General features: G+C 69.5%; 33 protein-coding genes (2 of these 33 running past the window's edge). 15 read left to right on the top strand and 18 right to left on the bottom strand.

Annotation, left to right across the window (positions count from 1 at the left end; all coding sequences use genetic code 11):
* Both RDV84_RS18690 and RDV84_RS18685 read right to left on the bottom strand, forming a co-directional pair.
* Positions 1–278 carry the 5' end (the start) of a hypothetical protein gene (locus RDV84_RS18690; RefSeq protein WP_309151186.1) on the bottom strand. The gene continues 784 nt to the left of window position 1, outside the view, so the window shows 278 of its 1,062 coding nt (coding positions 1–278); the start codon lies at positions 276–278; the stop codon falls past the left edge of the window.
* Positions 275–5,176: an alpha-2-macroglobulin family protein gene (locus RDV84_RS18685; RefSeq protein WP_309151185.1), complete on the bottom strand. Its 4,902-nt coding sequence runs from the start codon at positions 5,174–5,176 to the stop codon at positions 275–277. Before RDV84_RS18685 ends, RDV84_RS18690 begins: the two co-directional genes overlap by 4 nt.
* 899 nt (positions 5,177–6,075) lie before the next feature.
* Here RDV84_RS18685 and RDV84_RS18680 point away from each other — a divergent pair.
* The 3 genes from RDV84_RS18680 (at position 6,076) to RDV84_RS18670 (ending at position 15,478) form a co-directional block, all read left to right on the top strand.
* Positions 6,076–7,626 carry a M4 family metallopeptidase gene (locus RDV84_RS18680; RefSeq protein ID WP_309151184.1) on the top strand — a complete coding sequence of 517 codons (1,551 nt, stop codon included), beginning with the start codon at positions 6,076–6,078 and terminating at the stop codon, positions 7,624–7,626.
* A gap of 780 nt (positions 7,627–8,406) precedes the next feature.
* Entirely contained in the window at positions 8,407–10,308 is a 1,902-nt protein-coding gene (locus RDV84_RS18675; RefSeq protein ID WP_309151183.1) for a M4 family metallopeptidase, read from the top strand.
* Between the two features lie 322 nt (positions 10,309–10,630).
* A complete protein-coding gene (locus RDV84_RS18670) occupies positions 10,631–15,478 on the top strand; it encodes an RHS repeat-associated core domain-containing protein (protein WP_309151182.1) in 4,848 nt (1,615 codons plus the stop codon).
* 727 nt (positions 15,479–16,205) lie between these two features.
* Here the strand turns inward: RDV84_RS18670 and RDV84_RS18665 are convergent.
* The 5 genes from RDV84_RS18665 to mtnA all read right to left on the bottom strand — a co-directional run bounded on the left by RDV84_RS18665 (position 16,206) and on the right by mtnA (position 22,662).
* On the bottom strand, positions 16,206–16,559 hold the full coding sequence (locus RDV84_RS18665) for a DUF1428 domain-containing protein (RefSeq protein ID WP_123648332.1): 354 nt from the start codon (positions 16,557–16,559) through the stop codon (positions 16,206–16,208).
* Between the two features lie 305 nt (positions 16,560–16,864).
* Entirely contained in the window at positions 16,865–17,461 is a 597-nt protein-coding gene (locus RDV84_RS18660) for a YceI family protein (RefSeq protein WP_309151181.1), read from the bottom strand.
* Between the two features lie 497 nt (positions 17,462–17,958).
* Positions 17,959–20,676, bottom strand: a complete 2,718-nt coding sequence (gene gyrA, locus RDV84_RS18655) for a DNA gyrase subunit A (protein WP_309151180.1) — start codon at positions 20,674–20,676, stop codon at positions 17,959–17,961.
* 401 nt (positions 20,677–21,077) lie between these two features.
* The gene (locus RDV84_RS18650) at positions 21,078–21,539 is read right to left on the bottom strand and encodes a hypothetical protein (RefSeq protein ID WP_309151179.1); all 462 of its coding nucleotides are present in this window, start codon (positions 21,537–21,539) and stop codon (positions 21,078–21,080) included.
* Between the two features lie 61 nt (positions 21,540–21,600).
* Positions 21,601–22,662 (bottom strand): S-methyl-5-thioribose-1-phosphate isomerase, encoded by a 1,062-nt coding sequence (gene mtnA, locus RDV84_RS18645; protein ID WP_309151178.1) that lies wholly within the window; start codon positions 22,660–22,662, stop codon positions 21,601–21,603.
* On the opposite strand from mtnA, the gene RDV84_RS26845 reads away from it, so the two are divergent.
* Positions 22,649–22,909 carry a DUF6053 domain-containing protein gene (locus RDV84_RS26845; protein ID WP_425608178.1) on the top strand — a complete coding sequence of 87 codons (261 nt, stop codon included), beginning with the start codon at positions 22,649–22,651 and terminating at the stop codon, positions 22,907–22,909. The two genes, mtnA and RDV84_RS26845, sit on opposite strands and share 14 nt — an antisense overlap.
* On the opposite strand, the gene RDV84_RS18640 is transcribed toward RDV84_RS26845, so the two are convergent.
* The 6 genes from RDV84_RS18640 to smc form a co-directional block, all read right to left on the bottom strand.
* Positions 22,902–23,675, bottom strand: a complete 774-nt coding sequence (locus tag RDV84_RS18640) for a DUF3011 domain-containing protein (RefSeq protein WP_309151177.1) — start codon at positions 23,673–23,675, stop codon at positions 22,902–22,904. The genes RDV84_RS26845 and RDV84_RS18640 overlap by 8 nt on opposite strands.
* A gap of 261 nt (positions 23,676–23,936) precedes the next feature.
* Entirely contained in the window at positions 23,937–24,707 is a 771-nt protein-coding gene (locus RDV84_RS18635) for a DUF3011 domain-containing protein (protein WP_309151176.1), read from the bottom strand.
* 104 nt (positions 24,708–24,811) lie between these two features.
* A complete protein-coding gene (gene epmA, locus RDV84_RS18630; protein ID WP_309151175.1) occupies positions 24,812–25,807 on the bottom strand; it encodes an EF-P lysine aminoacylase EpmA in 996 nt (331 codons plus the stop codon).
* Entirely contained in the window at positions 25,804–28,170 is a 2,367-nt protein-coding gene (ligA, locus tag RDV84_RS18625; RefSeq protein WP_309151174.1) for an NAD-dependent DNA ligase LigA, read from the bottom strand. Before ligA ends, epmA begins: the two co-directional genes overlap by 4 nt.
* A gap of 287 nt (positions 28,171–28,457) precedes the next feature.
* Complete coding sequence (gene zipA / locus RDV84_RS18620; RefSeq protein WP_250450092.1) at positions 28,458–29,228, bottom strand: cell division protein ZipA; 771 nt, start codon at positions 29,226–29,228, stop codon at positions 28,458–28,460.
* Between the two features lie 212 nt (positions 29,229–29,440).
* Positions 29,441–32,944, bottom strand: a complete 3,504-nt coding sequence (smc, locus tag RDV84_RS18615; protein ID WP_309151173.1) for a chromosome segregation protein SMC — start codon at positions 32,942–32,944, stop codon at positions 29,441–29,443.
* 363 nt (positions 32,945–33,307) lie between these two features.
* On the opposite strand from smc, the gene RDV84_RS18610 reads away from it, so the two are divergent.
* The 8 genes from RDV84_RS18610 to RDV84_RS18575 all read left to right on the top strand — a co-directional run bounded on the left by RDV84_RS18610 (position 33,308) and on the right by RDV84_RS18575 (position 48,179).
* Positions 33,308–33,700 carry a BlaI/MecI/CopY family transcriptional regulator gene (locus RDV84_RS18610; protein ID WP_057947792.1) on the top strand — a complete coding sequence of 131 codons (393 nt, stop codon included), beginning with the start codon at positions 33,308–33,310 and terminating at the stop codon, positions 33,698–33,700.
* Positions 33,700–35,238, top strand: coding sequence for a M56 family metallopeptidase (locus tag RDV84_RS18605; protein ID WP_309151172.1), 1,539 nt, complete (start codon positions 33,700–33,702; stop codon positions 35,236–35,238). Before RDV84_RS18610 ends, RDV84_RS18605 begins: the two co-directional genes overlap by 1 nt.
* A gap of 192 nt (positions 35,239–35,430) precedes the next feature.
* On the top strand, positions 35,431–37,020 hold the full coding sequence (locus RDV84_RS18600; protein WP_309151171.1) for a serine hydrolase domain-containing protein: 1,590 nt from the start codon (positions 35,431–35,433) through the stop codon (positions 37,018–37,020).
* Positions 37,021–37,135: 115 nt separating this feature from the next.
* Positions 37,136–38,149: a LacI family DNA-binding transcriptional regulator gene (locus tag RDV84_RS18595; RefSeq protein WP_057947795.1), complete on the top strand. Its 1,014-nt coding sequence runs from the start codon at positions 37,136–37,138 to the stop codon at positions 38,147–38,149.
* Positions 38,150–38,984: 835 nt separating this feature from the next.
* On the top strand, positions 38,985–41,975 hold the full coding sequence (gene pgmB, locus RDV84_RS18590; protein ID WP_309151170.1) for a beta-phosphoglucomutase: 2,991 nt from the start codon (positions 38,985–38,987) through the stop codon (positions 41,973–41,975).
* Between the two features lie 74 nt (positions 41,976–42,049).
* On the top strand, positions 42,050–44,461 hold the full coding sequence (locus RDV84_RS18585; RefSeq protein WP_309151169.1) for a TonB-dependent receptor: 2,412 nt from the start codon (positions 42,050–42,052) through the stop codon (positions 44,459–44,461).
* A 242-nt stretch (positions 44,462–44,703) separates the two neighbouring features.
* Positions 44,704–45,966: an MFS transporter gene (locus RDV84_RS18580; protein WP_309151168.1), complete on the top strand. Its 1,263-nt coding sequence runs from the start codon at positions 44,704–44,706 to the stop codon at positions 45,964–45,966.
* A 149-nt stretch (positions 45,967–46,115) separates the two neighbouring features.
* Complete coding sequence (locus RDV84_RS18575; RefSeq protein WP_309151167.1) at positions 46,116–48,179, top strand: TerD family protein; 2,064 nt, start codon at positions 46,116–46,118, stop codon at positions 48,177–48,179.
* Between the two features lie 121 nt (positions 48,180–48,300).
* Here the strand turns inward: RDV84_RS18575 and RDV84_RS18570 are convergent, their stop codons facing one another.
* From RDV84_RS18570 to RDV84_RS18555, 4 genes are all read right to left on the bottom strand, one after another.
* Positions 48,301–49,353 (bottom strand): SDR family oxidoreductase, encoded by a 1,053-nt coding sequence (locus tag RDV84_RS18570; protein ID WP_309151166.1) that lies wholly within the window; start codon positions 49,351–49,353, stop codon positions 48,301–48,303.
* A 157-nt stretch (positions 49,354–49,510) separates the two neighbouring features.
* Positions 49,511–50,083 (bottom strand): hypothetical protein, encoded by a 573-nt coding sequence (locus tag RDV84_RS18565; RefSeq protein ID WP_138885052.1) that lies wholly within the window; start codon positions 50,081–50,083, stop codon positions 49,511–49,513.
* Between the two features lie 32 nt (positions 50,084–50,115).
* Positions 50,116–51,633: a T6SS phospholipase effector Tle1-like catalytic domain-containing protein gene (locus RDV84_RS18560; protein WP_309151165.1), complete on the bottom strand. Its 1,518-nt coding sequence runs from the start codon at positions 51,631–51,633 to the stop codon at positions 50,116–50,118.
* Between the two features lie 139 nt (positions 51,634–51,772).
* Positions 51,773–52,303 carry a hypothetical protein gene (locus RDV84_RS18555; RefSeq protein ID WP_057947801.1) on the bottom strand — a complete coding sequence of 177 codons (531 nt, stop codon included), beginning with the start codon at positions 52,301–52,303 and terminating at the stop codon, positions 51,773–51,775.
* Positions 52,304–52,956: 653 nt separating this feature from the next.
* Between RDV84_RS18555 and RDV84_RS18550 the strand changes: the two genes are divergently transcribed.
* Positions 52,957–53,745, top strand: coding sequence for a TetR/AcrR family transcriptional regulator (locus tag RDV84_RS18550; protein ID WP_309151164.1), 789 nt, complete (start codon positions 52,957–52,959; stop codon positions 53,743–53,745).
* Between the two features lie 200 nt (positions 53,746–53,945).
* Here RDV84_RS18550 and RDV84_RS18545 read toward each other — a convergent pair whose 3' ends face one another.
* Positions 53,946–55,040: an ABC transporter ATP-binding protein gene (locus RDV84_RS18545; protein ID WP_309151163.1), complete on the bottom strand. Its 1,095-nt coding sequence runs from the start codon at positions 55,038–55,040 to the stop codon at positions 53,946–53,948.
* A gap of 585 nt (positions 55,041–55,625) precedes the next feature.
* Between RDV84_RS18545 and zwf the strand changes: the two genes are divergently transcribed.
* The gene (gene zwf, locus RDV84_RS18540) at positions 55,626–57,065 is read left to right on the top strand and encodes a glucose-6-phosphate dehydrogenase (RefSeq protein ID WP_309151162.1); all 1,440 of its coding nucleotides are present in this window, start codon (positions 55,626–55,628) and stop codon (positions 57,063–57,065) included.
* Positions 57,062–57,671 carry the 5' portion of a glucokinase gene (gene glk / locus RDV84_RS18535; protein WP_309151161.1) on the top strand. Its footprint extends 380 nt past the window's final position, so 610 of the gene's 990 nt are visible here — the first part of the coding sequence; it begins with the start codon at positions 57,062–57,064; its stop codon lies beyond the right edge, outside the window. Before zwf ends, glk begins: the two co-directional genes overlap by 4 nt.

Raw genomic sequence — 57,671 nt, 5'->3', positions numbered from 1 at the left:
TTGTCGAACACCGGATCGGCATTGCGCATGACCGCCTCGGCCTGCGCGATCAAGGGATCGGGCAGCGGCGGCGTGTCGTGCGGCGTGGTGCCGCCCCAGTTCAGCGCCGGATCGACGGCCGGCGCAGGCGCCGGCGCGACCGACGCCTCGGCCGCCTGCGACGAGGTCGACGCGCCCGTGCGCTTGCACCCGGGCGCCAGCGCCAGCAGCGCCGCGCACAGCGCGAGGCTGGCCGCGGCGGGAAGCGCGACGCGTCCCGCCCGCTTCGCCGCGCTCACGGCTGACGCACCGTCAGGCTGGCCGGCGAGGCCTTGCCGACGCCGCGCAGCTCCGGACGGTACATGTCCTCGACCAGCGACGGCGGCACCGTGTACGTGCCCGGGGTCACCGCGCGCACCAGGTAGAACACCCGCGCGGTGCGGCCGTCGTCGAGCTTGAGCGCGGCGACGTAGCGGTCGTCGCGGAACTCCTCGTGCTTGACGTCGGCGGCGCTGGAGCGCTCGGCGATCTCGATCCCGTCCACGACCACGCCGGCCCACTGCTTGGCGTCGCCAAGATTGAAGTTCTCGATCTCCAGGCCGGCCGGCAACAGGTCGGTCAGCAGCGCGTCGGGCATGGCGCTGCGCGCCTTGATCGCGACCTGCACGATCAGCGCCTCGCCCTCGACCAGGCTGCCGCCGGACCACTCCTTGCCTTCGGTGGTGTAGTACTTGCGCGTCACCTCGATCTTCGAGCCGTCCGCGGCCGGCGGCGTGCGCGGCACGCCGGCGACTTCGAAGCTGGCGTACAGCGGGGTCGGCCCGTTCGGCGCGAAGCTCACGCCCGAGGCCAGTTGGGCGAAGTCGAAGGCGCGGCCGATCAGCTTGGCCGGCTCGGCGTCGGTGGAACCGCCGGCGACGGTCCAGCGGCCCGACAGCTGCTTGCCCTGGTCGGCCATCAGCGCCTTGCCCAGCCGCGCCAGCGCGACCTGCTCCTGGGTGCTCAGGTACAGCCAACCGCTGTTGCGGCGCGCGTCGAGGTCGCGGCCCATCGCCACGGCGCGCGCGTCGAACTCGGGCTGCGACAGCTTGTGCTCGTGCACCAGCGCGATCATCAGCGCGTCGTCGCGCAGGCGGCTGCCGTAGTCGCCCAGGTAGTCGGGCCGCTGCGACGGATCGCGCGCGAAGCCTTCCTTGATCGCCTTGGCCCCGCGCGCCTTGTCGCCCTGCAGGCTCAGCGCCAGGCCGAGGTGCACCAGCGGCAGGCCGGTCAGGCTCTGCTTGCGGTCGTTGTCGTACAGCGCGCGCAAGGTGCCCAGCGGAGCGCGGTTGACCCGCGCCAGCACGTAGCCGGCGTGGGCCTGGTAGGCGAACTTGAGGTGCTCGCGGCGATCGTAGCCGTAGAACGAGGCATTGCCCGACAGCAGGTCCTCGCCGAGCGCCTTGAGCGCCTTCTGCAGCATCGCCTCGGGCACGGCGAAGCCGCCGTCGCGCGCGTCGAGCAGGAACTCGGCCACGTACGGGGTCAGCGCCGGATTGACGTAGTCGCCGTCGCCCCACATCGAGAAATGGCCCGAGGCGATCTGCATCGCCGCCAGCCGGCCGAACGCGCCTTCCATGCGCGCGCGCCGCTGCTTGGCGTCGATGCCCTTGACCCCGAGCATCTTGGCCGTGACTTCGTCGAGTTCGAGCGCGGCATAGCCCTTGCTCGTGGTCTGCTCGGCGCAGCCGTACGGGTACTCCAGCGCGCCCTGCAGCGCGCTGGCGAACGGGATCGGCGGCAGCGCGCTGACCACCATGCGCGCGCTGACCGAATCGGGCATCAGCCCGTCGGCGAACTCGCTGCCGAGCTGGATCGCGCCGAGTTCGTCGAGCACGCGGGTGCGCGAACGCAGCACCGACGGCCAGGCCGGACGCACCGGCAGATCGTAGCGGCGGTCGACCTTGTAGCCGTTGCCGTCCACCTGCACCCGCACCTGCGCCACGGTGTAGCCCTCGCGCGCGGTGACCGGGAAGGTCAGGGTCTTCTTCGCCTCCACGCCCAGGCTCAGGCTGTGCTCGCCGCCGTCCAGCGACAGCGGGCCGATGCCCTCGACCTTGACCTTGAACTCGCCGGGCTTGCCGGTGAAGTTCTGCACGTCCAGGGTCACGTTGCTGCGGTCGCCGGGCGCCAGCACCCGCGGCGTGCTGGCCTCGGCCAGCACCGGCGCGCGCACGATGGTTTCGGCGTCGCGGTTGCCGTAGGTGCCGCCGGAATACACCAGCGCCGACACCCGCAGGGTGCCGTTGAAGTCCGGCACCGCCAGGTTGATCCGCGCATTGCCCTTCGCGTCGAGCTTCACCGGGCCGGCGAACAGGTCCACGGTCTGCACCCGCGCGGTCGGCCGCCGCGCCTGCGGCAGCGCCTGCAAGGCCATGTCGCCGCCGAAGCGGATCTTGGCGCTCTCGCCGTCGAAGCTTTCGATCACCCGGCCGTACACGTCGTACGAATCCACGCCGAGGCGGCGCTGGGCGAAGAAGTGCGCGGCCGCGTCGGGCACCGCGAAGCGGGTGATGTTGAGGATGCCCACGTCGACCGCCGAGACGGTGACGTAAGCGTCCTTGCCGGCCAGCTGCGGCGCGCTGACGGTCACCGGCAGGTCCTGCTCGGGCTTCATCAGCTTGGGCACATTGAGGCCGACCGCGACCTTGCGCTCGCGCCGGTCCATCGGCACGAACGCCACGCCGACCGCGCGCGCCGGGGTGATCTTGCTCGGCGCGCTGCCGCCGCGGAACACCAGCGCGGTGACGTAGACGTCGTGGCGTTCCCAGGCGTCGGTGACCGGAATCTTGAACTTGCTGCCGGCCTTGGCGGTGATCGCCTGCACGTAGACCATGCGGTCGGTCTCGACCATCAGCAGGCCCGGACCTTCGTGCGGCGGCGTCACCGTCACCTCGAGCGTGTCGCCGGACTTGTACGAAGTCTTGTCGAGCGCCAGCTTGACCTTGTCGGGGCGCGCGTCGAGGCCGCGGTTCTGGTCGTCCCAGCTCCAGCCGGCGCGGAACGGATAGCGCGTGGTGATCTTGGTCTGCGGGTCGTACACGTCGAGGCGGTACTCGCCCCACTCCACCTGGAAGCTGAGCTTGGACGCGTTCGCGCCCAGGTCCACCGCGCGCGTCTCCACGTCCTCGAAGCGGCGGGTGAAGTCGTACTTCCAGCCGCCGTCCTCGCCGTAGTTCCAGTGGTAATCGCGGCGCTCGCGCACCAGGGTGGCGCGCACGCCGCTGGCCGGGCGCGGCTTGCCGTCGCTGCCCACGCGCATCAGTTCGAAACCGACGGTGGCATTGCTGTCGGCGCCGTCCTTGTCGTCGAACAGCGGGCGCACGCCGACCAGCGCGTCGGCCGGCCACAGCACCCGCTTGACGCTGCGGTTGACGCTGCGGCCGCCGCTCTCGTAGACGCTGCCGGTGACGATGGCGGCGATGGTGCTGACCGGCTTGGCCTCGTCCGGCAGCGCGATGTCCTGCTGCAGCTTGCCGGCTTCGTCCAGCGACGTGTCGACCACGTCCTTGGCTTCCTTGGGCAGGCTCAGGGTCGGATCGCCGAAGAAGTAACCCGGCATCTGTTCCAGCGGATGCTGCTCCACCGCGACCGTCATCTTGGCGGTGAAGCGGTTGCCCGCGGCCGGCGCGCCATAGAGATACGCGGCCTGCACGCCGAGCTTGAACGGCTGGCCCGGACGCAGCACCGCCGGCGCGTTCAGATCGAGCTTCAGCCGCTCGGGCAGGAACTCCTCGATCCGCAGGGTCATGCCCTGCACCGCCTCCTTGCTGGCCGGATCGGTGCGGAACTCGACCCGCCAGCGGCCGGTCGCGGCGTCGGCGGGAATCAGCTGGGCGTGGCGCACATAGCCCTGCGCATCGGGCTGCAGGCGGGTTTCCAGGAAGGTCTTGCCGTCGGGCTGCACATAGCGCAGGAACACCGGTTGCAACGCCTTGCCCTTGGTGTCGACGGGCTTGCCGTCCTGGTCGCGCAGCAGCGCCGACAGGCGCACGGTTTCGCCGGGGCGGTACAGGTCGCGCCCGGACCAGGCGAACACGTCGAACCAGGCCTGCTCGCGCCCGGCCACGGCGAACTCGGACAGGTCCAGCGCCGGCTGGTTGAACGGCAGCATCGACACGTCGCTGCCCTTGCCCGCGATCAGCACCTGGGCCGCGTCGAGCTTGTAGTTCAGCAGCGCGTTGCCGTTGCCGTCGGTCTGGCCCTTGAGCACCGGCTCGCCGTCGGCGCCGATGACCTTCAGCTCGACTCCGCCGACCGCCTCGCCCTTCTCCAGCGAGGCCACGTGCACGAACAGCTTGTCCTTGTAGGCGCGCGCGTGCAGGCCGAGGTCGCTGACGGTGAAGAACGCGGTTTCGAACTCGTCCTTGAACTGGCCGGCGCGCTTCATCACCGCGAAATACAGGCCGGGCTGTTGCAGTTCCTTGATCTCCTGCAGCGGCAGGTAGGTCAGCACGCGCTCGTTGGGCTTGCCGCCGAGCACGAAGCGGTTGACGTAGACCGGTTCGGCCAGCTTCGACAGCGGCTTCTTCTCGTCCCAGTCGCGTTCCAGCTCCCAGCTGCCCTTGCGCCCGCCGCGCTGGTACTCGGCGAAGAACTTCGGCAGTTCCTTGTCCTTGACCCGCAGGAATTCGACATCGACCTCGGCCACGTTGATCGACACCACCGGCAAACCGCGGCTGTCGCGCGCTGGCAGCACGCTGCCCTGCGAGGCGAAGCCGACCACCGGCTCGAGCGGGCCGGTGTAGACCTGCTTGGTCACTTCCGCGCCGATGCGGTCGCCGGCCGCGGCGGTCAGGCCGGGCTTGATCGTGACGGTGTAGTCCTTGCTCGCTTCCACGCTCGGGAAGCGCAGGATCTTGCCGCCGTCGTCGAGCACCCAACTGCCCTCGACCGCGGCGCCGTTCTTGTCGGTCACCGCCAGCAACTGGTCGAAGTCCTGGGTGCCGACCAGCGGCTGGCTGAATTCCAGGGCGATGGCGAGTTCGTCGCCGCGCTTCTGGTCCGGGTAGGCCGCGACCAGGGCGAAGCCCTCGACCGCCTCGCGCTTGACCACGATCGCCTCGCCGCTGGCGCTGGGCAACTGGCCGCTGCCGTCGCGTTTGCAGCCGGCGAGCAGCGCGGTGGCCGCGAGTAGCGCGACCGCCGCAATGCGCATCAGCGCGGCGCCACGGACGCCGGTACGCCGGCACGTTGGCGCTTTGGAGAGGGCGGTTCCATCCGCGGGGCCGACCGGGAGCTGCGTTCGCATCATGCGTATCTCTCAGGAAACTGCGACGCAGTATAGAGCGTGTGCATGCAGGCGGTAATCGCTCTACGGGGCCTTGGGTGAAGGCGGCACGCGCGGTACACATCGCCGCGCCCGCCTCAACGACTTGCTGTAGGAGCGGCGCGAGCCGCGACCGCGGGGGCACAGGTCGCGACGCGAACTTGCGGCCCCGCGGTCGCGGCTCGCGCCGCTCCTACAAGAGCGCTGCCAACGATGTCGCGATTGCGCGCGATCTGTGCGGCCGCTTCGGTTTCCGCCTCATGCCCGCCGCCATGAGCAAAGGTTATGTACGCGACCGTTTTCCGATAATGCCCGCCGCCGCCTCAAAACCGCCGCACAGGCCGTCACAACGCAGTATTGACCGGCGAATTACTCCCGCGACGACGCGCAATTGAAACCCCGCAGAAATCGGAAAAATACCGGCGCCCGGCGCCGAAAATAAATACCGGTCACATAATCGCGCACCGCCGCAGGGTGGCAAGCCTCGCCCACGCTCCAATCTTATGTTGCACTGCAACATAAATCCTGGAACATTATTACTTTTTTCAAGATTTCTCCTTCTGAATCCGGGATTTACCGAAGCCAATGACTGCAATGGTTTCGTCGGAAACCGGCGCGAAAACCGCCCCGGACGAGGTCGCGCTCCGGATGTGACCGCGGCACATCGCGTTGCCGGCCCCCTGCCCGCCTGCCTAGCGTCGATTCCGCCGCGCAATCGTGCCGCGGCATCCGCGCAAAACCCGCGGACACGGCCGTCGCTTCCTCCCCTCACCTTCCGGAGCACTCCCATGCATCGCAACGTATCGGCACTGTCCCTCGCTGTTTCCTTCGTCCTCGCCGCCGGCGCCGCCGACGCGGCGCAAGTGGTCGACCTGCACAGCGTCGACGCGGCCAAACTCGACCAGCAATACCGCGCCGCCACCGCCAAGTCCGGCACCGCGGCCAAGGCCAGCGTGCGCCACGCCGAGGTGATCGCGCTCGACACCGAGTCGAACCTGAGCGAACTCAAGAGCAGCGTCGACGCCGACGGCTCGCGCAACTACCGCTACCAGCAGACCTACCAGGGCGTGCCGGTGTTCGGCGAGCACGTGGTGGTGCGCGAGGACGCCCAGGGCAAGGTGCGCGCGCTGTTCGGCCGCTCGGTCGCCGGCATCGCCGCCGACCTGCCCAAGCTCGACGCCAGGCTCAGCGCGTCGCAGGCGCTGGGCCTGGCCAAGGCCGCCGCGCACGGCAAGCGCGCCGCGGCGCTGCAGACCCGCAACGAGAACAGCCGCAAGGTGGTGTTCGTCGACGACGCCGGCCGCGCCCGCCTGGCCTACGCGGTCGACTTCGTCTCCGACTCGGTCAAGGGCGGCGAGCCGAGCCGGCCGTTCGCGATCGTCGATGCGCTCGACGGCAAGATCCTCAAGCAATGGGACGGCCTCAACCACGCCCAGGTCGGCACCGGCCCCGGCGGCAACCAGAAGATCGGCCAGTACGAGTACGGCAGCGGCGGCCGTCCGTTCCTCGACGTGGCCCAGAACGGCAGCACCTACACCTTCAACACCGCCAACGTGAAAACGGTGAACCTCAACAACGGCACCAGCGGCACCACCGCCTACTCCTACGCCGGCCCGCGCAACACCGTGCGCACCATCAACGGCGCCTATTCGCCGCTCAACGACGCGCACTATTTCGGCAAGGTGGTGTTCGATACCTACCAGGCCTATGTCGGCCTGTCGCCGCTGACCTTCCAGCTGACCCTGCGCGTGCACTACAGCCGCAACTACGAGAACGCGTTCTGGGACGGCCGCGCGCTGACCTTCGGCGACGGCGCCACCACCTTCCATCCGCTGGTCTCGCTCGACGTGGTCGCGCACGAAGCCTCGCACGGCTACACCGAGCAGCAGTCGGGCCTGATCTATTCCGGCCAGTCCGGCGGCATCAACGAGTCCTATTCCGACATCGCCGGCGAAGCGGCCGAGTTCTATTCGCGCGGCAGCAACGACTTCCTGGTCGGCGCCGACATCTTCAAGGCCGCCGGCCGCGCCCTGCGCTACTTCGACGACCCGACCCGCGACGGCCGCTCGATCGGCCACGCCCGCGACTACCGCAACGGCCTGGACGTGCACTACTCCTCGGGCGTGTTCAACAAGGCCTTCTACATCCTGGCCCGGAAGCCGAACTGGGGCACGGTCAAGGCGTTCAAGGCCTTCGCCAAGGCCAACAAGGACTACTGGACCCCGAGCACCAACTTCAACCAGGGCGGCCAGGGCGTGCGCCAGGCCGCGGCGGACCTGGGCTACAGCACCGCGGACGTGATCGACGCCTTCAACCAGGTCGGCGTGACCGCGCAGTAAGGCGCGAGGCGCGCGCCGGCCCGCCCCTGCGGCGCCGGCGCGCGCCGGACGCGAATCCGGCGCGGCCGCGGCTCGCGAGCGCCCGGCCGACGCGACCAAGCAAAACCCCGGCCTGCGCCGGGGTTTTCTTTTCCGCACTTCGTCGCGTTTTTCGCTATCCGCACAACTCATGCAAAAACATAATGAATCCGCAACTGCGATAGCGCGGGCAAAAGCCGCCGTGCGGCGGTCACATGCGCCCCTGGCATTCCGCGCGAAACAGGAAAAAGGAGACCGCCGTCGCCTGCGGCCGCGCGCGCCGTAAACCGGCCAGGCGCCCAGAGTTCCGGCGAAAAGTGCGCTGCAACACATTCGGCCTGTGTATGAAACGCATTATGTGACGATCTACCCTACCTCCCGGCCCGCCACATCTTGTTGCGGCGCAGCAATAATGCTGAAACATTATTACGCGCACGGTCGCGGCCTCCGCGCCGGCCGAATATCCGCGGGCCCTCGTCGCAGAACGCTTTCAGAAGAAATCATCTGCGCAAGGCGGGCGCACACGTCGCATTCGGTTTGTGAACTGCGCAACCCGCGTTGACGGCTTTTTCGTGCCGCACCTAGCGTCCCCCCGCCGCGTTACGCGTCGACGCGGTATCCGCAACGAAGTCCGGCAACGCGCGCGCACCCAGGGCAGGACGTCCGGGCGCGGCGCCGCGGGCTACGGGGGAGCGGATGCACGAGCAATGAGAGCCGGCCGCGAACGCGGCCACCATCCACACTCGTTTGGGGGTTACACCAGTGAATCGCAACGTATCCGCGCTGTCCCTCGCCCTTTCGCTCGCCCTCGCCGCCGGCGCCGCCGGCGCCGCCCAGCGCGTCGACCTGCACGGCGTCGATGTCGCCAAGCTCAACCAGCAGTACCAGGCCGTCGCCGCCAAGTCCGGCGCCGCGGCCAAGGCCAATGTGCGCCACGCCGAGCTGATCGCGCTGGACGCCGACTCCGCGCTGACCCAGCTCAAGAGCAGCGTCGACGCCGACGGCTCGCGCAACTACCGCTACCAGCAGACCTTCCGCGGCATCCCGGTGTTCGGCGAGCACGTGGTCGTGCGCGAAGACGCCAAGGGCAACGTGCGCGCCCTGTTCGGCCGCTCGGTCGCCGGCCTGGCCGCGGAACTGCCGAGCCAGAAGGCCAAGTTCGACAGCGCCCAGGCGCTGAGCGTGGCCAAGGCCGCCGGCATGGGCAAGAGCGCCGGCTCGCTGCAGGTGCGCAACGAAAGCAGCCAGCAGATGATCTACATCGACGATGCCGGCAAGGCCCACCTGGCCTATGTCGTCAACTACTTCGCCGATGCGGCCAACGGCGGCTCGCCGATGCGTCCGTTCGTCATCGTCGACGCCAACAGCGGCAAGGTGCTCAAGCAGTGGGACGGCCTGAACCACGCCCTGGTCGGCACCGGCCCCGGCGGCAACCAGAAGACCGGCCAGTACGAGTACGGCACCAACTTCGGGTTCAACGACGTGACCCAAAGCGGCAGCACGTGCACGATGACCAACACCAACGTCAAGACCGTGAACCTCAATCACGGCACCAGCGGCAGCACGGCGTTCTCGTACACCTGCCCGCGCAACACGGTCAAGACCATCAACGGCGCCTATTCGCCGCTGAACGACGCGCACTACTTCGGCCATGTCGTGTTCGACATGTACAACAGCTACGTCGGCACCCCGCCGCTGACCTTCCAGCTGACCATGCGCGTGCACTACAGCAACAGCTACGAGAACGCGTTCTGGGACGGCTCGGCGATGACCTTCGGCGACGGCGCCACCCGCTTCTATCCGCTGGTGAGCCTGGACGTGTCCGCGCATGAGGTCTCGCACGGCTTCACCGAGCAGCAGTCGGGCCTGATCTATTCCGGCCAGTCCGGCGGCATCAACGAAGCGTTCTCGGACATGGCCGGCGAGGCCGCCGAGTACTTCATGAACAACACCAACGACTTCCTGGTCGGCGCCCAGATCTTCAAGGCCAGCGGCGCGCTGCGCTACATGGACGACCCGACCCGCGACGGGCGCTCGATCGGCCACGCCAGCAACTACACCTCGGGCATGGACGTGCACTACTCGTCCGGCGTGTACAACAAGGCGTTCTACACCCTGGCCAAGCGCGCCGGCTGGGATACGGTCAAGGCGTTCAAGGCCTTCGCCAAGGCCAACAAGGATTACTGGACCCCGAGCACCGACTTCAACAACGGCGCGTGCGGCGTGGAAACCGCGGCCACCGACCTGGGCTACGCCAAGGCCGACGTGACCGCGGCGTTCTCGGCGGTCGGCGTGACCTGCCCGACCGGCCCCGGCCCGGGCGGCCAGACCTACACCAACGACACCGACTACGCGATCAACGACAACGCCACCGTCGACAGCCCGATCACGGTCTCCGGCCGTACCGGCAACGCGCCGACCAACGCGCAGGTGACGGTCAACATCATCCACACCTACCGCGGCGACCTGAAGGTCGACCTGGTCGCGCCGGACGGCTCGCTGTACAACATCAGCAACCGTTCGGGCGGCAGCGCCGACAACGTCACCGGCACCTTCACCTTCAACCTCTCCAGCGAGCCGCTCAACGGCGTGTGGAAGCTGCGGGTGAACGACAACGCCAACGCCGACACCGGCCGCATCGACAAGTGGAGCATCACGTTCTGATCGAGTGAACCACGCAGGGACGCGACGGTCCGTAAGGCACCAGGAAAACCCCGGCTTCGGCCGGGGTTTTTTTTCGGCTCTTGATCTAAGTCAGAGGAAGTCGGCAAGGTCCAACGCCCCACCTTACTCCCGTTCTTGCTTGACGATTGCCATACGGAAATGCGCAGAAATTGAGTATAAAAACACTTTTTTTCGAACTTGAACCTCCGTATTGCCGATAACGAAAATGTCGGCGGGCGGTCAACGACGACAGCCCCGGCGCTCAGGCGACAGCCGTCGGCGCCGCAGCCCCCAGTTCTCGGGTTCGAACATGCACACAGGGATGCTTTACGCGCAGCGGAAATCCAGCCGCTACGCCAAGTCTTGGTTATCGAAGCTTGTCCTGGTCTGCTCCGCAGCGATCTTCGCTCCCCTCGCCAGCGCGCAGGAAAGCCAGGTCGCGTGGAAGATCATCGTCCCCACCGGCCAAGCCCAGTTTCACAACACTTATCAGCAGGCCGCCGACGCGATCAAGGCGCTGCCTTACAACGAGCCCGGCCCGAATCCGTACCCGTACCTCACGGTCGTCAAGGACAACCTGCTGCGCGCCGACGGCAAGGGCACGATCGTCTACTGGATGGGGCTGACGGAACCGTTGGACCCCGACTGGCGTTACGACGTCGCGGTCGGCTCCGGCACAAGCCATTCAAGCGAAGCGCTCGCTGTCGCCGAGTTGGAAGCGATCTTCAATGAGCAGTCGCCCGCGTGTCCGGCGACGGCCAAGGCGACGCCGACAGGAAACTGGGCCGCGCCAGATCCGCAGTTCGCAGGAATGCTGGAGAGCCGCGCCTATGGCGTCGAGCATTTCCGAGGCGACGGGAGTAGCACCGCTCCTTGCGTTAAGGACCAAGTAACGACGCAGGAAATGTCTCGCACGCGGCGCATGCAATGCCCGATTCCTTACACGAATTGGAGCAACCAGCGCGGCGCCTGCGTGAACGAGGACTTCGTCGCGGCGATCAGCACCGACAAGATCCTCGAGTGCGGCGGTCACCGCGGTAATCCTTGCAACGTCAAGACCGGCGAGAAGATCGAGAACCAGACCGACTTCGACCTGGGCTGGATATCCCTCACGCGCAGCTACCATTCCGGCATCGCCGTGCGTTCCGGCAGCTTCGGTCCGGGCTGGACCCATTCGCTGGACCTGCGCCTGAGTATCTCGGCCGATACGCTCGGGCTCAGCGGCGGCAACGGCTACCAGGTCCGCTTCGCCAAGGTAGGCAACGCCTTCGTTGCCGCCGACAGCAGCGGCGACCGGATCGTCGCCTCGGGTTCGCAATGGCTGCTGCATCGCCCAGACGAGGTCTTGGTGTTCGACAGCCAAGGCCGTCTGGTGGAGCAGCAGGCCGAGGACGGAACCAAGCTGACCTATGTCTATGGCGCATACGACCGTCTGGACTCGGTGACGCACTCGACCGGCCGGTCGGTGAAGTTCAACTACGCCGGCAACTCCGGCGATGCGCCGATCTCCTCGATCACGTCGGCGGACACAACCCTGGCCAGCTACACCTATACGCCGGGGCGCCAAGTCGAAACCGCGGCGTTTCCCGGCGGCGGCCAGCGCAAGTACCACTACGAAGACAGCCGCTTCCCGCGCCACCTGACCGGCGTGACCCACGAAGACAACAAGCGCTACAGCACCTTCGCCTACGACGCCAAGGGGCGGGTGATCACCAGCCAGCACGACGGCGGCGCCGACAAGATCACGCTGGCCTACCGCCCCGAAGGCGGAACCGAGGTGACCGACTCGCTGGGCCAGAAGACGACCTATGGCCTGACCAGCGGCACCGGCGTGTTGCCGCGCCGGTTCGGCGACATCGTGGACGAGAATGGCACGGTCAAGAATATGTACAACGCCGAGTCCACCGACTTCCGTGGCCGCCCGGCCAGCCTGACCGACCGCAAGGGCATCAAGTCGGAGTTCGCCTACGCCGAAGCCAACGACGCGGTCACCGGCGCGCTCGCGCGCACCGTCACGACGACCGAGGCCGTCGGCAAGCCCGAGCAGCGGGTCAGCACCGCGACGACCGATGTCGCCAGCAACCGCCTGATCCGCTCGACCGTCGGCAACCAGGAGACCCGGATCGCCCGCAACGCCCGCCTGCAGCCGATCAGCGTGGCCGTGCGCGACACCGTCGCCAATGTGACTCGCACCACCGCCTACGCCTACTGCGAAGCCGCCGATGTCGTCGCCGCCAACAGCACCTGTCCGATCCTGGGCCTGCTGAAGTCGGTGGATGGCCCGCGCAGCGACGTCAACGACATCACCAAGTTCGAGTACTACGGCAGCGACGACAGCACCTGCGCGACCACACCGGCGCTGTGCACCTTCCGCAAGGGCGACCTGCGCAAGACCATCGATGCGGCCGGCCTGGTCACCGAAATCTCCGGCTACGATGCGCAGGGCCGGGTGTTGTCGGTGGTCGATCCCAACGGCGTGGTCACCGACTCCGAGTACAACACCCGCGGCTGGCTGACGGCCAGCAAGGTGCGTGGTACCGACAACGCGGTCGAGACGGACGACCTGGTCACCAAGATCGAGTATTTCCCCACTGGCCTGACCAAGCAGGTCACGCTTGCGGATGGGAACTTCACGACCTTCGCCTACGACAACGCGCAGCGGCTGACCGGCGTGACCGACCGCTCCGGCGCGACGGTGCAGTACACGCTGGACTTGGCGGGCAACCGCAAGGTCGAAGACACCAAGAACAGCGCCGGCACCGTGCAGGCGACGCTGTCGCGGGTGCTCAACGTCCTGGGGCAAGTGCAGACCTACAAAGACGGCCTGAGCCACGCGACCGGCTACACCTACGATGCCGAGGGTCATCCGGACACGACCACCGACGCGCTCGGCCGCGTGACCGACCAGGACTACGACCCGCTTGGGCGATTGGTCAAAACCTTGCAGGACGTCGGCACCGGCCGGATCAACGCGGAAACCAAGATCGAGTACGACGCACTCGATCAAGTGACGAAGGTGATCGACCCGAAGGGCCTGTCCACGGTCTACGCGCGCAACGGGTTCGGTGAGTTGACTCAGCTGACCAGCCCCGACACCGGCGTGACCGGCTACACCTACGATGCGTCGGGCCAGACCAAGACCCGGACCGACGCGCGCAATATCACGACAACCTACAGCTACGACGCATTGGGCCGCCTGACCCAGCGTGCTTACCCCACCGCCGTGCTGGGCACGAGCTACACTTACGACACGGTCGCGTCCGGCTGCCCGGCCGGAGAGACCTTTTCCAAGGGGCGGCTGAGCCAGTCCGTCGGCACCGGCGGCGCCTTGCGCTATTGCTACGACCGCTTCGGCCGCATGGTGCGCAAGATCGTGGTCACCACCGGGCCCGTGCTGACCCTTCGCTACGCCTACACCGCGGCCGGCACGCTGAAATCGGTGACCTATCCGGACGGGAGCGTTGCCGACTACGTGCGCGGCAGCCATGGCCGAATCACCCAGATCGGCGTGACCCGTCCGGGAGCGTCGCGCGAAATCCTGCTGACCGCCGTAGGCTACGCCGCGTATGGTCCAGCGGCCGGCTGGGCATACGGCAACAGCCAGCCGATGACGCGCAACGTCGACCGCAATTACGACATCTCGCGTCTGGTCGGTTCCGCCCCGGACGGCCTGTCGCTGCACCTGACCCGCAATGAAGTCGGCAACGTCAGCCGATTCAGCACCCAGAACCAATCCGCGATCCTGGCGCGCTACGAGTACGACCGGCTCGACCGCCTGACCCAAACCCAGGATGGCCCCACCGCGACCCCGCTGGAGACCTACGGCTACGACGCCACCGGCAACCGCACCAGCTTCAAGAGCGGAGCGAGCGCCGCGCAGGCCTATGCCTTCCCGAACACCAGCCACCGCCTGCAAAGCGTCGCCGGCATCGCGCGCAGCTACGACGCAGCCGGCAACACCACCAGCGTCGGCGGCACGGCGAAGCAATACGTCTACAACGACCTGGGTCGCCTCGCGCAGTTCAAGGTCGACGGCGCGGTGAAGATGAACTACGCCTACAACGGGCTAGGCCAGCAGGTGCGCCGCTACAACGACACCAGCATCCGGCATTCGCTGTACGCCGAGGATGGCAGCTGGTTGGGCGAGTACGACAACGCCGGCGCGGCGCTGCAGCAAGTCGTTTGGATGGACGAGCTACCGGTCGGCGTGATCCAGGGCTCCGGCACGGCGCAGAAGCTGTACTACGTCGAGCCCGATCATCTGGGCACGCCGCGGATCGTGGTTGATCCGGTGCGCAACAAGGCGGTGTGGACGTGGAACATCAAGAGCGAGGTGTTCGCTAACACGCCGCCGAATGAAGATCCGGATCTGGACGGTACGAAGTTCGTGTTCGATATGCGGTTTCCGGGGCAGCGATTTGAGGCGGTCAGTGGGCTGATCTACAACTACTTCCGCGATTACGATCCGGCCACTGGCCGTTATATCCAGAGCGATCCGACGGGTCTCGATGGCGGAATTTCAACTTATGGCTACAGTAGTTCCACGCCAACTAATGCTATCGATCCTGACGGCTTGCGTGTTCGGGTCCGAAGCACTGGCAATGGAGGATACACGGCACGATTTGATCCAGTTAGCACTCAAGCCGTGGCCACAATCAACCAGATTCGAACTCTCAATCCGACTTTCAGATTTAAATCGACTGGCCCCAGAGGAAGCAGTGTTACCCGGCAAGAATTGAATTCACTCAATGGGACTTTGTATGAGACCAGAGCAGCTCATCAATCACTTTGGCCAAATAGCTGCCCGCCCAACAATAAACAGACTAGCGATCAACTTAACCGCGAAATTTTAAGGCGCGCGACGGGCGAATACAATGTTGATGCCATGGCTCGAGCTGCTGCCGCCCCAGACCGAGACGGGCTAACTCGAGCGGGGCGTGCGCTTGACAAACATGGTTCCGGCCAGCGCAGTGACAGCTCTCCATTTCCTGCTGTAAGGGGCGGACCTGCGCAGAAAAATGCCGCAGGGCAGTTTCAGGTAGAGGACATTCTTACCCACCCCAATGCGATTTTTACCCCATTAGGGCGTGGCGGGGTCGGCGTGCGCACCCCTGATGGCAGAGAGGCAAGATATGATGCAAATGGCCGATTCGCTGGATTTATTGAATGAGACACGAAAATGATAAATATCCTATCATCAGGGTTTGAAGTGGCGCCTTTTAGCGACCTGGACTATGATGGAATGACGGTAGAAATTCGCTACCAGGGAAATCCCGTTGCCCAACTAAATAAAGATAATGGCCTAGACGGGGGCGAGCTAGTCATACCATCTAGATTTTCGACAGCCGAAACGCCTCTCGCACTTCCTTTGGATGCATTTCTGGAGGCGTTGACTGCTGCAAGATCATTAATTTCTGAGCTTGGCTAATTTAGCGCCGGGCAATGGACCGACTCAGAAGGCCGCGCGCCCTCCGGTCTCCGGAGCCAGCCGTCTAATGATGTTTCAATTAACTCGAAGTTCCGCAAACCCCTTCCAGCTACCTTTAAGGCCCCGGCAACGGGGCCTTTCCTTTCTTGACCACCGCTGCACCCGCGGTTGCCGGCCGATCTCGCGTACTCCCGCATCGCCTAGCGTCATTGTTCCTTAGGTGTCCATGCAGCAGTTGATGCTGTGCAGCGTTAGCCATGCGACTTGCACGCTAGGTGACAGAACGACGAGCACTTCTCCATTCGTTCGAACATCGATGCGAGTTGGCGCGCCAAGGTCGCTCAACGCGGTCAGGATCAATTGAGTGGATGGACGAAACGCTACAGTAATCGCGCCCCAGCCCAGGCTGCACGCAGCTGCGCCGCCGAGCCGGACCGCTCCGGCGCGGAGGTTCGCACGGCATCGCGGCCTACAGCACCACCAACGGCTTGAAGCCGCCGAAGATCATGCGCTTGGCATCGAACGGCGCGTTGGCCATGTCCATCTGCAGGCGCGGATCGCTCATCACCTTCGCGTTGATCTTGTCGCGCTGCTTGCGCGACTTGTAGACGATCCACGAGAACGCGACCACCTCGCCGGGCTTGAGCTTGACCGCCTGCGGAAACGAGGTCAGCTTGCCGGGTTTGACGTCGTCCTCGATGGTTTCCCAGTACGCCACCGCGCCGTGCTCCATCCAGATCTTGCCGGCCTTGCGCGCCATCTTGCGGTATGCGGCGAGATTGTCCTTGGGAATGGCCAGTACGAAACCGTCTACGTAGCTCATGCGTCCTCCTGCGGGCTCCGGGCCCTGGATGGGAAAATCGCTTCGCGCCGCGGCGACTGCAGTGCGGCGTTCGCTGCCGTCAACGGCCGCCGGCTTGCCCCTGTAGGAGCGGCGCAAGCCGCGACCGCGAATTTTCAATCACGACGAAACCTACACCGCACTCGCGAATTCGCGGTCGCGGCTCGCGCCGCTCCTACCGTCGGCATCGCGGCGGCGCGGTACCGACTGTCGGGCTTGCGCGCGGCGCATCCCAGTGCGCTTTGTCATCCGCGCTCGCGCACGAACGTACGCACCGGCATCGCCGTTCACGTCGCCGCAGCGCTTTCCTCGACGATCGCCTCGACCTGGATGCGCAGGTTCACCGTCATGTCGAAACCGTAGTCCTTGCCCGCGCTGATGCCGAACCGGTCGCGCTGGAAGCTCGCGCCGGCGTCGGCGCCGCAGACCTCGCGCTTGTATACCGGGTGCGGCATGCACTTGAACTGGGCGATGTCCAGGTCCAGCGGCCGGGTCACGCCGTGCAGGGTCAGTTCGCCCACGACCTTGTCCGGCTTGCCGTGCTTGAAGCCGGCGAGCTTGCCCTTGTAGGTCGCGGTCGGAAACTGGGCGACGTCGAACAGCGTCGCCTTCTTGGCTTCCCCGTTCATCGCGTCCATGCCGAAATCGACGCTGGCGACGTCGATCGCGACCTCCACCGAGCCGGTGCCGGCCTGCCTGTCGAGGACGATGCGGCCCGCGGACTGGTTGAACTTGCCGCGCCACTTCGACAGGCCGCCCATGTGGTCGGCTTCGAAGCTGGGATAGGTGTGGCTGGGGTCGATCCTGTAGGTCGCCGGCGCGGCGGCGGCGGCGCCGGCGAACAAGGCGAGCGAGGTCAGCAGGCACAGCGCGGAAGTGTTCATGGGCGGACTCCAGGGCAGGCGGGAAAGCACAGGAACGCCGCGGACGGACGCGCGACGGCGAAGCCGGGGCACGCTAGCACCGGCTTCGACGGCGCCGCAATCGCAGCCCGCGACCCATCGCTCGTGCCGATACTGCGCAGCCGTTCGTGCGCTGCAGCATGGCCTCGCCCCGCCAGCATCGACTGGGGCGGACCGGGCCGCTTACCGGTACGACGAACCAGCCTAGGCGGTTTCGACATGCGATCTCGATGCGTGGTTTCGACTCGCAGTTTCGACACGCGGTCTCAACGAGCCGATCCGGCCGCCGGTCAGACCACCGATTCGGTCGCCGTTTGGCGGACGCCCTCGCGCCGCCGTTGCGGCAGCCGCTGCGGCGCCCGGTTCGGTCGACACCTTTCGCCAGCCGCGCCAGGCGACCCTGGGCGCCGGCCCAAAGAAAACGCCGCCCGAAGGCGGCGTTTTCTCCAACCGGGCGCGGCCGCCGAAGCGGCCGGCGCTCAGTCCTGCGCTGCCGGCGTTTCCGCCGTGCCTTCGCCTGCCGGGCGTTCGCCCGCCGGGTCGGCGACCGGCGCGGCGCTGGCCTCGCCCTCGCCGTCCTCCTCGTCCAGCGAGGCGTCCACGCGCTCGATGGTCTGCAGGGTCTCGCCTTCGGACAGGCGCATCAGGGTCACGCCCTGGGTGTTGCGGCCGACCTGCGAGATCTCCGCCGCACGCGTGCGCACCAGGGTGCCGCCGTCGGAGATCATCAGCACCTCGTGGTGGTCGCTGAGCTGGATCGCGCCGACCAGGGCGCCGTTGCGCTCGTTGGTCTTGAGCGCGATCACGCCCTGGGTGCCGCGGCCCTTGCGCGGGTAGTCGCCGACCGGCGTGCGCTTGCCGTAGCCGCGCTCGCTGGCGGTGAGGATGTCGCCGTCGCCTTCGACCACGACCAGGCTCACCACGTAGGTGCCGCTGTCGTTCGGCGCATCGGTCGCGTCGGCATCGCCCTCGGCCGCCGCCGCGTCCTCGCCCTCGGTTTCCGCCGCCGAGGCCGCGAGCAGGCGCATGCCGCGCACGCCGCTGGCGGTGCGGCCCATCGGCCGCACGGTCGACTCGGCGAAGCGCGCCGCGCGGCCGTTGGAGGCGAACAGCATCACGTCGCACTCGCCGTTGGTCAGGGCCACGTCGACCAGCGCGTCGCTGTCGTCGAGGTTGATCGCGATCTTGCCGCGCGCCAGCTTGAACGCGAACTCGGTCAGCGGAGTCTTCTTGACCCGGCCGTTGCGGGTGGCGAAGAACACGAAGTGGTCCTCGTCGTACTCGCGCACCGGCAGCACCGCCTGCACCTGCTCGCCGGCTTCCAGCGCCAGCCAGTTGATGATCGGGCGGCCGCGCGCGTTCGGGCCGGCTTCGGGCAGCTGGTGCACCGGCAGCCAGAACACCCGGCCGGTGCTGGTGAAGGTCAGCAAGGTGTCGTGGGTGTTGACCAGCCACAACTTGTCGATGAAGTCCTCGTCCTTGGTCGCGGCCGCGTTGCGGCCCTTGCCGCCGCGCTTCTGCGCTCGATACGCGCTGACCGGCTGGCGCTTGGCGTAGCCGGCGTGCGAGAGCGTCACCACCACGTCTTCCGGCGCGATCAGGTCGAGGATGTCGAGGTCTTCCTCGCTGGCGCGGATCTCGCTGCGGCGCTCGTCGCCGAACTCTTCCTTGAGGTTGCGCAGTTCGGTGCGGATCACCTCGAGCAGCACGTCGGGATTTTCCAGGATCTCGATCAGGCCGCGGATCGCCTCGAGCAGCTGGCGGTATTCCTCGGTGAGCTTTTCCTGCTCCAGGCCGGTCAGGCGGTGCAGGCGCATTTCCAGGATCTGGTTGGCCTGGACCTCGGTCAGCTGGTAGCGGCCGTCGTGCAGGCCCACGCCGGCCGGCAGGTCTTCCGGACGCGAGGCCTCGGCGCCGGCGGCCTGCAGCAGCGCGCCGACCAGGCCCGGTTCCCAGGTCTTGGCCAGCATGCGCTCGCGCGCTTCGTTCGGGTTCGCCGAGGTCTTGATCAGCTCGATCATCTCGTCGATGTTGGCGAGCGCGACCGTCAGGCCTTCCAGGATGTGCGCGCGCTGGCGCGCCTTGCGCAGTTCGAAGATCGTGCGGCGGGTCACCACCTCGCGGCGGTGGCGCACGAACGCTTCCAGCACCTGCTTGAGCGTCAGCAGCTGCGGCCGGCCGTCGACCAGGGCGACCATGTTGATGCCGAACACCGACTCCATCTGCGTCTGCTGATAGAGGTTGTTGAGCACCACTTCGGCCGCTTCGCCGCGCTTGACTTCGATGAAGATGCGCATGCCGTCCTTGTCGGACTCGTCGCGCAGCTCGCTGATGCCTTCCAGGCGCTTTTCCTTGACCAGCTCGGCGATCTTCTCGATCAGCCGCGCCTTGTTGACCTGGTACGGGATCTCGGTGACGACGATCGCCTCGCGGCCGGTGTCCTGGTTGACCTCGATCTCGGCGCGCGCGCGCATGCGCACCCGGCCGCGGCCGGTGCGGTAGGCGGCGACGATGCCGGCGGTGCCGTTGATGATGCCCGCGGTCGGGAAGTCCGGGCCCGGGATGTAGGCCATCAGCCCGTCGACGTCGATCTCAGGCTCGTCGATCAGGGCGATCACCGCGTTGACGACCTCGGTGAGGTTGTGCGGCGGGATGTTGGTCGCCATGCCGACCGCGATGCCAGCCGAACCGTTGACCAGCAGGTGCGGCACCCGCGTGGGCAGCACCGTCGGCTCGAGTTCCTTCTCGTCGTAGTTGGGCTGGAAATCGACGGTTTCCTTGTCGATGTCGGCGAGCAGTTCGTGGGTCAGGCGCGTCATGCGCGCCTCGGTGTATCGCATCGCCGCGGCGTCGTCGCCGTCGACCGAGCCGAAGTTGCCCTGGCCGTCGACCAGCAGGTAGCGCAGCGAGAACGGCTGGGCCATGCGCACCAGGGTGTCGTACACCGACTGGTCGCCGTGCGGGTGGTACTTACCGATGACGTCGCCGACGATGCGCGCGGACTTGACGTGCGGCTTGTTGGCGTGGGTGCCGAGCTCGTTCATCGCGTACAGGACGCGGCGGTGCACAGGCTTGAGGCCGTCGCGGACGTCGGGGAGCGCGCGCCCCACGATCACGCTCATCGCGTAATCGAGGTAGCTGCGGCGCATCTCGTCCTCGAGATTGACCTGGATGATTTCCTTGGCGAGTTCGGCCATCAGGGTTCCGTTGCTGCGTACAGTGATTCGGACGCCCCCGCGCGAACGGGGCCGCCGTTCCCGCGGGAACGACGACAGAACCGACACGACAAACCTACCGGAAACACGAGCCCGGCGGGCCTGTCCTGCAGCTCGCTAGGGGCGGCATCAAAGAGACACGCGACTATAGCACAAAACCGCTTTCGCATGGGCCCGATTCCCACGCAGAAACAAGCACTTGGCGAAGTTTTTCAGCTGCGCTGCAACATCCGCGGCGGGCCTTGCGCGCGCGCGGCCCGCGGCGTCCGCCGCGGGCGCGGCAAAAGCCGCTTTCCGATCCCGATCGCGCGCCCTCGCCCGCTGTCGCGACCCGCTCCCGCGGCGCCCGCGCGCGGCGCGTCCAGGCGCCCGGGGAAAGGGGCTCAGGTGTCGTAGTCGCCGCTATCCCAGGGCTCAAAGAAGGCCATGTAATCGCCCGGCTGCAGGCTGATCGAGAGCGGCTCGCCCTCGTCTTCCGGCCAGTTCGGGATCAGGCCGAACTCGACGCCGAAGCGCGTCAGCGCGAACGGCGCGATCTCGATGCGGTCGAATTCGATCTCGCCGAGCTCGGCCAGGCGCTGCTCGTAGACCCGGTTGCGCGCCTCGCGGTCCATCCCCGCGCGCGGCCCGAACTCGTCGATGCGCGCCTCCAACAGCGCGCCGGCGGCGTCGAACAGGTACAGCGCGACGAACTCGTTGCCGGCCGCGCCCTGCAGCGCGCCGGCGAAGGGCGTGGTCAGGAAGAACTGGCGTCCGTCGGCGAGCCGGCCGACGTGTTCGGCGTGGTAGTCGTCGTGATCGATCGCGATCAGCGCGGGCAGCTGCAGCTCGGGGTGGTCGGGCATCGTCCTGCTCCTTGGAAACGCAGAGCTGGCGCGCGTCCGGCGCGCCGTCGGCGCGCGGGCATCAGCCGGCGGAAAACGCCTCGCGCATCGCCGCCGCATCCGGGCGTTCGATCACCCCGCGCTCGGTGACGATGGCGTCGATCAATTCGTGCGGGGTCACGTCGAACACCGGATTCCAGGCCCCGACCCGCTCGGCCGCGGTGCGCGCGCCGCCGACGGCGAACAGTTCGGCCGGGTCGCGTTCCTCGATCTCGATCAGCTCGCCGGAGGCGGTGGCCATGTCCACGGTCGAGGACGGCGCCACCACCATGAACTTGACCCCGTGGTGGCGCGCGGCGATGGCGAGCTGGTAAGTGCCGATCTTGTTGGCGGTGTCGCCGTTGGCGCAGATGCGGTCGGCGCCGACGATCACCCAACCCACCTGCCCGCTCTTCATCAAGTGCGAGGCGGCCGAATCGGCGATCAGGGTCGGGGCGATGCCGTCCTGCTCCAGTTCCCACACGGTCAGGCGCGCGCCCTGCAGCCACGGCCGGGTCTCGCCGGCGAACACGCGCTCGATCCGGCCCTGGGCGACGCCGGCGCGGATCACGCCGAGCGCGGTGCCGAAGCCGGCGGTGGCCAGCGAGCCGGTGTTGCAGTGGGTCAGCACGCCGCGGCCGGGTTCGATCAGGGCCGCGCCGAGCGCGCCCATGCGGCGGTTGGCGGCCAGGTCTTCCTCGGCGATGGCCTGGGCCTCGCGTTCCAGCACCTCGCGCCAATCGGCGCCGGCCCCGTCCAGCGCGCGGCGCATGCGCGCCAGCGCCCAGGCCAGGTTGACCGCTGTCGGGCGCGCGGCATTGAGCCGCTGCAGCGCCGGCTCGATCGCCGCCAGCGCCTGCGCGCCGTCGGCCGCCTCGACCGCGCGCGCGGCCAACACCGCGCCCCAGGCCGCGGCGATGCCGATGGCCGGGGCGCCGCGCACGGTCAGCGCGTGGATCGCCGCGGCGACTTCGTCGCTGTCGGCGCAACTCACGTACTCCACCGCGAACGGCAGCTTGCGCTGGTCGAGCAACTCCAGGGCCTGCCCAGTCCAGCGGATCGGGCGGATGCGGTCGTAGCGGTCGAAATCGATGGCGTCGTTCATGGTGGCAAGTTTAGCGGATGCGTGTGTCGGTCTCGAAACTTCGGGCGTTGCCGCCGTCTGGAACAACAGCGTCGGGCCTGAAGGCCCTCCCACAAGAGCGACGGCCCGGCGCTGGGCCGGGCTTTTGTGGGAGGGCCTTCAGGCCCGACGCCGTTCGATCCGATACGAGAATCCCCCAATGAACACGCCCCGGCCTTGCAGCCGGGGCGTTGTCTGGATCGATTCGTTCCGCGCGCCGATCAGTTGACCTGGAACCGCCCGCGGCAACCGTTGGACACCCACACGCCGTTGCGGTCCCAGCCCCAGGTCTGGCCCTCGATGCACGGCGAACCCGAGCTCTGGCGGATCAGTCGCGCGTCGCGACGGATGGTCACGTTGCAGCGCTGCTGGCGGTTGTTGTTGGAATCGCAGCTGATTTCCTGGCCGCGGCCCCAGCCGCCGCCGTTGTTGCCGTTCCAGCCGCCGTTGCCGTTGCCGCCCCAGCCGCCGCGGCCGGCCACGAACTCGGCGCGGCAGCCGTTGCTGACCCACACCTCGCCCTGGCGCGAGCCCCAGCTCTGGCCCTCGATGCACGAGGAGCTCGACAGCTGGCGCTGCAGGCGCGCGCGGTTGCCGTTGATCGGGCAGGTGCGCATGCGGCCGCCGTCGGATTCGCAGCGCACCACGTCGCCGCCGCTGCCGCCGTTCCAACCGCCGTTGTTGCCGCCGCCCCAACCGCCGCCGCGGCCCAGATCGAACTCGGCGCGGCAGCCCTCGGACACCCACACGCCGTTGCGGTCGTAGCCCCAGCTGCGGCCCTGGATGCACGAGGAGCTCGACAGCTGGCGCGACAGGCGCACGCCGCCGCGGGTGTCGGCGTTGCAGCGGCGGTAGCGGCCGCTGTCGGATTCGCAACGGATCGAACCGCCGTCGCCACCGTAGTCGTTGTATTGCGGCGCGGCCTGGGCAGCGCCCGCGGCGCCCAGGCCGAGGGCGAGGGTCAGGCCGGCGGTGGAAAGCATGCGTGCGGACATGTTCGGGCTCCTTGTCGTGATCGGTTTTGCGGAGGACTCTAGCGTTGCCCGCTTAACGCCAGTTCAAGATTTCGCGTCGCGGACGAAGTCGACTGCGAATGCCCAAGAAGCATTCATCGCGTGCTTATTGTTAAACGATTACATGCGACCGCCTCCGCCGTTTGTCGCATGACTTACGACCTATCGACAGTCGCCGCGCAGCAACCGATCCGGCCCCATTGCGCAGACTTGCGCGCGCGGCGGACTCGCGCAGCCGCCGGATCAGCCGCCGCCGTTGCCGCGATAGTCCAGCTCGAACTCGGCGCGGCAACCGCCTTCGACCCACACGCCATGCGCATCGAAGCCCCAGCTGCGGCCTTCCACGCATTCGGTCTTGGACAATTGCTTGACCATGCGCACACCCGAGCCGGTGTCGCCATCGCAGCGGCGCGCGCGGCGGTCGAGGGATTCGCACTTGATCAGCTTGCGGCCGTCGTCGGTCGCCGCCGCCGCCGCGGGTTGGTCCTCGGGCTGCGCGCCGAGCAGGCGGAATTCGCCGCGGCAACCGCCGGCGACCCACACGCCGCTGCGGTCGGTACCCCAGGTCTGGTTGCGCAGGCAGGGTTGCTTGGACAGTTGCTGGGCCAGGGCCACGCCGTCCTCGCTGCGCGCCGGGCAATGGTTCCAGCGCCCGCCGAGCGACTCACACTTGATCACGCGCGCGCCGCGGGTGCTGTCGGCGCCGCTGCCGCCGCGACCGAGCAGGAAATCGGCCGCGCAACCTTGCGCCACCCACACGCCGCCGCGATCGGCGCCCCAACTGGTGCCTTCCACGCAAGGCTTGCCCGAAGTGCGCCGGACCAGACGCACGCCGCCGCGGGTATCGGCCGGGCAACGCACGGTCTCCTCGCTTTCGGAAGCGCAACGCAACAGGTTGCCGCCGTACAGCCGCTCGCCCGCGGGCTCGGCCGTTGCCGGCACCGCGAAGGCCGCGCTGGCGCCCGCCGCAGCGGTCAACGCGCACAGGCGAATCGCGGCTTTCAGACTACCCATGCATGGCCCCCTGCGACTGGTGCCATCACTCTAACCGCGAACCGTGAACTTGCAACGAAAAACCCCCACCCGGCCGATCCAGGCAGGCGCAGCGTTCACTGCGGTCAAGCGAGCGTGAAGTCGAACGCCAGCACGTCGGCGATGCGCGCGGTATCGAGCATCACCATCAGCAGCCGATCCATGCCCAGGGCGACGCCGGCGCAATCGGGAAAACCGGACGCGAGCGCCGCCAGCAAGGCCTCGTCGCGCGGCGGCGACGCGGCGCCGCGCTGCGCGCGCACGCCGCGATCGCGATCGAAACGCGCGCCCTGCTCGGCCGCATCGGCCAGCTCGTGATAGCCGTTGGCCAACTCCAGCGATCCCAGATACAACTCGAAGCGCTCGGCCACGGCGAAGCCGTCGCCGTCCTGGCGCACCCGCGCCAACGCGCATTGCGAGGCCGGGTAATCGCGCACGGCGAGCATCTCGTCGCGGCCGAACTGCGGCTGCAGGCGATGGGTCATCAACAGGTCGAGCCAGTCGTCGCGGTTCAACCCGTCCGGATCGATCACCACGTCGCCGAGCGCGGCGCGCAGTTGCGCCTCGTCGGCGGTGAACGGATCCAGGCCGAGGCGCTCGCGATACAAGTCGCGATACGCGACCTCGCGCAGCGACGCCTCGCGCCCGACCAGGGCCAGCGCCGCGCGCACCAGCGCGGCGGTTTCGCCGATCAGGCGGCGATGGTCCCAGCCGAGCCGATACCATTCGAGCATGGTGAATTCGGGGTTGTGGCGGCCGCCGGCCTCGCCGTCGCGGAACACCCGGCCGAGTTCGTAGCAATCGCCGAAACCGGCGGCGATCAGGCGCTTGAGCGGGAACTCCGGCGAGGTGCGCAGCCAGCGCGTGCGCGGCGCGCCGTCGGTGCGTCCGCTGAATTCCAGTGCGAACGAAGCGATGTTCGGGTCGGTGTTGCCGGCGCGCGACAGCACCGGGGTTTCCACCTCGGTCGCGCCGCGCTCGGCGAAGAACGCGCGCACCGATGCGTTCAGGCGCGCGCGCAGGCGCAGCGCTTCGAATCCGGCCGACGGCCGCCAGCCCGCATCCGCCGTCGCCGCGCTCATTCGTGTTCGGCCAGGAACGCCAGCAGCTTCGCCTCGTCCCACACCTCGACGCCGAGTTCCTGCGCCTTGGCCAGCTTGGAACCGGCATCGCTGCCGGCGACGACGAAACCGGTCTTCTTGGACACGCTGCCGGAGACCTTGGCGCCGAGCTTTTCCAGGCGCTCCTTGGCTTCGTCGCGGCTCATCGCGTCCAGGCCGCCGGTCAGCACCGCGGTCTTGCCGTCCAGCGGCCCGCCCGCCGCGGGCGCGGCCGACGCCGCCGGCGTCAGCGCGTCCAGCCGCGCCAGCGCCTCGCCGACCCGGGTCAGCAACTGCGCGTTCTCGTCCACGCTCAACCACGAGGCCAGCGCCTGCGCGCTTTCCGCCGGCAGGCCCGCGGTGACGTAGGCGTGCTCCGGCGCGTCGAGCAGTTTCTGCGCGTCGTCGAACGCGGCGGCGAGTTGGTCGGCGCGGATCTTGGTGACCTTGGGAATCTCCATGTCGACCAGCAGCGTCGCAAGATTGAGGCCGTCGCGCAGCTTGGCCGAAGGCGGATGCGGCTCGCCGGCGCGCACGCCGCGCGCGAGCAGGTCGTCGATCACCTGCTGGTTGCCGGGCTGGTCGAAAAAGTGGCCGAGCGCGCGCGCGACTTCGCCGCCGACGTCGGGCAGGCGCTTGAACACCGGCCACGGCAGGCGCCGGATCAGCGCCAGGTCGCCCAGCCACGCCGACAGCGCCTTGGCCGTGCTTTCGCCGACGTGCTGGATGCCGAGCGCGAACAGGAACCGCTCCAGCGTGGTGTCGCGGCTGCGGTCGATGGCCTCGATCAGGTTCTCGGCCCATTTGGTCGCGACCTTGCCGGCCTTGACCGTTTCGGGGGTGGTGCCGTCGCGCTCGTCGGCGCGGCGCTTCATTTCCAGCAGATCGTCGAGTGCGAGCTTGTACAGGTCGGCGACCGACTGCACATAGCCCAGGTCCGACAGGTCCTCGATGTAGCGATCGCCCAGGCCTTCGATGTCCATCGCCCGGCGCGAGGCGAAGTGGCCGACCGCCTGCTTGCGCTGCGCGGCGCAGGTGAGGCCGCCGGAGCAGCGCCACACCACCCCGTCCTCTTCGCGCAGGATCTCCGAGCCGCACACCGGGCAGCGCTCGGGCATGCGCCACTGCGGCGCGTCGGGCGCGCGGTACTCGGGCACCACCCGCGCCACTTCGGGAATCACGTCGCCGGCGCGGCGCACGATCACCGTATCGCCGATGCGCACGTCCAGGCGCGAGATCTGGTCGGCGTTGTGCAGGGTCGCGTTGGTGACCACCACGCCGGCCACCTGCACCGGCTTGAGCCGCGCCACCGGCGTGGCCGCGCCGGTGCGGCCGATCTGGATGTCGATGCCTTCCAGCACCGTGGTCTGCTCCTGCGCCGGGAACTTGTGCGCGATCGCCCAACGCGGCGCGCGCGAGACGAAGCCCATCTCGCGCTGGCCGGCGTAGTCGTCGAGCTTGTAGACCACGCCGTCGATGTCGAACGGCAGCGAATCGCGCTTGGCGCCCATCTGGCGGTAGTAGCCGAGCAGGCCGTCGGTGCCGGCGACCACGCCGCTTTCGGCGCTGACCGGGAAGCCCCACTCGCGCAGTCGCTTCAGCGTGGCCGAGTGGCTGGCCGGCAACGCGTAATCCTCGGCGACCACGCCGACGGCGTAGGCGTAGAACGCCAACGGCCGCTGTGCGGTGATGCGCGGATCGAGCTGGCGCAGCGAGCCGGCCGCGCCGTTGCGCGGATTGGCCAGGACCTTGCCGCCCTCGGCGATGGCCTTCTCGTTGTAGGCCTTGAACGCGGCCAGCGGCATGTACACCTCGCCGCGCACTTCCAGCAGCGCCGGCCAGTCGCCGCCGCGCAGCTTCATCGGAATGGCCTTGACCGTGCGCAGGTTGGCGGTGACGTCCTCGCCGGTGGCGCCGTCGCCGCGGGTCGCGCCCTGGACGAAGGCGCCGTGCTCGTAGCGCAGGCTGATCGCCAGGCCGTCGAGCTTGGGTTCGACCGAGAACTCGGGATCGTCGCGGTCCAGCCGCTCGGCGATCCGGCGCACGAAGTCGGCGACCTCCTCGTCGCTGAAGGCGTTGCCCAGCGACAGCATCGGCACCGCGTGGCGGACCTGCGCGAACTGGCCCGAGGGCGAGCTGCCCACGCGCTGGGTCGGCGAATCGGTCGAGGCCAGCGCCGGATGCGCGGCCTCTAGCGCCTCGAGTTCGCGCAGCAGGCGGTCGTAGTCGGCGTCGGCCAGGGTCGGGTCGTCGAGGACGTAGTAGCGGTAGTTGGCGTCTTCGAGCTGGGCGCGCAGTTCGGCGGCGCGCTGCGCGGCTTGGTCCGCGGTGTTGTTCGGGGTCACGGGTCGGCGTCCTGGCGCGGCGATGGCGGCATTTTGAACGGGAATCGCACAATTGTGGATGATCGAAGTCGCCCGTGATGCGATGTCGCGGCCTGGAGCCCCTGTAGGAGCGGCGCGAGCCGCGACTGCGCCAACCCGATTACGGCGCAAGCCGGAAGCCCGATGCTCGGCCAGGACGGCGATGGCGAAGATTCGACGTGGTTGCGTTGGCGCAGTCGCGGCTCGCGCCGCTCCTACAAAGGGCTACGGCCAGAACGACGACGCCCCGCCGAAGCGGGGCGTCAGGCTCACCAACGCGTCGGCTTGCTCAGCGGCGGCGCTTCGCGCTGGCGGTCGTAGGCGCGCAACTCGTCGCGCAAGTGGGCGATGCGCTGGCGGCCCAGGGCGTTGCGCTGTTCGTCCAGGACCACCGCGTCGAGCAGTTCGGCCATGCGCTGGGCGGTCGGCAGCATGGTTTCCCAGGCGTCGAGCGCCGGCACCGGCGCCGGCAGGGTCAGGAAGAACGCGATCGCCGGGGTCTCCAGCGCCTGGATCTGGGCCATGTCGAAGCTGCCGGGCTTCATGATGTTGGCCACGCTGAACACCGGGCCGCGCTCGGGATGGCCCTCGACCAGGCGGTGGTAGACGCCCATGTGGCCGTAGACCAGGCCGGCCTTCTCGGCCGCGACCACGATGTCCGGGCCGTGCAGCTTCTGGCCCGCGCGCGCGGCCAGGTACAGGGTCACGATCTTGTCGAACTCGTCGCTGACGCGCCGGCCCAGCTCGCTGGTTGCGGCGTTGGCGCCGCCTTCCAGGGTGCGGTCGAACAGCTCCAGTTCGGCCTGGCTGGTGGCCTCGCCGACCGGCTGGCCGCCCGCGCCCAGTTCGTTCTCGATCTGCTCGCCCAGGCTCGGCTCCTGGCGCGCCGCCGGCTTGCGCTCGCCGCCGCGCGCCTCGTCCTCGCGGGCGATGCGCTTGCCTTGGCCGCTCTTGCGCGGTCGGCCGAAGAACACGATCGCGACGATCAGGATCAGGCCGGCGATCAGGATGCCGATCCTCATCAGGGTCACGTCGGACATTCGGTTGCTCCTTTTGGTGCTGGAAATCGGAAGTGGGGAATCGGGAATCGTCGGAGCGCGATGCGGTCGTTCGATTCTCTAGTCGGCGTTCCGATCCTGGGTTGATCTTGTACGGGAATCGCGAATCGAGAGATAGAGAATCGTTAAGACGCGTCGGTGCCGCTCGAACGACTCGCGATTCTCCATGCCCGGTGCCGGCGAGCGCGGCGAACTTACGCGGCGCCGGCCAGGCGCGTCGCCTCGGCCAGGTCGACCGACACCAGCCGGCTCACGCCCGGCTCGCGCATGGTCACGCCCGACAGCTGCTGCGCGGCTTCCATCGTCGCCTTGTTGTGGCTCACGAACAGGAACTGTACCTGCTCGCTCATCTCGCTGACCATCGCGGTGAAGCGGCCGACGTTGGCTTCGTCGAGCGGCGCGTCGACCTCGTCGAGCAGGCAGAACGGCGCCGGGTTCAAGCGGAAGATCGCGAACACCAGCGCCACCGCGGTCATCGCCTTCTCGCCGCCGGACAGCAGCGAGATGTTGGACACGCGCTTGCCCGGCGGCCGCGCCATGATCGCCACGCCGGTGTCGAGCAGGTCCTCGCCGGTGAGTTCCAGATAGGCGTGGCCGCCGCCGAACAGGCGCGGGTACAACTCCTGCACGCCGGAATTGACCCGGTCGAAGGTGTCCTTGAAACGGCCGCGGGTCTCGCGGTCGATCTTGCGGATCGCCTCTTCCAGGGTCTCCAGCGCGGTGGTCAGGTCGGTGTTCTGCGCGTCGAGGTAATCCTTGCGCTGCGCGGCCTCGGCGTGCTCGGCGATCGCCGCCAGGTTGACCGGTTCGAGCCGGCGCAGCTTGTTGTCGAGGTCGGCGACGGCGCGTTCCCAGGTCTGCGGATCGGCGTCTTCCTCGAGCGCGTTGACCACGTCCTGCAGCACCGCGCCGGCTTCGGCGATGGCTTCGGTCAGGGTCTCGGCCTTGAGCACCAGCGCCTGCTGTTCCAGCCGCCGCTGGCCGATGGCCTCGCGCTGTTGCAGCGCCTGTTCGTCGCGCTGCTGGCGGGTCTGCTCGAACTTGCGCAGGTCGTTGTCGATCCCGTCCAGCGCGCTGCGCGCGCCGGTCAGGTCCTGCTCGGCGATCACCCGCTGCTCCAGCGCGACTTGGCGCTGCTGTTCGAGGTCCTGCACCGGCTGGTCGCCGTCGCTGAGCTGGGCGGTGAGTTCGCCCAGGCGGGTGTCGAGCTGGCCGCGCTGGCCGCCCATGCGCTGCAGGGTCTGGGCCAGGCCGGCGATCTGCGCGCGCTGGGTTTCCAGGCTCAGCACCAGGGCGTGGGACGCGTCGCGCGACTCGCGCGCCATGGTCCGCGCCGAATCGCGCGCCTCGAACAGGCGGCTGCGCTCGGCCTCCAGGCGCTGGCGCTGGTCTTCCAGCTCGCCCATGCGCTCCACCGCCGTTTCCTGGCGCAGGCGCGCCTCGCGCGCCTGTTCGTTGCCGGCGTCGAGCGCGATCAGCAGTTGTTCCAGGTCGGCGTCGATCCTGTCGATGCGGTTGCGCGCCTGATCGAGCCGGCCCTGGTGGCTCTGCAACTGGCCGGCCAGCTCGGACACGCTGCGGTGGGCCATGTACAGCGAGCGCTGCGCGTCTTCGCGGTGCTGCTCGGCGGCCAGGGCGCGGTCGCGCAACTGGATCTGGGCCTGCTCGAGTTCGCGCTCGCGCTCCTGCAGCTCTTCGATCTGCGCGCGCAGGGTCTGGATCTCGCGCTCGCGCAGCAAGGCGCCCTGCTTGGCCGCGCCGGAGCGCAGCACCCGCAGCCAGCCGGCGCCGAGGCGCTCGCCGTTGCGGGTGATGACGGTGTCCTCGGGGCCCAGTTGCGCGACCAGCGCGCGCGCCGCGGCGAGGTCGTCGGCACCGTGCAGGCGCGCGAGCAGGCGCCGGATCGCGGCCGGACCCTGCACCTTCGACGCCAGCGAGGTCGGCGCATAGGTCGCGCCGTCGCGTTCGGGCGAGACCAGCGTCAGGCGGCCCTCACCGAGTTCGCCGATGGCGTCGACCAGCGCTTCGGGCGCCTCCACCAGCACGCCCTCGATGAGCTGGCCGAGCGCGCTTTCCACCGCGTTCTCCCAGCCCGCCTCCACGCTCAACGCTTCGCCGACGCGCTGGGCCGAATCCAGCCCGCGCGCCTTGAGCCAGCTCAGCGCCGCGCCCTGCTCCTGGCCGAGCGCGGCGTGTTGCAGGGTTTCCAGCGACGACAGGCGGCCGCGCGAGGTTTGCGCCTGCTTGCGCACCTCGGCCAGCTGGTTCTGGGTCGAACGCTGCTGTTCCTGCAGGTCGGCGAGCGAGCCCTTACGGTTTTCCAGTTCTTCGGTGAGGCTGTCCAGCGATTCCTTCTGCAGGTCGTGCTGGCTCTGCAATTGTTCGAACGCCGCGGCCAGGGCGGCGACGTCGAGGCCGGAGCGCTCGCTCGCCAGCGCTTCGCGGCGGCGGTCGGCGTCGAGGGTCTGGCGGTCCAGGCCTTCGATCCGGGTACGCTCGACTTCGGCCGCGCGCGCGGCTTCGGACTGCTCGCGGCTGTGGCCGTCCCAGCGCTGCTGCCAGTCCTGCAGCTTGGCCTCGGCGTCGCGCAGCGCGTCCTGGCGGGCTTCGTCGTCTTCGCGCAGCGCCTCCAGGCGCGGCTCGGCGTCGGCGACCGCGGCCATCAGCACGTCCAGGCGCGCCTGGTCGCTGCCGATGTGCTCGCCGATCTCCTCCAACTGCGCCAGCGCCTCCTCGCGCGCCTTGCGCAGGCGCCCGGACAGGTCGCGCTGGTGCTGGATCTGCTGTTCGATCCGCGCCAGCGCGCCGCCGACTTCGTAGCTGGCGGCCTGCGCCTTGTTCAAGGCCTCGGCCGCTTCCTCGCGGCGCACCCGCCCGGTTTCCAGTTCGCGCTCGGCCTCGCGCTGTTCGGCGATGAGCTGCTGCAGGCGGGTTTCCTGCTGCGAGAGTTTCTCGCGCTGGGCCTGCAACTTCTGATCGAGGGCGCGGTATTCCAGCGCCTTCCACTCCACGTCCTTGACCTTGCGCTCGGCCTGGATCGCCTGGTACTGCTCGGCCTGGCGCGCCTGCCGGCGCAAGTGTTCGAGCTGCTTGCCGACTTCCTCGCGCAGGTCGTTCAAGCGGTCGAGGTTCTCGCGGGTGTGGCGGATGCGGGTCTCGGTTTCCTTGCGCCGTTCCTTGTACTTGGAGATGCCGGCGGCTTCTTCCAGGTAGACGCGCAGTTCCTCGGGCTTGGCCTCGATGACCTGCGAAATCATGCCCTGCTCGATGATCGAGTAGCTGCGCGGCCCCAGGCCGGTGCCGAGGAACAGGTCGGTGATGTCGCGGCGGCGGCACTTGGCGCCGTTGAGGTAGTACTGGTTGACGCTGTCGCGACTGACCGTGCGCTTGACCGAAATCTCGTTGAACGCGCCGTACTCGCCGGTGATGGTGTGGTCGGAGTTGTCGAAGATCAGTTCGACCATCGCTTGCGACACCGGCTTGCGCGCCGAGGAACCGGCGAAGATCACGTCGGTCAGCGAGTCGCCGCGCAGCCGGCTGGCCGAGCTCTCGCCCATCACCCAGCGCACCGCGTCGATGATGTTCGACTTGCCGCAGCCGTTGGGACCGACGACGCCGGTCATGTTGGTGGGCAGGTGCAGCGTGGTCGGGTCGACGAAGGACTTGAAACCGGACAGCTTGATCGTGGACAGACGCATGCGGCGTTGGGGCCTCTGGACGGCGGACGCGGCCGTGGAAATTAGGTTAGGCAGTGCGGGCAAGCGATTGAATCTGCTGGGCCCGGCGCAGCGTTTGGCCGCGCCTGCCTGGGAGTATAGCGGGCCGGGGCCGAGCCCGCCGTGGACGCCTGGCCCGGGCCGCGGCCGCGCTTCGCGTTCAGCCCGCGGCGGCGGTCGCGGCACGGCTACTAATTCGATAGTTGACAGTCCCGGAAGCGGCGTGCTCCGATGTCTCTACTAACGAACCCGTTGTAGTTCGAACTTGTTGTTTCGAACCCGTCGCAGTCCGGGCAAGCCGTGGTCCGGGCACGCCCGCCGCCGTCCTTTCACCGGTAGATCGCCATGGCCCGTCCCTCCTCTCCCACCCCGACCCCCTCCGAACAGGCGATCCTGGAAGTGCTGTGGGACCGCGGCGAAGCCTCGGTGCGCGAGGTCGCCGACGCGCTCTCGCAGCACAAGCCGGTCGCCTACACGACCGTGCTGACCACGTTCAACGTGCTGGCCAAGAAGGGCTTCGTGACCCATCGCCAGGAAGGCCGCGCCTTCGTCTACCGCGCCGCGATCAGCCGCGAGCAGGCGCGCCGGCAGGCCCTGGACCAGTTGCTGCTGCGCTTCTTCGAGGGCTCGCCGAACCTGCTGGCGCAGCACCTGCTCGACCAGGACGAGGTCGGACGCGACGAGCTCAAGGCCTTGCGGGCCAAGGTCGAGGCGGCCAAGCAGCGGGGGAACGGCTGATGGAGACCCTGTCCGAATCGCTGATCCGCGCCGTGCCGACGCTGATCGGCCTGCACTTGCTGCAAGCGGCGGTGTTGCTGGCCATGGCTATCGCGTTCGCGCGGCTGCGCGCGCTCGATGCGGAACTGCGCTCGTGGCTGCTGCTGGCGCTGTTCGCGCTGGCGGCCCTGGCGCCGCTGGCGAGCCTGCTGCCGGGCGCGCCCTCGCCGGTGTTCGGCGCGCCCGCGCACAGCCTCTCGCCGCATCCCGAGGAAGGTCCGGCGCCGGACGAGGCGATCTACAACGCCGGCCAGCGCGCGGACATGCTGTACCTGGAGATCCCGCGTTCGCTGCCCGGCGCGCTGGCGCTGGCCTGGGCGCTGGGCGCGTTGTGGCAGCTGATGCGCTTGGTCGAAGGCGCGCGCCACGCGCCCCGCCTGCGCCGCGGCGCGCGGCCGGCGCCGGCGCTGGAAGCGCTGCTGGCGCGCGAGCTGCCGCCGCGCACGCGCATCGCCACCACCGCGGTCGACGGCCCGATGGTGGTCGGCCTGCTGCGCCCCACCGTGCTGCTGCCACGGCCGTTGAGCGAGCGCCTCGAGGCCGACGCGCTGCGCGACATCCTGCGCCACGAATTCGCCCACATCCGCCGCGGCGACCTGTGGTCGGCGGCGGCGGTACAGCTGGCGCGCGCGGCCTTCTGGTGGAACCCGTTCCTCGGCGCGCTGCAATCGCGCCTGGACCTGGCCCGCGAGATGGCCTGCGACGCGCGCGCCGCCGCGGGCGGCTCGGGCGTGTACTTCGCCGGCTCGCTGATCGACAGCGCCGAGGTCCTGCTGGAACTCGGCGAACGGCCCGAACCGCTGGCGGTGGCGATGCTGCAACGGCGCAGCCACCTGGCCCAGCGCATCGACGGCCTGCTCGCCGCCTTCCCCGCCGGCGCGCCCGGTCGCCGCCGCCTCGCCGCCGGCGGATGCGCGGCGGCGCTGGCCGCGTTCGCCGGCCTGTGCATCGCCGGCGCCCCGCGCCTGGCGCTGCCCGCGCCCACCGCCGAACCCCGCGCCGACGTGGTCGCCCTGCTCGCCGCCGCGCGCCGCGGCGACAGCGCCGAGGCGCGGCGGCTGGTGCGCGCCGGCGCCGACATCGACGCGCGGGTGATCGGCGACGGCACCGCGCTGATCGAAGCGGTGCGCGCGCGCAACCTCGCCACCGTCGACGCGCTGCTGGCGCTCGGCGCCGACCCGGACCGGGCCGCGCTCGGCGAAGGCAATCCTCTGATCGTGGCGGCCGAGCTCGGCGCCCAGCCGATCGTCGCGCGGCTGGTCCTGGCCGGCGCCGACGTCAACCGGGTGGTGACCTACGACGAGACCCCGCTGATCAACGCCGCCCGCGAAGGCCATCTGGAGACCGTGCGGTACCTGGTCGCGCACGGCGCCGACGTCAACCTCGGCGTGGTCGCCGACGGCTGGCTGGGACGCTGGCGCTCGCCGCTGAACCAGGCCGCCGACCCGCGCGTGCGCGCCTACCTGATCGAACACGGAGCCGTCGCCGGCCGGCCCTGAGCGCCGCCCGCCGCGGCCCCGCCTTCCACCGCTGCGCCATTGCGAGCGCGGGCCGTCTCGGCCCGCCGCGGGGGCCGCTTGCGCCTGCGTTTCGACGGTTGTCCCCGCCCGTTTCGATTTTCCCTCGCCCGTCACCAGCAATCGCCCCTCGCCCGCCGCCGCGCCGCCCTACCAGCCCACAAGGACGATCCGATGAAATCCAGCCTGCTCGCCTGCACCTTCGCGTTCTGCCTGTTCGCCGGCCCCGCCGCGGCGCGCACGCCCGCACCGCCGCCGTCCGCGCCCACGGCCGCGCCGGCAACGCGCGATCTCGCCGACCTCGCCGCGGCGATCGAACGCGGCCTGCGCCCCAGCGTGGTCGCTGCCGGCGAGGCCGTTCCGCGCTGGACGCTGCAGCAGCGCATGGCCCATCACAAGGTCCCCGGCGTCGCCATCGCCCTGGTCCAGGACGGCCAGCCGGTCTACGCGGTCGGCTACGGCGTGCGCGCGGCCGGCAGCGCCGAGGCGATCGACGCCGACACGCTGTTCTCGGTCGGCTCGGTCAGCAAGATGATCACCGCGGCGACCACGCTGCGCCTGGTCGCGCAAGGCCGGCTCGACCTGGACCGCGACGTCGGCGGTTACCTGAAGTCGTGGCGCATCCCGCCCGCGCCGGCCATCGCCGACCCGCGCGTGACCCTGCGCATGCTGCTGTCGCATACCTCCGGCCTCAACGTGCACGGCTTCGAGGACTACCAGCCCGGCGAAGCCCTGCCGACGCTGCTGCAGACCCTCGACGGGAAGCCGCCGGCCAAGAATCCGCCGATCCGGCTGCAGTACCCGCCGGGCACGCGCATGGATTACTCCGGCGGCGGGATCATGGTCGAGCAGCAGATCGTCGAGGACGTCGCCGGCCAGCCGCTGGAAGCGGTGGCGCGCGCGCAGGTGTTCGAGCCGGCGGGCATGCGCCGCAGCAGCTTCGACAACCCATTGCCGGCCAGCCGCGGCAACATCGCCCACGCCCACGACCGCAACGGCGCGCGCACCGCCTTGCCGCGCGGCTGGGAGAGCTTTCCCGAACAGGGCGCCTCGGGCCTGTGGACCAGCGCGCGCGATCTCGGCGGCTTCGTCGCCGCGCTGCTGCGCAGCCGCCGCGGCGACGGCCTGCTGCCGCCCGCGCTGTTCGCCGAGATGACCACCGCGGTATCGCCCGGCAGGCGCGGGCTGGGCCCGGAACTGGCCGGCGCCGGCGTCGCCCGGCGCTTCTTCCACAACGGCAGCAACGACAGCTACCACGCCGGCATCGAGGGGTATCCGCAGACCGGCTTCGGCTTCGTCATCCTCACCAACGGCGCCAACGGCAGCGCGCTGCGCGGCGAAATCCGCAACGCGATCTCCGACGCGCTCGGCGACGGGGTCAAGCCGCCGATCCGCACCGTCGCCGCGGACGCCGCCGCACCGGGCTGGGCCGACTACGCCGGCACCTACCGGCTCGACCCGGCGGTGCCGATGGATGTGCGCGGCGCGCTCGCCGACTGGTTCGACTACGACGCGCTGACCATCGAAACGGCCGCCGACGCGCTGTTGCTGCGCCTGCCGGATGAGGCCGATGCCAAGCTGCGGGCGCTGGGACCGACCCGCTTCCTCGGCGCCGGCGCGGCCAACAGCGCGGAGCTGGAGTTCCACCGCGATGCGCATGGCGCGGTCCGGGCGCTCAGCGTGATCGCCGGCGATGCGCATGCCTATTACCGCCGCCAACCCGCGCAGCCGGCGCGCGCGGACGGGCGTGCCGCCACGCCGTAACCGCGCGCCGGACGGCGGCGCGCGCGCGGTCCGCGCACAGGCCTCGCGCGCGCCGTGGTAAATAGGGGCGGCCCGCCTTCCACGCGATTCCGCCAGGACCGCCGCCTACCCGCCCATGAGCCGACCGCGCGCTGCCAACCCGACCCGCAAGGCCGGCGAACACCTGACCATGGCCGACCTGGCCGAGCTGGCCGGGGTCTCGGCGATCACCGTCTCGCGCGCATTGCGCGACAGCCCGCTGGTCAATCCCGAGACCCGCCAGCGGATCAAGGAACTGGCCGAGCGCCAGGGCTACCAGTTCAACATCAGCGCGCGCAACCTGCGCCTGCGCCGCAGCATGACCGTGGCGGTGGTGGTGGAAATGAAACCCACGGTCGAGCGGCAGATGTCCGGGCCGTATCCGCTGGACCTGCTCGGCGGCATCAGCCAGGAGCTGACTTCGGCCGGTTACAGCGTGCTGCTGACCTCGCTGCAGGGCGGCGCCCTGCCCAGCGTGCAGGCCGCCGACGGGGTGATCCTGCTCGGCCAGGGCGCGCACGAGGACGCGATGCACGAAGTGCGCCGCTGGGGCCGTCCGATGGTGGTGTGGGGCGCGGTCAGCCGGCACGAATCGCAGGTGGTGGTCGGCAGCGACAACCAGCGCGGCGGCAAGCTCGCCGCCGAGCGCTTCCTGGCGCTGGGCCGGCGCCGGCCGGTGTTCCTCGGCGACGACGCCCACGGCGAATTCGCCGAACGCCTGCTCGGCTTCCGCGAGGCCCTGCGCGGCCACGGCATCGAACCGCTGACCCCGACCGTGGCCAACTTCACCGTTAGCGCCGGCGCCCAGGCCGTGCACGCCCTGCTCGACCAACACCCGCAATTCGACGCCCTGTTCGCCGCCAGCGACCTGCTCGCGATCGGCGCGATCCGCGCCCTGATCGAACGCGGCCGGCGAGTGCCCGAGGACGTCTCGGTGATCGGCTACGACGACACCCCGCTGGGCGCCACCTATCTGCCGCCGCTGACCTCGATCCACCAGAATTTCGTCGACGCCGGCGTGTTGCTGGCGCGCAAGGTGCTGGCCTTGATCGAAGGCGAGCCGGCGGCGTCGGAGATCCTGCCGACGCATCTGGTCGCGCGGGTGACCTGAGCCCGACGGCGCGGCTGCTCGCGTCGGACGCGGGCCTGGCCGTTGCGTCGGCACTGAGGGTTCCGCCGTAATTGCACTGGCGCGGTCGCGGCTCGCGCCGCTCCTACAAAAGCCGCGGGCTTGCCCTGTAGGAGCGGCGCAAGCCGCGACCACGGAGCGACCGGTCGCGTCGAAACCAGGCCTGCCGATTGCGTCGGCACTGAAGGTTCCACCGTAGACGCATTGGCGTGGTCGCGGCTCGCGCCGCTCCCACAAAAGCCGCGGGCTTGCCCTGTAGGAGCGGCGCAAGCCGCGACCGCGGACCGGCCGGTCGCGTCGAAAGCAGGCTTGCCGTTGCGACGGCACTGAAGGTTCCACCGTAGACGCATTGGCGTGGTCGCGGCTCGCGCCGCTCCTACAAAAAGCGCCGGGCTTGCCCTGCAGGAGGGGCGCGAGCCGCGACCGCGGACCGGCCGGTCGCGTCGAAAGCAGGCCTGCCCGTTGCGACGGCACTGAGGGTTCCGCCGTAGATGCACTGGCGCGGTCGCGGCTCGCGCCGCTCCTACAGCGCGCTTCGCGGCCGCGCAGTTCTTGCTGCGTTGCAGCGACGCACGGCCTAGGGGAAAGGCCGGTTCGCGCATCGCCGCAATCGGCCAAGTCACTGATTCAGCAAGCTTGGTCCGCGCGTCCAGGGCTTAGATGCTGGCCCGGGACAGGCCGCGTCCAGGCCGATTGTTATCGGTAACTTGACATCGATAACAATCAATCACTACGGTCCGCTTCCATCGAAGCCGCAGCGTCCTGCGGCCCCGCTTGCAGGCCTTGACGCGTGACCGTTCAGATCCCCGCTTCCGCTGTGCTTCCCTCTTCCGCCGAGCCGGACCCCTGGCGCCTGCGCCGGACCGGCCTGGATCCGGCGCGCGCGCGCCGCGACGAAACCCTGTTCGCGTTGGCGAACGGTTCGCTCGGCGTACGTGGCGGGTTGGAAGAGGCCGATGGCGGCAGCGACGGCAGCTTTCTGGCCGCGGTCTACGAACAGCACCCGATCCACTACCACGAACGCTTCACCGGTTTCCCGCGCCACACCGATACCCGCCTGCCGGTCGCCGACGGCCAGCGCATCGCGGTGTCGCTCGACGGCGAGCGGCTGCGGCCGGCGCCGCAGGACGCGTTCGAACGCGAACTGGACCTGGGCCAGGGCCGCTCGTCGCGCCGCAGCGTGTTGCGCAACGCCGCCGGCGCGGCGGTGGAGATCCACGCCGAACGCGTGCTGCCGTTCGACAGCGGCGTGGCCGGCGTCGACTTGCTGGCGATCCGCTACCGCGTGGTGTCGCTCGATTACAGCGGCGCGCTGAGCCTGGCCTCGGCGATCGAATGCGGCCATGAAGCCGCCGCGCAAGGCGACGATCCGCGCATCGGCGTGGCCTCGGCCGAAGGCCTGCGGCTGCTGGCGCGACAGGCCGACGAGCGCGGCGCGCACGTGGTCCAGGCCACCCGCCGCAGCGGCGTGCGCGTGGTCGCCCGCCAGGCGCATCGCGCCGACGGCCTGCGATTCGACGGCGCCGACGTCGGCGAGGAACGCGTGGCCCAGCGCTACGGCGCGCAGTTGCGGCCGGGCGAGTCGGTAACGCTGGAAAAATTCGTCGCCTACGCCAGCGACCGCGACCCGCACGCCACCGACCTGCCCGCCGGCGCCGCGCTGGCGCTGCAACAGGCGCAGGCCGAGGGCTTCGACGCCATCGCCGCGCGCCAGGCGCAAGCGCTGGCGCGGTTCTGGGACGGCGCCGACCTGGCCATCGCCGGCGACGCCGGCTCCGAGCAGGCGCTGCGCTTCAACCTGTTCCACCTGCTGCAATCGGCCGGCCGCAACGGCATCGACGGCACCGCCGCCAAGGGCCTCACCGGCGAGGGCTACGAAGGCCATTATTTCTGGGACACCGAGGCCTTCATGCTGCCGGTGATGGCCTACACCGCGCCGGAGGTCGCGCGCGCGATGCTGCACGCGCGCTTTCTCGCGCTGGAACCGGCGCGCCGGCATGCGCGCGAGATGAACCATGCGCACGGCGCGCTGTTCCCCTGGCGCACCATCGCCGGCGGCGAGTGCTCGGCGCACTACCCGTCCGGCTCGGCGGCGTACCACATCAATGCCGCGGTGGCCTACGGCATCGGCCTGTACCTCGACGCCAGCGGCGATCTCGACTTCCTCGCCGACTTCGGCGCCGAAATGCTGTTCGAGACCGCGCGCATCTGGCCGCAGGTCGGACACTTCAATCCGCGCCGCGGCGGCGCGTTCTGCATCCACGACGTGACCGGCCCGGACGAATACACCGCGCTGGTCGACAACAACTTCTATACCAACCGCATGGCGCAGCGGCATCTGCAGCGCGCGGTCGCGGCCTGGGAACAGCTCGGACGCGAGCGTCCGCAGCGCCAGCGCGAACTCGCGCAGCGGCTGCAGTTGGACGCGCACGAAGTCGCCACCTGGCGCCGCGCCGCCGAATCGATGTTCCTGCATTACGACGACGCGCTGGGCATCTATGCCCAGGACGACACCTTCCTCGACAAGCCGCGCTGGCCGTTCCCGCCGCGCGAAGGCGAGCACCGGCCGCTGCTGCTGGATTACCACCCGCTCACGCTCTATCGCTACCAGGTCTGCAAGCAGGCCGACGTGGTGATGGGCCTGGTGCTGGCCGGCGACGGCATCCCGGTCGAGGTCAAGCGCCGCAGCTACGACTACTACGCGGCAGTGACCACCCACGACTCGACCCTGTCGGCGTCGGTGTTCGGCATCCTCGCCAGCGAAGTCGGGCATGCGCCGCAGGCCGAGGCGTTCTTCCACGACAACCTGCGCGTGGACCTCGACGATCTGCACGGCAATACCGACCACGGCGTGCACATGGCGGCGCTGGCGGGGACGTGGCTCGGATTGGCCTCGGGCTTCGCCGGCCTGCGCGCCATCGACGGCACGCTGCACTTCGCCCCGACCCTGCCGCAACGCTGGGACGGCTACGCCTTCGGCCTGCGCTGGCAGGGCCGGCGCCTGCGCGTGCAGGTGCGCCGCGACGGCGTCGAATACGCGCTGCTCGACGGCGCGCCGTTGACCATCGTCCATGCCGGCCGACGCATCGAACTGAGCGCGGACGCGCCGCAACGGCAAGCGCTGGCCGTGGCCGACGTCGATGCGCGCGAACGCTTCCCGCGACCGGCCCAGGCGCTGATCTTCGACCTCGACGGCGTGCTGACCGACACCGCACAGACCCACTACCGCGCCTGGAAGCGCATGGCCGACGAGGAAGGCCTGCCGTTCGACCAACAGGTCAACGAGCAGCTCAAGGGCGTGGACCGGATGAGTTCGCTGGAGATCATCCTGCGCCACGCCGGCCGCACGCTCAGCGCCGAACAGAAGCAGGCGCTGGCCGAACGCAAGAACGGCTATTACGTCGAAGCCATCGCCGAGGTCACCCCGAAGGACCTGTTCCCGGGCGTGGCGCGCGTGCTGGAACAGGCGCGCGCGCGCGGGCTCAAGCTCGGCCTGGCCTCGGCCAGCCGCAACGCCGCCGCCCTGCTCGACCGGCTCGGCATCGCCGGGCGCTTCGACTACATCGCCGACGCCGCGCGCATCAGTCGCGCCAAGCCCGCGCCGGACATCTTCCTCGACGTCGCCGCCGCGCTCGGCGTGGCGCCGGCGCGGTGCATCGGCATCGAGGACGCCGCCGCCGGCGTGGCCGCGATCAAGTCCGCCGGCATGGCCGCGATCGGCATCGGCGACGCGACGACGCTCGCGCAGGCCGACGCCTGCCTCGCCGACATCGCGGCGTTCGACGTAGACGCTTTCGTTTCGCCCTGACCGCGACGGCACGCATCGCCGCGGCGGGGTCACTCAAAACCAACAATCCATATCGAATGGGTGGGGAGAACGACATGCAACACCGTGCCAACCAGCAGACCCGGCTGATGCGCTACGCGCTGTCGGCCGCGATCGCCGCGATCCTCGCGCCGGGCCATGCGCTGGCCCAGGACGCGCAGCCCGCGCCGACCGCCGCACCGGCCGCCGACGCCTCGGCCACCACGCTCGACGCGGTCGTGGTCAGCGGTACCGCGCGCTTCAAGGGCGTGCGCAAGCGCGACGCCAGCTTCTCGATCACCACCGCCTCGCTCGAGCAGATCCAGGAAGCGGTGCCGCTGAGCACCGCCGACGCGCTCAAGGTCGTGCCCGGCGTGTGGGCCGAATCGGCCGGCGGCAGCACCGGCGCCAACATCTTCGTGCGCGGCATGCCGTCGGAAGGCGACGCGCCGTTCGTGACCGTGCAGATGGACGGCGCGCCGCTGTTTCCGCCGCCGACCCTGTCGTTCCTGGAGAACTCCACGCTGTTCCGCATGGACGACACCATCGAGCGCATGGAAGTGCTGCGCGGCGGCCCCAGCCCGATCTTCTCCAACGGCCAGCCCGGCGCGACGGTCAACTTCATCCAGAAGAAAGGCGGCGAAGAGCCGGCCGGCAGCATGCGCCTGGGTCTGGGCAGCGACGGCTTCCGCCGCGTGGACCTGTTCAACAGCGGCAAGCTCGCCGACGGTTGGTACTACAGCGTCGGCGGTTTCTATCGCACAACCGACGGCGTGCGCGACACCCAGTTCCCCGCGGACAAGGGCGGCCAGCTCAGCGCGACCCTGACCCACAGTTGGGAAACCGGCGAGATCACCGTCTACGCCCGCCACACCGACGACAAGAACGCGTTCTTCACTCCGATCCCGCTGCTGTCGCGCGACAACGGCTCCAGCCTGTCGAGCTTCCCGGGCCTGGACGCGCAGACCGGCACCCTGCTCGGCAACGACTTCCGCCACGTCACCATCCCGACCGGCCGCGGCACCAGCATCAGCCGCGACCTCGCCGACGGCCGCGGCATCAACCTCGACGTGTTCGGCGCCTCGATGGACTTCTACGTCGGCGACTGGACCATCAGCGACCGCATCAACTTCGTCACCGGCTCGGCGCCGACCAACGGCCTGTTCACCGGCGCCAGCCCGCAGACGCTGTCGTCGTTCATCGCCGGCTACGGCAGCGCCGGCACCGCGACCTACGTCAACGGCGGCGGCGCGGTCGATCCGAACCAGCAGGTGCTGACCGCCGGCTTCTGGGTGGTGGACAAGGAAATCGAGTCGTTCACCAACGACCTGCGTTTCAGCAAGGACCTGTTCGAAAGCAACACGCTGACCGCCGGCGTCTACTTCGCCAAGTACTCGTCCAAAGACACCTGGTACCTGGGCAACAACATGCTGTTGACCGCGCAGAACAACGCACGGCGCATCGACCTGACCCTGGCCGACGGCCGCCAGGTCACCCGCGACGGCTTCACCGGCACCTCGTTCTTCTCCCTGCGCGGCGACTACGACGGCCAGAACACCGCGGTGTTCGTCGCCGACGAATGGCAGGTCAACGATCGGCTGCGCCTGGACGGCGGCATCCGCTACGAGTGGCAGCAGGTCGACGGCACCGTGCACGACACCGCCACGGTCGACCTGGACGGCAATCCGAACACGCTCTACGACAACGCCACCTCGATCTCGCTGCCGAGTTCGCGCCGCATCGACCAGGACGACAAGCATTTCTCCTGGACCCTCGGCGCGAACTACAAGCTCACCGACAACGCCAGCGTGTTCGCGCGCGCCAACTCGGGCTACAAGCTGCCGGCGTTCGACAACCTGCGCGACGGCAACACCAAGGTGCAGGAGATCGACCAGTACGAACTGGGCTTCAAGTCCGGCGCGCAGAGCTACGACCTGTACCTGACCGCGTTCTACAACAAGTTCACCAACTCGCCGTTCCAGGCCTTCCTCGAGGACGGCACCAACTTCACCACCGTCGGCGATTCGCGCGCCTACGGCGTGGAAGTCGAAGGCGCGTGGCGTCCGGTCGGCGGCCTGGAACTGGCGCTGACCGGCGTGTGGCTGGACGCGCAGTACGAGAACTACCGCGAGTTCACCGGCAACCAGGTGATGCGCCAGCCCAAGCAGCAGTTCCGCTTCACTCCGAGCTATTACTGGACGCTGCCGTTCGGCGACCTGAAGGTGTTCGCCACGTATTCGCGCATCGGCGACCGTTATGCCGATCTGGCCAATACCCAGAAGCTGCCCTCGTACCACACGCTGGATGTCGGCGCGAACCTGCACGTGGGCGAGCACTGGGAACTGGCGGTGACCGGCAGCAACGTCAGCAACGAACTCGGGCTGACCGAGGGCAATGTGCGCGTGCCGGGCGCGGCCACCGGCGGGGTGTTCATGGGGCGGCCGATCGCGGGGCGGTCGTATCTGTTCTCGGCGGCGTACAAGTGGTGAGGGGCTGAAGCCGTCTTCATCCGACCCTTTGGGCCACCCCCGATCGAAAGCGTATCGAGGGCAGGCTCTTCTCCCGCGGACGGGGTGAGGCGCCGCGCTTGCGGGCCACCGGCCCGCGCGGCGCCGAACGCCCGAACGCTCCGCGTTCGGGCCTGGGAACGCCGTCGGAGCGGGACGAGTCTCGCTCTGGCGGCTCCCATGCCGCACGATCCATCCGCAGCCCCCGTCCTCCCGGAGCCCGCATGACCGCCGCCCCCGCCCACCGCCGCCGCATGATCGCGGCCATGATCCTGACCTACATGATGTTCGGGGTCCTGCTCAACAGCGTCGGCACGGTGATCCTGCAATCGATCCAGGGCTTCGGCATCGACAAGGCCCAGGCCAGCATCCTTGAAGCGTTCAAGGACCTGCCGATCGCGGCGGTGTCGTTCCTCACCGCTTCGCTGTTGCCGCGGCTGGGCTATCGCCGCGCGATGATGATCGGGCTCGGCCTGGTCCTGCTCGCCTGCGCGCTGATGCCGCTGCTGGCTTCGTTCTGGATGACCAAGGCGCTGTTCATCGCCACCGGCGTGGCGTTCGCCCTGGTCAAGGTCTCGGTGTATTCCTCCATCGGCCTGCTCACCGAAGGCAAGCAGGCCCACGCCAGCCTCACCAGCATCATCGAAGGCTGGTTCATGGTCGGCGTGCTCGCCGGCTACTGGATCTTCGCCTGGTTCATCGATCCGCGGTCGCCGGGCGACCCGGTCTGGCTCGACGTCTACTGGCTGCTGGCCGGCATCGCCGCGGTCATCCTCGCCCTGCTTGCCGGCGCGCGGCTCGACGAGAGCGCCGCGCGCGACGGCCACGCCGCGGCCGAGTCCTTCCTCGACATGTTCCGCCTGATCGCCCTGCCCCTGGTCGCCGCATTCCTGGCCTCGGCGTTCCTGTACGTGCTGATCGAACAGAGCGTGGGCACGTGGCTGCCGACCTTCAACCGCGAAATCCTGCACCTGCCGGCGAAGATGAGCGTGCAGGCGGCGAGCATCTTCGCCGTCTCGCTGGCGCTGGGCCGGCTCGCCGCCGGCCTGGCGCTGCGGCGCGTGCCCTGGCACTGGCTGCTGATCGGCTGCGTGCTGGCGATGGCCGCGCTGGTGTTGCTGGCGCTGCCGCTGGCGCGCGGCGCCCAGCCGCAAGCCGACATGAGCTGGACGAGCGCGCCGCCGGCCGCGTTCGTGTTCCCGCTGATCGGCTTGTTCATGGCGCCGATCTATCCGGCGATCAACTCGGTCGTGCTCAGTTCGCTGCCCAAGTCGCGGCACGCGGCGATGACCGGCTTGATCGTGGTGTTCTCCGCGCTCGGCGGCACCACCGGCTCGTTCGTCACCGGCCAGCTGTTCGCGCATATCGGCGGCAGCGGCGCGTTCTATCTGTCGTTGTTGCCGATGGCGCTGTTGGTGTTGGCGATCGCGGCGCTCCGGCGCCAATCCGCGCGCGCCGAAGCGGCCGTACCCGCCGCTGCCGCCTGACCGGCGGACTTGGCAGCGCAACGGCCCATGGCTATGCTCGCAGCGTGGCTATGGGCGTCCTTCCTTCTCTCTGAAACTAGGGTGCCCGCTTCCCACACGGCCCGCTTCGGCGGGCCTTTTCGTTGCGGTATTTCGAAGGAGCGCACGCGATGAACGGAATCTTCCTGCGCAGGAAAGGCAAGTTCCTGCTCAAGCCCGGCGATGGCGGCGCAAGCGCCATGCAGCTGGCGATGGTGCAGCAGGAATTGGAACAGCTCGGCTTCGCGCTCACGTCCGAGGCGTTGGAGCGCCTGGGCAGCCAGTCGCCGGAACAACTGGCGCGCTGCCTGCGCGAACTGCGTGCGACGCTGGCCAGGATGACCGGAGCACACCGCACGCTGCGTCCGCTGTTTCCCGACTTTCCGGCCGGCGTGCTGCGGGTGGAGGAAGCGCAGCTGTACCAGCGCGCGATGTTCCACTACGTCACCCGACTGCAATTGCACGAGATCGAGCCCGAACCTTCGCCGCCGCTGCGCGGCGGCCGTGCGCTGCGCCTGATCGGACTGGGCAGCGCCGAGGAGTTCGAAGCCATCTGCACCCGCTTGGCCGCCTCGCCGACCTCGCTGTCGCAACAGGACAAGGACGATCTGGCCTGGTTCATCGACCAGTACCGCGAGCAGGTGCTGCGGATGCTGCCCGAGCGCATCGCCTTCAAGGAAAATTTCGCCTTCATCGCCGCCGCGCTGCTGCGCCGCGCGCCGGGTCCCCGCAGCGAGGCGTTCGTACGCGAACGCCTGACCACCGCCACCGACGCGCTGCGCGTGGCGGTGGCCTGGAGCGCAGGCGACGTATCGCTGGCCGAGCCGACCCGTTTCGGACGCTTTCCCCGCGCGATGCGGCGCCTGTTGCTGCATGCGCTGGAAGCTTGCGGCGATCCCAGCGAAGACATGCTGCGCTGGAAGGAACGCTGGAAGCGCCTGGGCGAGCGCCTGCACCCGGGCGACTACCGCGAGCGTCTGCCAGCGACTTGGAACGCGTTCCAGACCTTGCGCGAGGACCGCCCGCTCGAAACCTTCAACGGCGCGATCGAACGCGAGTTGCGCCAGGGGCGCACCGATGCCGCCGCGCAGCGCCTGAGCGCGCGGCCCGGCGAGTTGGCGCGGCGCCTGGACCACCTGTTGCGCAGCGGCGCCGACCGCGACGCGGTGCTCGAGCGCTTCCGCGCCGCCGCCGCGCGGGTGTCGACGCCGGTGCTGCTGCAATTGCACAGCCACCTGCGCCACCGCGGCCGCGCACCGCTGCGGGTGTTCTTTCCCAAGGGCGACGCCGCGCGCGCCTGGGGCGCGCCAGACCGTCGCGCCGCGCTCCCCGACGGAGCCGCCGAAGCCGCCGCGGCGATATGCCGCGACGCCCTGATCGCGCGCTTCGCCGAGCGCGCACCGCTGGGCCCGTGCTGGATCGACCCCGCGCTGCGCGACCTGCGCGCGCCGCTGGCCCAACGCTCGGCTTCGCGCTCGCTGCGCACGCTGACCCGCGGCAGCCGCGTGGCCCTGCCGCAGACGCGCTTCATCCGCCTGTTCCTGTGGTGGAAGAACGGCCGCGGCCGTACCGACATCGACCTGTCGGCGGCGTTCTTCGACCGCGACTTCGGTTTCCTCGACACGGTGTCCTACTACAACCTGCGCGGCTACGGCGGCCACCACAGCGGCGACATCGTCGATGCGCCGCAGGGCGCGGCCGAGTTCATCGACCTGGATCTGCCGCGGCTGCGCGAATCCGGCGTCGGCTTCGTCGCGGTCAGCATCCACAGTTTCACCGAACAACCCTATTGCGACCTGCCCGAATGCTTCGCCGGCTGGATGGCGCGCAGCGACATCGCCTCGGGCGAGCCGTTCGAGGCGCGGACCGTGCACGACCGCGTCGACTTGGCGTCGAAGCAGAACAGCTGTATGCCGTTCGTGCTCGATCTGGAGCGCAACCAGGCGGTGTGGTGCGACCTCGGCATCGGCGGACGGCCGCGCTGGAACAACGCGGCCAATCAGCTGTCGGGCGTTTCGCTGATCCTGCGCGCGATGGAACACGACGCCGCACCGGACCTGTACACGCTGTTCGAACTGCATGCGCAGGCGCGCGGCAGCCTGGTCGCCGAACGCGCGCAGGCACAGACGGTGTTCGCCGAGGACGGCGACGTCAGCCCGTTCGATGTCGACCGGATTCGCGCCGAGTTCCTGTGACGCCCGGCGGCCCGGCTTTGGTGGGAGGGGCTTCAGCCCCGATGCTCTCTTTTCAGGTTTCGGCGATCTGAGAAAAAGCATCGGGGCTGAAGCCCCTCCCACCAAAGCCGTCCCCCACGGATCAGCCGCGCACCACGCCCAGTTCGATCAGGCTGCGCGCGGTCGCCACCAACGCCTCTTCGGCGCTGCGCGGGTTCCAGCCGAGCACGCGTTTGGCCTTGGCGTTGCTGGCGTTCTTGCGATTGCCCAGGTCCGGCACGATCTGCCGCACCGCCGGGTCGGCCAGCGCGGCCAGGCGCACCAGCCAGTTCGGCAGTTCGCGCGTGGGCGCCTTGCGCGCGGCCGCGCCGAGGTTGCGCCGCAGCAGCGCGGCCATCTCGCTCACGCTGAGGAAATCGCCGGCGGTGGCGAGGAAGCGTTCGCCGCGCGCGGCCGGGTCGGTCATCGCGCGCAGGTGCAGGTCGGCGACGTCGCGCACGTCGACCACGCCGAAATGCAGTTTCGGCGCGCCCGGCAGGGCGCCGTCGAGCAGCCGCTTCACCAGCAGGATCGAGGTCGCGTAGTCGTCGCTGAGCACCGGGCCGAAGATGCCGACCGGATTGACCACGGCCAGCTCCAATCCGCCGCCCTCGCCGGCGACGAATTCCCAGGCGGCGCGCTCGGCCAGGGTCTTGGACTTGACGTAGGGCGCCAGCGGCGCGGCGGTGTCGCTCCACACGCTTTCGTCGAACGGCGCCGGGCGCGGCGGATGGCCGTAGCCGACCGCGGCGAAGGACGAGGTCAGCACCACCCGGCGCAGGCCGGCGTCGCGCGCGGCGCGCAGGACCCGCAACGTGCCCTCGCGCGCCGGCGCGATCAGTTCGTTCTCGTCGCGCGGAATCTCGGCCGGGAACGGCGAGGCCACGTGCAGGGCGTAGTCGCAACCGACCGCCGCGGCGGACCAGCCGTCGTCGCGGCGCAGGTCGGCGGCGTGCAGGCTGAGCCGGTCGCCGGCGTCGACGCCCGCGCGCGCCAGCGCCGCGCGCAGCTGCGGTTCGCGCGCGGGATCGCGCACGCTGGCGCGCACGCGATGGCCGGCGGCGAGAGCCTGGGCGATGCAGCGGCTGCCGAGGAAGCCGGAGCCGCCGGTGATCAGGATCGTCGCGGGGGCGATGGATGAGGCGCTGGCGTTCATCGCCGCAGCCTAGCGCAGGCCGGCGGCGGCAGCGAGGGCTGCGGCGGCGCCTGTAGGAGCGACGCGATCGCGACCGCGACAACGCAACTACGCCGTGACTGTCGTCGTAGCTGCGTTGTCGCGGTCGCGACTCGCGTCGCTCCTGCAGGGGGGCGATCTATTTCTTCGGTTCTTCCAGCAGCACGTACTCGCCCTTGGGGCCGACCCGCTTGCCGCCGGCGCGCGCGCACAGGGCGCCGTCGCAACGGGTCAGCGCGCCGTTGCGGGTGGCCTCGACGATGTCGCGGGCGAAGTCGGCGCGCTGGATCTCACGCATCGACTTGTGGATGTAGAACCAGCTGCCGCCGACCGCCAGGATAGAGCCGACCAGCAACGCCAGCACCGCCTTGTACAACAGGATCTGCTGCGAACGCTCCAGCGCCATGCGCTGGTCTTCCAGCGCCTTGGCCGCGCGCTGGGTCAGCTCGACGCTCTCGCGCAGCTGCGCGCCGGCGCTGCCGAAGGCCTGCTCGACGCCGCGGCCGATGGCTTCGTGGGCCTGGTTCTGGACCACGCCGATCAACTGCTGGGCCAGCTCCTGGGCGCCGGCGCCCATGCCGATCGCGGCGCGATGCAGTTCGTCGGCGCTGCGGTCCACGTGCTGGACCGCGCGCTCGCTTTGTTCCTGCAGGTGCTGGGCGAACACCGCGAGGTCCGCGGCCAGTCGTTTCAGGTCTTGCGCGTCCTGCACGGGAGTCTCCGCGTAATAGCCCTGCCCGCTCATCACAGGCCCGGTGCGCGCGGCGGCTGCGCCGGAGCGTCGGGCTGCGGCGGCGGCAGCCGCTGCGCGTCCGCCGGATCGGGTTGCTGCCGCGCCTGCGCCTGCTGCGGCTGCGCTTGCTGCGGCTGTTGCGCCTGCTGCGCCTGCTCGGCGTTGAGCTGCTGGTAGCGCTCGCGCCCGGCCTGCAGCCAATTCTGGGTTTCCGGCGCCTGGGCGTGATCGCGGGTGGCGTCGCGGAACGCGGCGGCATCGCCATTGCGCGCGGCGTCGATCATGCGGGCGAAGTTGCGCTCGAAATCGTTGCCCTGCGCGGTGCCGCCCTGGCCCAGCGCGGCCGGTCCCTGCGCCCCGAGCCCGCCCTGGACGATGCCGGGTTCCTGGCCGCCCGGGGCCGGTCCGATCGGCACCGGCCGGCGCGCGAAGCGCGCGCTCATGTCCTCGTCGATGGCTTCCTTGCGGTTCGGATCGGCGACGCTGTGGTCCTTGACCTGCTGCTTGCTCGCGACCGTCTCGATCCGGTCGCGCTCGCCGTCGCGGAAGCCGAAGGTGGTGTAGAAGACCTGGTGCTGGTCGGAGCGGTGCACCACGTTGAGCTTGGGATCGTTCGGCTCGGCGCGCTTTTGCAGGTAGGGCTGGTCGCTGAGGCTGTTGAGGTAGTCCACCATCAGGTTGCCGCTGCGGATCGACAGGCCGTTGAGCTCGTAGCTGCCGCCGATGTTGCTGTGCGCGCCGCCGACGGTGACGTTGAGGAAGCGCTGGTCCTCGGTGTGCCCCTCGCGCAGGATGCTGGTCGACTTGAACTGGTCGCGGCGCTCGTCCTGGGCGGTGACCTGGAAGCCGGACATCACCGACGGCGGCAGGCGCCGGTCGTGCTTGCGCGGCTCGCCGGTGCCGACCGGATCGAACAAGCCGACCGCCTGCGCGACCTGTCCCGGCGGCTCCAGCGGCGCGTTGCGGTAGGTCGGAGGCGCGGTGATGTTGCCGTCCTTGTCCTTGACGTAGACCGCGCCGGCCGGGTCCTGGATGCCGCGCTCGTGGACCAGGCGCGAGAACGCGGCCTCCTGCTCGGCGCCGCGGCTGTAGCCGATGCCGGCCAGGCTGATCTTCGCCTGCGGGTCTTCGGCCTTCCATTCCTTGGCCTGTTCGATGAACTGCGCGTACATCTTTTCCAGGCGCGGATCGAAGCTGCGGCCGGTGGCGCCGTCGACGGTGCGCTCGTACCAGCCGCTCTGGGTGCCCGGGCCTTCCACGTAGCCGACGCCGATGTTGGCGTGCAGCCCGTTCTGCAGCTGCTTGGCGACGTCGGCCACGTTGGTGTGGTTCTTCGGGTCGGTGCCGTACATGCTGTTGCCGGTGCCGTCGAAGCAGGCCACGAACATGCGCGAATGCGGATCGGCCGAATCCAGCAGCACCGGCGCCTGCAGCTGCGACAGCGCCTGGCTGGCCTGGACGTAGCTGTCCATCTGCTGCGGGTTGGCCGGATCGGTCCTCACTCCATCGGGATTCTTGCCACCGCCCATCGCGAACTCTCCTTGATCCTGCATGCGGTGCCGCGCGGCGCCCGGCGGGCGGCCTGTCGCGGCGTGATCGCGGCGCCGGTGCGCGCCGCGTACGACTGATCGGCTGCTGCCCGCGCCGGCCGGCGGCGCGCGGCGGCGGTCAGTAGGTCTGCGAGAACACCCGCACCAGGTCGGCGCGGAAGTTGCTGTTGGGATTGGCCGGATCGCGCGGCCGCTTCAACGCGATCATGCTGCGCATGTAGACGTTGATGGTGCGGTCGTTCACTTCCAGGATGATTTCCGGGTCGTTGAGGCTCACGCCCTCGGCCATGTCCTCGCGCGCGACCTCATGCCGCACCAGCCCGTCGGCGAAGATCGCGGCGATGTCGATGCTGGCGCGGTGCTCGCTCTTGTCCTTGGCGCGCCAGGTCACCTCGGCCGGGCCGGGGAAGTTGGCGATGTCCAGGTGCGCGGCCTTCATCCGCTGCGGGTAAGCGGCGCCGAACGAGGCCGCGGACGCGCTCTGCCGCTCGCGATCCTCCTGGCCGTGCGGGAAACCGTTGTAGACGATGCTGCAGCCCCAGGTATCGAAGCAGAAGCCGCCGAAGCGGTGGCGCTGGAAACGCAGCGGCCATTGCGCGGCGGCGGCTTGCGCGCCTGCGGACGGATCGGGTGCGGCGGTGCTGGACATGGCGGTTTGGCATCCTGTTGCGGCGAATAGGGCAAGCAGCGCGGCCACGGCGCGGGCGCGGCGCGCCGCGGCCCGCGAGGGCGGCAGCGGCGCCGGGCGACGGCCGGGCGCGGACGGTTTGTCCATCGGGGTCCCTCCAAGGTTCCGGCCACCGGCTTCGCCGGGACGATGCGGCGGCGGCGCGGGCAACTCCCCATTACCTGCCGCCCATTGCCTGCCGCCGATTGCTGGCGCGCGCGAGTGTCGCCGGAACACTCGCCCTCAGTTTGCACGCAATCGGCGACAAGACTCAACCTGTATGCGGCGATCCAGGCGCCAGCGGAGCCGATCGTGCGCGCATGCAGCATGCATCGCCGAACCAGACGCAGCGCACGCCGGCGCGGCCGCGGCCGGCGGCAGGCGTCGCCGGCCGTGGCCCGCCGCGCTCGCGCCGCGCGCGTTTTCGCCCAGCCGGGCAAAGCCGCGGCGCGTGCCCGCGCTCACAACCGTAACGTGATCGCGCTTGAACTCATGCGATATTGCGACGCAGCGTGATTCGCTGTCGCGCGTATGCCAGAAAGCGCCGTGACAATCGTCGCGATCGTTTGACCGACCCGCGCGGCGGCCCCCGCCGAAGCGCGACCGCCCTCGGAGAGTCCGGCGCAAGCCTTTGAATGAGCAAGCAAATCCTCAACGCGGGCCACACCAAGGCGCGCCTGCTCGAAGCCGCCGAGGCGCTGTTCGTCGAACACGGCTTCGAAGCCATGTCGCTGCGCCAGATCACCACCCTGGCCGGCACCAACCTGGCTGCGGTCAACTACCACTTCGGCGGCAAGGAAGGGCTGATGCAGGCGCTGCTGCACTCGCGCCTGGACCGGCTCAACCAGGAACGCCTGCGCCTGCTGGCCGCGTGCGAGCGGCGCTACGGCAGCGACGGCATGGACGCCTCGGCGGTGCTGAGCGCGCTGTTCGTGCCGGCGCTGCGCATGAGCCGCGCCAGCGAGGACGGCAGCGGCTTCGTGCGCCTGCTCGGGCGGGTCTACAGCGATCCCTCGCCGTTCGTGCGCAACTACCTGCGCGAACACTACCAGCCGATCTTCGGCCGGTTCTTCGAAGCGTTCGCGCGGGCCCTGCCGCAGGTCTCGCGCAACGAATTGGGCATGCGCCTGCACCTGTGCCTGAAGGCGCTGTCGGGGTTGCTGGCCGGGGAGAACCTGGACGAGCTGATCGCGTCCTTGTGCATGGGCGAGAAAGTCAGCGACGCGCTGATGCTGGCGCGCCTGATCAGCCTGATCTCGCCGACCCTGACCGCGCCGTTCGGCGACCGCGAGCAGATCGCCCAGGTCGAGCGCGTGGTGCTGCTGGCCGACGACGCCGCGGCCGCGGCCGACGCGCAGGCGCTGGGCGCGGGCAAGCCGCCGGGAGTGTTGCCGCCGTGGGCGGTGGAGACGATGGAGATGTGAGCGACGGGCTCGGGAACCGTCGCGGGTTGCCGCGGCGGAAGATCGAAGAGCGAACGTCAAAATGGGTTCCGGCTTTCGCCGGAATGACGGTGAGTGGGGGCCCGCTGAGGCCGCTCCCTCCTACCCGTCATTCCGGCGAAAGCCGGAACCCATTTCGATTTTCGCTTCCGATTCTTCGCCTTGGACGCTCACGCCGGCGCCTACAACCGCAACTCGCTCTGGCGATCGAAGAAATGCATGCGCTCGGCCGCATACGACAGGTGCACGGTGTCGCCGGCCTGCGGCAGGTGGAACGGCGGCAGCCGCACGACCAGGTCGCAGCCGCCGCAGCCGAGGTTGAGGAAGGCCTCGTTGCCGACCGGCTCGACCACTTCGACCTTGGCCGGCAGGGTGTCGGGCCCGGCGTCGGCCAGATGCAGGTCCTCCGGGCGCAGGCCGACCATCAGCTCGCGGCCGAGGTAGCCGCGCACCTTCTCCAGCAGTTCGCCCTGCGGGCGCAGGCGCAGTTGCACGCCCTCGCCGATCTGCAGGTGCAGGCCGTCGTCGCGCTCGACCACCGGCCCCCACAGGACATTCATCTTGGGGCTGCCGAGGAAGGTCGCCACGAACAGGTTGACCGGCCGGTTGTAGAGCGCCATCGGCGTGTCGATCTGCTGGATCTTGCCTTCCTTCATCACCACGATGCGATGGCCGAGGGTCATCGCCTCGACCTGGTCGTGGGTGACGTAGACCATGGTGGTGCCGAGCTGGCGGTGCAGGCGCGCGATCTCCACCCGCATGGTCATGCGCAGCTTGGCGTCGAGGTTGGACAGCGGCTCGTCGAGCAGGAACACCTGCGCCTTGCGCACCAACGCGCGGCCGAGCGCGACGCGCTGGCGCTGGCCGCCCGACAGCGCGGCCGGCTTGCGCTCCAGCAACGGCTCCAGTTCCAGCATCGCTGCCGCCTCTCCGACCTGGCGGGCGATCTCGGCCTTGCCCAGGCCGCGCAGTTTCAGGCCGAAACCGAGGTTCTCGGCCACGGTCATGTGCGGGTACAGCGCGTAGCTCTGGAACACCATGGCGATGTCGCGGTCTTTCGGCGGCACCTGGTTGACCAGGCGCTCGCCGATGCGCAATTCGCCGCCGCTGATGGTTTCCAGCCCGGCGATCATCCGCAGCAGGGTCGACTTGCCGCAGCCCGACGGACCGACCAGCACCAGCAGTTCGCCGTCGGCGATGTCGAAGCTGGCGTCGGCGACGCCGACGTAGCCGTTGGGATAGACCTTGCGCAGATGCTGCAGACTGACCTTCGCCATGAATTCTCCCGACTGAGCGACCGGGCGGTGCATTCGGCCGCGCCCTGGGCTATTCTGCCCATGTAAACGTTTTCATGCACGCCCTGCCGCGAATCGCGCCCGGGGCCCGGCCCGCCTCGGAGACCCGCCCGCGATGACCGACCGCCCCGCCGTCGCCGCGATGTCCGTACCGCGCGGCGGTGCCGTCGCGCGCTTGCGCGGGCAGCGCGACGGCGAGCGCGACGCGCGCGATCGGCGCGGCGGAGGCCACGACGAATGCGCCCGGCGCCCGTGCGGCCCCGCTGCATGCAACCGGCGCGGGCGCGGCCAGAATGGCACGCCGTCCGGGTCTTCGTCGCCGCATGCGCATCGCATCGCGCGCCCGCCACGGCTCGGCGCGCCGCCGCGGGCGCGCGCGCAATGGCAGGCCCCGCGCCCGACGCATCCGCCGACACGCTCGCCGCCGCGCCCGCCGCCGTGATTGCGCGGGCAAGGTTCGCCCGCCGCCCAGGCAGCGACTATGCTTGGACGCCGGCCGCGAACGCCACTCGCGCCGCCCTCGCGCGGCCTCCGGCCTCCCCCCTTTCTTCTTGGTCCGTCCGCTCCATGCACGACACTCTGCTGCTGTTCGGCGCCACCGGCGATCTCTCCCAGCGCTACCTGTTCCCGTCGCTGGTCCACCTGTGGCGCGACCGCCTGCTGCCGGCCACGCTGCGCATCGTCGCGGTCGGCCGCCAGGAGCACAGCGACGAAGAGTTCCGCGCCTGGCTGCGCGAACGCATGGCCGCCGAGGTCGCCGACGATCCGGGCATCGTCGAGGACCTGCTCGCGCGCATGCATTACGTGTCGGTCGACCTGCGCGACGAGGCGGCCATCGCCGCGGCGCTGTCGGCCTATGCCGACCGCCCGAGCGTGAGCTACCTGGCGACCCCGCCCGACCTGTTCGTGCCCTGCGCCAAGGGCCTCAAGGCCGCCGGCCTGCTCGAAGGCGAGTCGCGGCTGGTGCTGGAAAAACCCATCGGCCGCGACCTGGCCTCGGCGCGCGAGATCAACGCCGCGCTGCGCGCGTGCCTGGACGAGTCGCGGATCTTCCGCATCGACCATTACCTGGGCAAGGCCGCGGTGCAGAACCTGCTCGCGCTGCGCTTCGGCAACACCTTGCTGGAAGCGGTGTGGCAGCACCGCTGGATCGAGTCGGTCGACATCTTCGTCGGCGAGACCGCCGGCGTGGACGGCCGCGAAGGCTATTACGCCGGCTACGGCGCGCTGCGCGACATGGTCCAGAACCACATGCTGCAGCTGCTCGCGCTGATCGCGATGGAGCCCCCGTCGGCGCTGGACGCCGATTCGATCCGCGACGAGAAGCGCAAGGTGCTGCGCGCGCTGCGCCCGGTCACGACCGCCGACGCGGCCCAGCGCACGGTGCGCGGGCGCTACGGCGCCGGCGTGGTCGAGGGCCGCGCGGTCAAGGGCTTCGTGCACGAGTCGCCGGTGGAGACTTTCGTCGCGGTAGAGACCTTCATCGACAACTGGCGTTGGGCGGGCGTTCCGTTCCGTTTGGTCACCGGCAAGCGCCTGGCCGAGCGCGCGACCGAAGTGGTGGTGTCGTTCCGGCCGACCTCGCACTGGCTGTTCGAACGCCCGCGCCGCGGCCGCGAACGCCCCAACCGCCTGCGCATGCGCCTGCAGCCGGACGAAACCATCGAACTGGGCCTGATGGGCAGCCTGGCCGCGCCGGAATGGGGCGCGCTGGAGCTCAAGCCGATGTCGCTGGACCTGTCGATGTCGGGCTCGCCGCAGCGGCGCATCGCCTACGAGCGGCTGATCGTCGACGCGCTGCGCGGCAACCAGACCCTGTTCGTGCGCGACGACGAAGTCGAGGCGGCGTGGCAGTGGATCGACAGCATCGAGCACGCGTGGAGCGAAACCGCGCAGCCGGCGCTGGAGTATCCGGCCGGCTCCTGGGGCCCGGCCGAGGCCGAACGCTTCCTGCCGCCCGGCAACGGCGGCATCCATTCCAACCGCACCGGCGGAGGAGCGGCATGACCGGCGCGTTGTTGGCCGATATCGGCGGCACCAACGCCCGCTTCGCCCTCGCCGCTTCCGACCCGTCCGCGCCGGCGCTGCTGCCCGACAGCGTGCAGGTCTACGCGGTCGCCGACTTCCCCTCGCTGGCCGACGCCGCGCGCCATTACCTCGACAAGGTCGGCGCCACGCCGAGCCACGGCGTGTTCGCGGTGGCCGGGCGCGTGGACGGCGACGAGGCGCGGATCACCAACCATCCGTGGGTGATCTCGGCCGAACGCACGCGCATCGCACTGGGCCTGACCCGGATCGACCTGGTGAACGACTTCGCCGCGCAGGCGATGGCGGTGTCTTTGCTCGGCGTCGGCGACGTGGTGCCGATCGGCGGCGTGCGCTGGCACGGCTGGAACGACAGCGGCGACCGCACCTACGCGATCATCGGCCCGGGCACCGGCCTGGGCGTGGGCGCGCTGCTGCGCCGCGACGGCCGCTTCTATCCGCTGCAGACCGAAGGCGGCCACGTCAGCTTCGCGCCGAACAATCCCGAGGAGATCGACGTCCTCAAGCGCCTGTCCGGCGAGTTCGGGCGGGTCTCGAACGAGCGCCTGATCAGCGGCAGCGGCCTGG

The organism is Lysobacter yananisis, assembly GCF_031199375.1.
GTDB lineage: Bacteria > Pseudomonadota > Gammaproteobacteria > Xanthomonadales > Xanthomonadaceae > Lysobacter > Lysobacter yananisis.
This window is presented reverse-complemented; position numbering and strand designations above follow the sequence as displayed.

Coding starts and splice junctions, on each gene's coding strand:
- RDV84_RS18680 (WP_309151184.1), top strand. CDS start 6,076: ATGCATCGCAACGTATCGGCACTGTCCCTCGCTGTTTCCTTCGTCCTC.
- smc (WP_309151173.1), bottom strand. CDS start 32,944: ATGCGTCTGTCCACGATCAAGCTGTCCGGTTTCAAGTCCTTCGTCGAC.
- RDV84_RS18550 (WP_309151164.1), top strand. CDS start 52,957: ATGAGCAAGCAAATCCTCAACGCGGGCCACACCAAGGCGCGCCTGCTC.
- RDV84_RS18585 (WP_309151169.1), top strand. CDS start 42,050: ATGCAACACCGTGCCAACCAGCAGACCCGGCTGATGCGCTACGCGCTG.
- RDV84_RS18650 (WP_309151179.1), bottom strand. CDS start 21,539: ATGCCCGACCACCCCGAGCTGCAGCTGCCCGCGCTGATCGCGATCGAT.
- RDV84_RS18605 (WP_309151172.1), top strand. CDS start 33,700: ATGGAGACCCTGTCCGAATCGCTGATCCGCGCCGTGCCGACGCTGATC.
- RDV84_RS18670 (WP_309151182.1), top strand. CDS start 10,631: ATGCTTTACGCGCAGCGGAAATCCAGCCGCTACGCCAAGTCTTGGTTA.
- RDV84_RS18685 (WP_309151185.1), bottom strand. CDS start 5,176: ATGCGCATTGCGGCGGTCGCGCTACTCGCGGCCACCGCGCTGCTCGCC.
- RDV84_RS18610 (WP_057947792.1), top strand. CDS start 33,308: ATGGCCCGTCCCTCCTCTCCCACCCCGACCCCCTCCGAACAGGCGATC.
- zwf (WP_309151162.1), top strand. CDS start 55,626: ATGCACGACACTCTGCTGCTGTTCGGCGCCACCGGCGATCTCTCCCAG.
- gyrA (WP_309151180.1), bottom strand. CDS start 20,676: ATGGCCGAACTCGCCAAGGAAATCATCCAGGTCAATCTCGAGGACGAG.
- RDV84_RS18600 (WP_309151171.1), top strand. CDS start 35,431: ATGAAATCCAGCCTGCTCGCCTGCACCTTCGCGTTCTGCCTGTTCGCC.
- RDV84_RS18580 (WP_309151168.1), top strand. CDS start 44,704: ATGACCGCCGCCCCCGCCCACCGCCGCCGCATGATCGCGGCCATGATC.
- RDV84_RS18545 (WP_309151163.1), bottom strand. CDS start 55,040: ATGGCGAAGGTCAGTCTGCAGCATCTGCGCAAGGTCTATCCCAACGGC.
- RDV84_RS18660 (WP_309151181.1), bottom strand. CDS start 17,461: ATGAACACTTCCGCGCTGTGCCTGCTGACCTCGCTCGCCTTGTTCGCC.
- RDV84_RS18665 (WP_123648332.1), bottom strand. CDS start 16,559: ATGAGCTACGTAGACGGTTTCGTACTGGCCATTCCCAAGGACAATCTC.
- RDV84_RS18635 (WP_309151176.1), bottom strand. CDS start 24,707: ATGGGTAGTCTGAAAGCCGCGATTCGCCTGTGCGCGTTGACCGCTGCG.
- RDV84_RS18560 (WP_309151165.1), bottom strand. CDS start 51,633: ATGGGCGGTGGCAAGAATCCCGATGGAGTGAGGACCGATCCGGCCAAC.
- RDV84_RS18595 (WP_057947795.1), top strand. CDS start 37,136: ATGAGCCGACCGCGCGCTGCCAACCCGACCCGCAAGGCCGGCGAACAC.
- RDV84_RS18575 (WP_309151167.1), top strand. CDS start 46,116: ATGAACGGAATCTTCCTGCGCAGGAAAGGCAAGTTCCTGCTCAAGCCC.
- RDV84_RS18570 (WP_309151166.1), bottom strand. CDS start 49,353: ATGAACGCCAGCGCCTCATCCATCGCCCCCGCGACGATCCTGATCACC.
- zipA (WP_250450092.1), bottom strand. CDS start 29,228: ATGTCCGACGTGACCCTGATGAGGATCGGCATCCTGATCGCCGGCCTG.
- epmA (WP_309151175.1), bottom strand. CDS start 25,807: ATGAGCGCGGCGACGGCGGATGCGGGCTGGCGGCCGTCGGCCGGATTC.
- RDV84_RS18555 (WP_057947801.1), bottom strand. CDS start 52,303: ATGTCCAGCACCGCCGCACCCGATCCGTCCGCAGGCGCGCAAGCCGCC.
- mtnA (WP_309151178.1), bottom strand. CDS start 22,662: ATGAACGACGCCATCGATTTCGACCGCTACGACCGCATCCGCCCGATC.
- RDV84_RS26845 (WP_425608178.1), top strand. CDS start 22,649: ATGGCGTCGTTCATGGTGGCAAGTTTAGCGGATGCGTGTGTCGGTCTC.
- RDV84_RS18640 (WP_309151177.1), bottom strand. CDS start 23,675: ATGTCCGCACGCATGCTTTCCACCGCCGGCCTGACCCTCGCCCTCGGC.